Genomic DNA, 56203 nt, shown 5'->3' with positions numbered 1-56203 from the left:
TAGTCGCCCACCACCACCACGACGTCCCGCTCGGGATAGGCGCACTTGACGCCCAGCGCGGCGGGGATCTCCCAGCCGAGCGGCCCGGCCTGGCCGCAGACCAGGTAGCGCCGCGGCAGGTAGGTCGTCTGGAACTGGCCGGACCAGATCTGGTAGAGGCCGATCGCGGTGACGAACGTGGTGTCCCTGCCGAAGTGCTCGTTGATCTCCTTGAACACCCTCGGCGGCTTGATCGGCACGTCGTCGAAGTCGTCCCGGCGCGCCATCGTGCGGCGCAGCTCCCCGACCTTGCGCACCCACTTGCCGGGGGCGCCGGCCGGGCCCCGGTCGCGGGCCTGCCGGGCCAGCTCCGCCAGCACCGGCTTGGCGTGCCCGACGACGCCCAGGTCCGGCTCGAAGACCCGGCCGATCTGGGTCGGCTCGACGTCCACGTGGATGAAGCGGCGGCCCCTGCGGTAGACGTCGAGGTCGCCGGTGTGCCGGTCGCCGAAGCGCGCGCCCACGGCCAGGACGAGGTCGCTGTCCAGGAACGCGGCGTTGCCCCACCGGGTCTGGGTCTGGATCCCGGCCATCCCGGCGAACAGCGGATGATCCTCGGGGAAGGCGCCCTTGCCCATGAGCGTCACCTGCACGGGCACCTGGAGGTGCTCGGCCAGCTCGCGCAGCTCCTCGGTGGCCTCGGCGATGATCACCCCGCCGCCGGCCAGGATGATCGGCCGTTTCGCCGCGGTGAGCAGGTCCACGGCCCGGCTCACCACCTGGGGCAGCGGCCGGCGTACCTCGACGGGCAGCGGCGCGTCCAGCTCGGGGTCGTACAGGCAGGTGCCTCGCTGCACGTCGATCGGCAGGTCGATGAGCACCGGCCCCGGCCGGCCCGAGCGCGCCACCCGGAACGCCTCGCGGAACACCCAGGGCGCCTGGGCGGGCTCCTTGAGCTGCACCGCCCACTTGGTCACCGGTTTGGCGATCTCCACGATGTCGACCGCCTGGAACGCCTCCTGGTGCAGCTTGGTCGTGACGGCCTGGCCGGTGACGCAGATCATCGGGATCGAGTCGGCCATCGCGGTGTAGAGGCCGGTGATCATGTTGGTGCCGGCCGGTCCTGAGGTGCCGACGCAGACGCCGACGTTGCCGGTCACCCGGGACCAGCCGTCGGCCGCGTGCGTGCCGCCCTCTTCGTGGCGGACCGTGATGTGCCGGATCGAGCTGTGCTGGAGCGCCGCGTAGAACGGCAGGATGGCGGCCCCGGGGATGCCGAAGACGGTGTCCACCCCCTCCGACTCCAGCACCGCGACCACGGCCTCCATGCAGGGAACACGTTTCATGCGTTCAGCCTTTCGATCACCTTGAGCAGTGCGGAGTGGTCGAGTGAGCCGTGGCCCTGGGCTCTGGCCGCCGCGACGAGCTGGGCGACCTGGCCGGTGAGCGGCAGCGCGACGCCGGCCTCGCGGGCGGCGGCGACGGCGATGCCCATGTCCTTGTGATGCAGGTCGATGCGGAAGCCGGGGGCGAACTCGCGGGCGATCATGGTGTGCCGTTTGAGGTCGAGGATCCTGGAGCCCGCCAGGCCGCCCGCGAGCACGTCCAGGCCGGCCACCGGGTCCACGCCCGAGGCCTCCAGCAGCACGATCGCCTCGGCCACCAGGCCGTAGATGCCGCCGACGACGAGCTGGTTGGCCGCCTTCACGGTCTGCCCCGCGCCCGAGGGGCCGACGTGCACGATCGTGCTGCCGAGCGCTTCGAGCACCGGCCTGGCCGCCTCGACGTCCTCGGCCGCTCCGCCGACCATGATCGACAGGGTCCGGTCGATCGCGCCGCGCTCCCCGCCGCTGACCGGGGCGTCCAGCGCGCGGATGCCCCGCCCGGCCGCCAGCCGCGCGGCCCAGCGTGAGGTCTCCGGCCTGATCGTGCTCATGTCCAGGTAGAGCAGGCCGGGGCCGCCGTGCTCGACGACGTCCGGCGCGACCTGCTCGACCTGCGGCGAGTCGGGCAGCATGGTGATCACCACGTCCGCGCCGGCGACCGCCTCGGCCACGCCGGCGGCGCCCTTGCCGCCGATGGACGCGAGCTGCGCGACCCGCTCGGCGCTCACGTCGTAGCCAGTGACCTCGTGCCCGGCCTTGACGAGGTTGGCCGCCATCGGGCTGCCCATGATCCCCAGACCGACGAAACCGAGTCTGATTCCTGAGCTCATGGCCGCCTCCAAGCGAACGCTCCCGGCCCCTCGTGCCGGTACTCCAGCCCGACGTGCCCCCGATAGCCCGCGGCCGCCAGCCGCGAGAAGATCTCCTGGTACGGCATCCGCCCGCTGCCGGGCCGGCCCCGGCCGGGGTCGTCGGCGATCTGCACGTGGGCGAACCGGCCGGCGTGCGTGTCGATGAGGGCGAGCACGTCCTCGCCCATCCGGTGCAGGTGGTAGAGGTCGGCCAGGAAGCCGACGTTCGCCCGGTCCACCTCGTCGATCAGGGCGAAGGCCGCGCCGGAGGAGGTGATGGGATAGTGCGGGTTGTCGTGGGAGTTGACGGCCTCGACGACCACGGTCGCGCCGATCCCGGCCGCCGCGTCCGCCGCCCGCCTCAGGTTCGCCACGGCCAGGTCCCTGTCCACCTCCGGGCCGTTGCCGTACAGCGCGTTGAGCACCGTGCAGCCCAGCACGCCCGCCAGGGCCACCGCGACGTCGATGTTGGCCTGGAACCTGGCCGAGCCGTCCGGCCTGGCCAGCAGCCCGCGATCACCCGCGGCCATGTCGCCGGCGTAGAAGTTCAGCCCGACGAGGGCGACCCCGGCGTCCCGCAGGGCGGTGACGAACGCGCGCAGCTCGGCCTCGTCGGGCTCCGGCGTGTCGAACGGCCACCACAGCTCCACCGCGTCGAACCCGGCCTTGGCGGCGGCGGCCGGCCGCTCCAGCAGGGGCAGGTCGGTGAACAGGATCGAGAGGTTGACGTCGAATCTCATGCCGCCGCCCGGTCCAGAGCCGAGCGCATCAGCCTGGCCGTCTCCGAGGGGGTCCGCCCGACCCGGACGCCGACCGCCTCCAGCGCCTCCTTCTTGGCCTGGGCGGTGCCGGACGAGCCGGACACGATCGCGCCCGCGTGGCCCATGGTCTTGCCCTCCGGCGCGGTGAACCCGGCCACATAGGCGACGACCGGCTTGGTGACGTGCCGCTCGATGTAGGCGGCGGCCCGCTCCTCGGCGTCGCCGCCGATCTCGCCGATCATCACGATCGCGTCCGTCCCGGGGTCCTCCTGGAAGGCCTGGAGGCAGTCGATGTGCGTGGTGCCGATGACGGGGTCGCCGCCGATCCCGACGGCCGTGGAGAAGCCCACGTCGCGCAGCTCGTACATGAGCTGGTACGTCAGCGTGCCGGACTTGGAGACCAGCCCGATGCGCCCGGCGGCGGTGATGTCGGCGGGGATGATGCCGGCCGACGACTGGCCGGGGCTGATCAGTCCGGGGCAGTTCGGGCCGATGATCCTGGTACGTCCGGCGGCGAGCGCGCGGAAGCGGACCGCGTCGTGCACGGGCACGCCCTCGGTGATGACCACGCACAGCGGGATGCCCGCCGTGACGGCCTCCTCGACGGCGGAGCCGGTGAAACGCGGCGGCACGAACACCACCGACACGTCGGCCCCGGTCTCGGCCATCGCCTCGGCCACCGAGCCGAACACGGGCACCGCGCGCTCGCCGAAGTCGACCGAGCGCCCGCCTTTGCCCGGCGTCACCCCGGCCACCACCTCGGTGCCGGCCGCGAGCATCCGGGCGGTGTGCCGGCTGCCCTCCGCGCCCGTCATGCCCTGGACGAGCACCCGGCTGTCCTTGGTCAGGAAGATCGCCATTACACACCTGCCGCGAGTCTGGCCGCCGTCTCGGCGGCGCCGTCCATGGTGGAGACCTGGCGGACGACCGGGTGCCTGGCGTCGCTGAGGATGCGCCGCCCGACCTCGGCGTTGTTGCCGTCCAGCCGTACGACGATGGGCCTGGCCAGGCCGCGCTCGCCGAGCAGTTCGAGTGCGGTGACGATGCCGTTGGCCACCGCGTCGCAGGTCGTGATGCCGCCGAAGACGTTGACCAGCACCGAGCGCACGTCCGGGTCGGCCAGGATGATCTCCAGGCCGTCGGCCATGACCTGGGCCGACGCGCCGCCGCCGATGTCCAGGAAGTTCGCCGGGGCCGCGCCCGCTCCGGCGACCACGTCCAGCGTGCTCATGACCAGCCCGGCGCCGTTGCCGATGACGCCGACCCGGCCGTCGAGCTTCACATAGTTGAGGCCCTTGGCCCTGGCCTGTTCCTCCAGACCTGCGGAAGCCTCCGTGTAGGCCCAGGAGTGCCGGAAGGCGGCGGCGTCGTCCAGGGTGACCTTGCCGTCGAGGGCCACGATCCGCTGGTCGGTGGTGCAGATCAGCGGGTTCACCTCGACGAGCAGGGCGTCTTCCTCGATCATCACCTGCCAGAGCCGCTCCAGGACCGGCGCCGCCGCGTCCGGCAGGCCCGCCTTGGCCGCGAGCAGGCGCGCGGTGTCGGCGTCCACGCCCGTCACCGGGTCGATCGGCAGCCGCACGATGGCGTCGGGGTCGGTCTCCGCCAGCTCCTCGATCTCCATGCCGCCCTGGGCGGACACCATGGCCAGGAAGCCGCCCTGCGCGCGATCCACCAGGAAGGCCGCGTAGTACTCCTCGAAGGGCACGGTCGCCGCCTCGACCAGCACCGTGCGCACCAGGTGTCCCTTGATGTCCATCCCCAGCACGCCGGCGGCCTCCTCCTCGGCGCTCGCCGGTCCGGCCGCCGCCTTGATCCCGCCCGCCTTGCCCCGGCCACCGGTCTTCACCTGGGCTTTGATCACGACGGGCACGCCCAGCTCGGCCGCGACCGCCTTGGCCTCCTCCGGGGTGGCCGCGACTCTGCCCGGCGGGATCGGGATCCCGTGGCGGCCGAAGAGCTCCTTCGCCTGATGTTCGTACAGGTCCATTTGAGCCTCCTTTGTAGACGGTATACCGTATGGAATATCCTTCGTCTAGGGTCTCGACAGTGGGCTGGTTTCTGTATATTCCATACAGTATGGAGAATGCAGAAGTGGTCAGGGACTGGCGCGGACGGTCCTACCTCATCGGCCCCGTCCCCCGCGACCGCACCCGGATGCTCTGGCTCGCGCTGGCGGCCATGGCCGCCATCAGCCCTCTCCAGTACGGCTTCGCCGCGCTGCTGGCCGGCGACGCCCCCGGCCTGTTCCTGCTGGCCGCCTGCCTGCTCTGCCAGGCCGCCGGCGCCCTGCCGGCCATCCAGCTCGTACGCCGCGGCCGGCTCTCGGTCCGCGCCACCCTGACCATCGGCGCCGCCTTGAGCACCATCGGCCTCCTGACCATCGCCCTGACCGGCGGCCCGACCGCCGCTGCGGCCAGTGCTTGGCCTGGCGGTTCGATCGGCACGGGGCCCGCCCTCCTGCTCGGTTACGCCGTGCTCGGCGGGCTCGGGGCGGGGATCGTGTACGGGGTCTGCAGCGAGGTCGTCTCCTCCTGGTATCCCGAACGGCCGGCCGCCCAGGTCAGCCTGGTGACCGGCGCCTTCGGCTACGGCGCGGTGCCCATGCTGGTGTGGGCCGGGCCGGCGCCGGGCGCGACGCCCACCGCCTTCCTCGTGGCCGCGGTGTTCGCCGTGGCCGCCATCGGGGCGGCGGCCAGGGCGCTGCGACTGGCCCCGCACCGGTGGTGGCCGGACACCGTGGAGCCGCGCTCGCACGCGCTGGACGCGGCGATCCTGCGCAGGAACCCGGTGGCGGTCAAGCAGTTCGGCCTGGCCCAGGCCCTGCGCACGCGCGCGCTGCCCGCGCTCGCGGTGATCCTGGCCTGCGCGGGAGCCGTGTCGCTGTTCGACGTGATCGCGGTGGCGGCCACCGGCTCGTGGGCCGCGCTCGCCGTCATGGTGGCGCTCAACGGCGCGGGCCGGTCGCTGGCCGTGCGCTGCTCGGAGCTGTTCGGCCGCAGGCGGGTGCTCGCCACCGTGCTGACCGTCCTCGCCGCCGGCCAGGTCCTCCTGCTGGCTGCCCTGCAGGCGGGTCAGCCGCTGCTGTGGCCCGGCGTCATCGCCGCCGGGCTGGGCGGGGGCGCGTTCTACCCGCTCGTCGCCAGCCTGGTGCGGGAGTTCTTCGGCGTCGAGCGCGTCGGCGAGATCCACGCCGTGGTCCACAGCGCGAAGGCGGTGGCCGGGGTGGCGGCCGTCGCCCTGGCTCTGCTGTCGCTGACCGCGCCCGCCACGGCGCTGCTGGTGGCCGCCGCGCTGGCGGCGCTGCCCGCGCTGGCCACCCTGCGCCTGCGGGCCCCCGGCCTGCCGGCCACCATCCCCGTGTGATCTGCCCGCCCCCAGCCGACCGGCCGGCCACCATCCCCGTGTGTGATCTGCCCGCCCCCAGCCGACCGGCCGGCCACCATCCCCGTGTGTGATCTGCCCGCCCCCAGCCGGCCGGCCGGCCGGCATCCCCGGTGCGACCTGCCCGCACCGAGGGTCGCAGCCTGTGAGGTAGCTCTCTGTGAGGAGGCTCACCCCAGGATGTGGCGCCCTGGGCGGTATGCTGTAGGCAGTCGACCAAAACCAATGAGATGCGCTTAGTCCTGGAGTCTGTCATGTTGCTGTCGGATCAGGCCGGTCAGACGGCGGCCACCAAGATTCCCCGTCCCGCCACGCTCCGTGAGAGCGTGATCGAGGCGATTCAGGAGCTCATCGTCTCCGGCCAGCTCAAGCCCGGCCAGCACCTCGTGGAGAGCGAGCTGGCCGAGCTGCTCGGGGTCTCCCGGCAGCCTGTGCGCGAGGCGCTGCAGCAGCTCAGCGGTGAGGGCTGGGTCGATCTGCACCCCGGCCAGGGCGCTTTCGTGCATGTGCCGACGGTGGAGGAGGCCGACCAGTTGCTCGCCGTACGCGCGCTGCTGGAGACCGAGTCCGCCCGGCTCGCCGCGCTGCACGCGGGCGAGGACGGCGTGCGCCGGCTGCGCGCGCTGTGCGCGCGGGGCATCGCGGCGGTGGAGTCCGACGACGTCGAGGCCGCCGTCGCCACCAACTCGGAGCTGCACGCCGTGGTCACCGCGCTGTCGGGCAACCAGGTGCTGGCCGAGCTGGCCAGCCAGGTGGCCCGCCGGGTGCGGTGGTATCACACGCCCGTGGCCCGGCGGCGCGGCATGGACTCCTGGCAGGAGCACACGGCCCTGATCGACGCCATCGAGGCGGGCGACGAGGACCGCGCGGCCCAGATCATGCGCGAGCACACCGAGCACACCCGCGCCTCCTACATGGAGCAGCGCGGCAGTCAGCCGGTCGAGCCCGCGCCCAAGCCCGTACGGCGGCGGCGACCCCGCACATCGCCTACAGATTGAGCCCACGGTTTGAGCCCACGATTGACTCGGCGTTCACGTAAGGACGCTTGTCCCGTAACACCACGGGCAGAGGATCGAACAGAAAGGAGGTGCGACGATGAAGAGCGCGCTTGTCCGCTTTCTCCTTGGAGATACCCCCGGACATTCCGCCGACGGCCGGAGGATCGGCATCGGCCTGGCCACCGCGCTGCGCAAGCAGCACTCCGCCGAGCAGGCGGAGCACTACATGACCCAGTGGGTCGCGGAGCGTGACATGCACAAGAGCACGCGCGACTGACCGAGATGCCGCGCACAGGGGTGGTCGCTCCCCGCGCGCGGCAGATTCAGCGCTCCACCGAATCCGATCTCTCCGGCTCCGCCGCCTCCGTGACCTCGGCGGCCTTGGCGTCCCGAGCCGATTTGAGCAGGCTCAGCACCGTGGTCACCGCGAGGGTGCCGACGATGACGCCGAGAGACGCCAGGATCGGGATCTGCGGCGCCCAGGAGACGCCGTCGTGGTGCAGGGCTTCGAGAATGAGCTTCACCCCGATGAAGGCCAGCACCACCGACAGGCCCTTGCTCAGGTAGACCAGCCGGTCGAGCAGGCCGCCGATGAGGAAGAACAGCTGGCGCAGCCCCATGAGGGCGAAGGCGTTGGCGGTGAAGACCAGGTAGGGCTCCTTGGTGAGTCCGAAGATCGCCGGGATCGAATCGAGCGCGAACAGCAGGTCGGTGGTGCCGATGGCGACCATCACGATCAGCATCGGCGTCACCATCCTGCGCCCGAGATGCACGGTGAGCCGGCCGCCGTGGTAGGTGTCGGTGGTGGGCAGCACCCGGCGCACGGTGCGCAGGGCGATGTTCTCGGAGAACTCCGCCTCCTCCTCTTCGTGCCCGATCAGCTTCCACGCCGTGTAGATCAGGAAGGCGCCGAAGACGTAGAAGAGCCAGTCGAACCTGGTCACCGCCTCGGCGCCGGCGGCGATGAAGGCGCCCCGCATGACCAGCGCCAGGATGATGCCGATGAGCAGCACCTTCTGGCGATGCTCGCGGGGCACCCGGAAACGGCTCATGATCAGCAGGAAGACGAAAAGGTTGTCCACGCTGAGGGAATACTCGGTGATCCAGCCGGCGAAGAACTCGCCACCGTGCTGCGCGCCCGACACGACCAGCAGCCCGATCCCGAAGACCCCCGCCAGGGCGACGTACAGCGACACCCAGCACACGCACTCCCTGAAGGAGGGCTCGCGCGGGTTGCGGGCCACCAGGTAGAAGTCCAGGGCCAGCACGAGGCCGAACCCGCCGATCGTGGCGAGCCAGATCCAGGCGGGCACATTCATCGGCGCGCTCCCTTCTCCGACCTCGGTTGCGAGGCCTGGGCTTGACGGATGTACAGGGCGAGCAGCGCCTCGGCGCGGGGGTTGCCCTCGGCGTGCCGCAGCAGCCAGTGCGGCATCATCCGCTCGTGCAACCACAGGAAGCCGATCGCGAAGCCGAGGCTCACCATCAGCTGGTAGGCGAGGAAGGGGAGCACGCCGTCGGCCAGGCCGACCCCGGTCAGGCTCTCCTGCACCAGCCGGGACAGCGGGAAGCCCGCCATCCAGTAGAGGCCGACGGGCCCGAAGGTCCCCGGCCGGAAGATCCCGCGACCGAGCAGGATGCCGTACAGACCGCCGAAGAGGGCGAGGGGGACGGCGAGCGTCAGGGCCGACTGCGCCGCCAGGCCGGCGGGCTGCCCTGCGAGGAGGGTCAGCCCACCGGCGATGGCGCCGGCTCCGGCTCCGATCGACGCCCCGGGCAGGGCGAGTTCGAGGCTTTGCCGTTGGATCATCAGCCCACGACCACACCGAAGGCGAACAGGCTGTAGAACAGCATGCCGAGGTAGAAGAACGCGCCAAATCCGATGATCAGGTTCGTCCACCATTTCGGTCTGATCGGTTTGGGCAGCATGCGGTTGTTCACCAGCAGCAGCGTCACGCAGTACGCGCCCATCGCGAAGGTCGACAGGAACGCCAGCGTGTCCAGGATCCCGCTGGGCCCGTCGGCCGGGCCGAACAGCAGGATCAGGATGCCGAAGATGATGACTCCCCACAGGAAGCCCGCGTACAGGTGGGACATGCGCAGCTTCTTCGCGCCCTTCACGAAGTTGTACGTCATGTCGGCCTGGCCGCGTGAGAAGGAGTCGAACAGCCCGAGCGTGGCGTTCAGGCCGATCAGCGCGATGAACCCGAGGAAGATCACGCCGAGGGCCGAGCTGCCGGCCGAGGAGACGGCGTCGGCCATGGCGGTGAGCGCCACCTCCCGGTCGTCACCCTGGATGGCCGTACGGACCGCGGGGTTCTGCCGCACCGCCGCCTGGGCGATCACCGTGAAGGAGATCGTGACCAGCATGGTGATGCCCCAGAACAGGAGTAAGGCGTCGAAGGTGACCCAGCGCCGCCAGCCCTTCCACTTGGCCATCTCCGCGGGGTCGTCGGTGTCGAACATGAAGCCCCGCGAGGGCATGGCCTCTTCCTCGCCCGCGTGCCGCAGGCCGCGCACCTTCGGGATGTGCGCGCCCATGCCGGCGCCGGCGGCCCGCAGGTGCAGCGTGTACCACATCTGCTGCATGCCGGACGGTCCGGCGAACGCGCACGCCCCGACGATGACCGGGAACCACGCCGCCGTCATGGCCTCGGCCGGCAGGTAGCCGAAGGAGAACATGCCGGTGATCGTGGTGACCACGTCGCTCCAGGTGCCGACCATGGCGGCCACCACCGCGGTGCCGATCACGAGCGTGCCGATGAGCAGCGACAGCACGCTCTCCAGCAGGTTGTAGATCACCTTGGCGAAGCTGAAGACCACGCCGACCAGGATGAGTCCCGCGATGGCGGTCACCATCCAGGGGATCCCGGAGATCTGCTCCAGCGCCGCCGCGCCCGCGGACAGGTGCCCCGGCCAGATGTAGACGGCCATCGCGACGATGAAGAAGAACCACATGAGCGGCTTGAACACCCGGGCCGCGCCGGAGAAGATGCTCTCCCCGGTGGCCATGGCGTAGCGCGCCATCTCCAGCATGACGACGGCCTGCAGGGTCACGCCGATCAGGAACAGCCACCTGATCTCCGGCCCGAACAGCAGAACCAGCCGGGGCCACATGTAGGACTCGCCCATCCCGACGCCCAGGGCAACGAGGAAGACGGTGGGCCCCAGGATGTGCACCGAGGGAGGCGCTTCGGGAAGTTTTCGGATGGGCATCGGCTCAAGCCGGCCCGCTTTCCATACTCGTTCATCCTCGACCGGTGGCGCTGACGCCGCCGGTGTGTTCGATGTGTCCACGTACGGACCTCCTGGGGGGTTGTTTTTCTTACTGCGCGGCCCCGATGCGCCCCCTCGCCCTGCTCCAGCTCGGCTCTTAGCGGAGCAGTCCGGCAGCCCGTGCCCAGCGGTACTTCGCGCCGAGCACCGCTACGGGCTTTTCGGTCGTGTACGGGTACGCGACCACGCCGTGTTCGTACAGGTACTCGCTGGCCTCCTCCACTTCGGTGTCACCGGCCAGCGACACGACGACCGGTTTGACGTTTCCTCTCGCCCGCTCCTCCGCCACGACCTCGGCGATCAGCTCGGCGAAGACCATCGGCGGGGTCACGATGGTGTGCCAGTAGCCCAGGACGAGCGCGTGGATCCGGTCGTCGGTGAGCCCGAGCCGGACCGTGTTCGCGTACGTCGAGGGGGGTTCGCCGCCGGTGATGTCGACCGGGTTGCCGGCCGCGCCGAACGGCGGGATGAAGGCGCGGAACGCCTCGTCCAGATCGGGTGGGATGTCCATGAGCGTCAGCCCGGCGTCCACGCAGGCGTCCGACAGCAGCACGCCGGATCCTCCCGCGCCGGTGATGATGACGACGTTCTCGCCCTTGGGTGCGGGCAGCACGGGCAGCGCGCGGGCGTAGTCGAGCAGGTCGTTGAGGCCCGGCGCGCGGACCACGCCGGCCTGCCGCAGGATGTCGTCGTAGACCTTGTCGTCGCCGGCCAGCGCCCCGGTGTGGGATCCGGCGGCCCGCGCGCCCATCGCGGTGCGCCCGGCCTTCAGCACGATGACCGGCTTGTTCCTGACGACCCGGCGGGCCGCCTCGACGAAGCCGCGCCCGTCCTTGAGGTCCTCCAGGTGCATGGCCACGGCCTGGGTGTTGTCGTCCTGCTCGAAGAAGGTCAGCAGGTCGTCCTCGTCCACGTCGGCCTTGTTGCCGACGCCGACGATCGCCGAGACGCCCATCTTGGTCGTCCGGCTGAAGCCCAGGATGGCCATCCCGATGCCGCCGCTCTGCGAGGTCAGCGCCACACTGCCCTTGACGTCGTACGGCGTGCAGAACGTCGCGCAGAGGTTCTCCGGCGTGTAGTAGTAGCCGTAGATGTTGGGCCCGAGCATCCGCATGCCGTGCCGCCTGGCGATCTCGACGATCTCCTGCTGGCCCGCCACGTTGCCGGTCTCGGCGAAGCCGGACGGGATCATGATCGCGCCCGCGACGCCCTTCCGCCCGGCCTCCTCCAGGGCCGCGGGGACGAACTTGGCCGGGATGGCGAAGACGGCCACGTCCACGTCGTGCGGGACGTCGGCGATGCTCTTGTACGCGGGCAGCCCCAGGATGTCGGGGGCCTTGGGGTTGATGGGGAAGATCTGGCCCTGGTAGCCGCCGTTGATGAGGTTGCGCATCACCGAGTTGCCGATCTTGCCGGTCTCGCCCGAGGCGCCGATGACGGCGACGGAGCGCGGCTTGAAGATCCGGTTCATCTGGCCCAGGATCACCTCCCGCGAAAGCCTGGTGACCTGCGCGGGCGGCTCGCCGACGATGATCCGCACGTCGGCGGCGACGGCGCCGTTCGCGTCGGCGAAGACCGGGTTGAGGTCCACCTCGACGATCTCGGGGAAGTCGCTGACCAGTCTGCCGACGCGCGCGATCAGCGCCGCGAGCGCGCCCCGGTCCGCGGGCTCGGCACCACGGGCACCGCGCAGCACTTGTGCCGCTTTGATGTCGTCCAGCATCCCCAGTGCGTCTTCGTCCGAAACCGGGGCGAGTCGGAAGGTCACGTCCTTGAGGACCTCGACCAGGACGCCGCCCAGGCCGAAGGCGACCAGCTTGCCGAAGGTGGGGTCGGTCACCGCGCCGATGATGACCTCGTGGCCGCCGCCGACCATCTGCTGCACCTGGACGCCGTCGATGCGGGCGCCGGGGTCGTAGGCGCGGGCACTGGCCAGGATGCGCTCGAAGCCGTCCCGTACCTCGTCCTCGGTCTTCAGCCCGACCAGCACGCCGCCCGCGTCGGTCTTGTGCAGGATGTCCGGCGAGACGATCTTCAGCACCACCGGGAAGCCGAGCTCCGCGGCCAGCTCGGCTGCCTCCGTCGCCGATCCGGCCACCCCCTCGCCCGGCGTGGCGATGCCGTACGCCTGGCAGATCTCGCGCCCCTCGGGTGCGGTCAGGCCGGTGCGGCCCTCGGCGAGCGCCTTGTCCAGGATCTCCCTGACCTGCTCCATCAAATGACTCCGTTCGTCTTCAACTCGGCCAGCTCCTCGGCGCTCACGCCCAGCAGGCCGTAGATCTCCTGGTTGTGCTCGCCGAGCAGGGGCGGGGTGGTGACGTCGACCGGCGAGTCCGACAGCTGCAACGGGCTGCCGACGGTGGTGAACTCGCCGCGCTCCGGATGGCCGACCGTGACGACGATGCCCTCCTCGCGCAGGCTCTCGTCCTCGACCAGCTCCTTGGTCGACAAGATCGGCCCGCACGGGATGTTCGCGGCGTTGAGCCGGTCGAGGACCGTCCACTTGTCGTGGCGGCTCGTCCACTCCTCGATGAGCTGGAACATCTTGTCCAGCTTGGACAGCCGGGCCTCGGGGCTCGCCCACTCGGGGTCGTCGGCCAGCTCGGGCCGGCCGATGATGCCCGACAGCGGCTTCCAGCCCACCGGCTGGACGATCACGTAGATGTAGTCGTTCGGGCCGCCGGGCGCGCAGCGCACCGCCCAGCCGGGCTGGCCGCCGCCGCTGGCGTTGCCGGAGCGGGGCACCTCGTCGCCGAAGGTCCGGTTCGGGTACTCGCGCAGCGGGCCGTGCGCGAGCCGCTGCTGGTCGCGGAGCTTGACCCGGCACAGGTTCAGCACGGCGTGCTGCATGGCCACCTGCACCCGCTGGCCGCGCTGGGTCTGCTCGCGCTGGTAGAGGGCGGCCAGGATGCCGGCGACCACGTGGATGCCGGTGCCGGAGTCGCCGATCTGCGCGCCGGTGGCCAGCGGCGGGCCCTCCTCGAAGCCGGTGGTGGACATCGAGCCGCCCATCGCCTGGGCGATCACCTCGTAGGCCTTGAACTTGGCGTAGCGGCCGGTGCCGAAGCCCTTGATCGAGGCGTAGATCAGGCGGGGGTTGAGCTCCTGGAGGCGGTCCCAGGTGAAGCCCATGCGGTCGACCGCGCCGGGGCCGAAGTTCTCCACCAGGATGTCGGCGTCCTTCACCAGCTCGGTGAACAGCTCCTTGCCGCGCTCGCTCTTCATGTTGAGGGTGATGCTGCGCTTGTTGCAGTTGAGCATCGTGAAGTAGAGGCTGTCGACGCCCGGCACGTCGCGCAGTTGCTGCCGGGTGATGTCACCGGTCGGGGACTCCAGTTTGACCACGTCGGCGCCGAGCCAGCCGAGGAGCTGCGTGCAGGACGGGCCGGACTGGACGTGGGTCATGTCGAGGACGCGGACACCTTCGAGTGCCTTCATGTCAGTGACCTGCCTACTTGTACATGGTCTGGTTCATGGTGCCCGGGGCGTAGACGTCGGGATCGACCCATACGTTGATCAGCGACGGCTTGCCGGACTGCCTGGCCCGCTCCAGCGCCGGGCGGATCTCGGCCGGGTCGCGGACCTCCTCGCCGTGGCCGCCCAGGAGCTTGGCGAAGTCGCCGTAGCGGATGTCGCCCAGGGTGTTGCCGATGCGGGCCCGGTCCTCGCCGTACTTGGCGGCCTGGCCGTACCTGATCTGGTTCATGGAGGAGTTGTTGCCGATGACGCCGATGAACGGCAGGTCGAAGCGGACCATGGTCTCGAAGTCCCAGCCGGTGAGGCTGAAGGCGCCGTCGCCGAACAGGCAGAGCACCTCCTTGTCGCGGCGGGCCTGCTTGGCGGCCATCGCGAAGGCCATGCCGACGCCGAGCGTGCCGAGGGGTCCGGGGTCCATCCAGTGGCCGGGCGACTTGGGCTGCACGACCTGGCCGGAGAAGGTGACGATGTCGCCGCCGTCGCCGATGTAGATGCTGTCCTCGGTGAGGAACTCGTTGATCTCGTGGACCAGGCGGTAGGGGTCGATGGGACTGGCGTCGGAGAGCTGGCGGGGCAGGCGCTTGTCGTAGGCCTGGATCTCGACGGCGCGCAGCTCCTCCAGCCACTCCTTGCGCCGGGCCGCGGCGTTGTCGATGCGGCCGCTCGCCGCTTGGGCCGCCGCCGACAGGATGAGGCCGGCGTCGCCGACGATCCCCAGATCGATGTCCCGATTTTTCCCGACAGTGCGGTAGTCGAGGTCGATCTGGACCACCTTGGCGGTCGGCGACAGCCGCTTGCCGTACCCCATCCTGAAGTCGAACGGGGTGCCGACGATGATGATCAGGTCCGCCTCGGTGAAGGCGTACCTGCGGCTGAGCTGGAAGTGGTGCGGGTCCCCCGGCGGCAGCGTGCCGCGCGCCGAGCCGTTCATATAAGCCGGTACGTTCAGCGACCGGACGAAGTCGATCGCCGAGTCCGTCGCCCGGCACGTCCAGACCTGGCTGCCCAGCAGGACGCACGGCTTCTCCGCGTGCGCCAGCAGGTCCGCCAGCCGCTCGATCGCCTCCGGGTCGCCGGCCTGCCGGGTGGAGGCCCGGTAGTTCTTCGGGATCCGCGCCTTCTCTACCGGGATCTTCGCGTCCAGGACGTCGCGCGGGATCTCCAAGAAGGACGGGCCCGGCGCGCCGTGGAAGCACTCGCGGAAGGCCATCGACACGATGTCGGCCACCCGCTCCGTGCTCGGCACCGTGGCGGCGAACTTGGTGATCGGGGTCATCATGTCGACGTGCGGCAGGTCCTGGAGTGAGCCCATCTTGTGCTGGCTGAGCGCCCCCTGACCGCCGATGAGCAACATCGGGCTCTCGGCCCGGAAAGCGTTGGCCACACCGGTGACCGCGTCCGTCGTGCCGGGCCCGGCGGTGACGACCGCGCAACCCGGCTTGCCGGTGATGCGCGCGTAGCCGTCGGCCGCGTGCGCCGCCACCTGCTCGTGGCGCACGTCGATGACCTCGATGCCCTCATCGACACAGCCGTCGTAGATGTCGATGATGTGGCCGCCGCAGAGCGTGTAGATCACGTCCACGCCCTCGGCCTTGAGCGCCTTGGCTACCAGATGACCACCGGAGATCGTTTCCGACATCGTGCACCCTTCTTCGTGTCTCCCGCATACTGCATACCGTATGAACGCAATGGTTACCCTCTAGTCACCGGCCTGTCTAGCCCCCTGCGGGCAACTCGATGAGCTCCACGGACTCTCCTGACCGCCCGGGGCCCCGGCCGCTCGCCGCCGGGCGGCGGCCCAGGACAGCGCCTCCACCACAGGCTCATGTCGTACGACGGTCACGCGACGACTCCTTGACCCGAAATTTTCCATACTGTATACCGAATGCACGATCCGACGCGAGAACGGAGCGAAAGCGTGAAGGTCGCTGTTCTTGGCGCCGGCGCCATCGGCGCGTATGTGGGGGCCGCACTCCACAGGGCGGGAGTGGAGGTGCACCTCATCGCGAGAGGGGAGCACCTCCAGGCCATACGCAGATCCGGTGTCCAGGTGCTCACCCCCAGGGGCGATTTCGTCGCCCACCCCCACGCCACCGACGACCCCCACCAGGTCGGCCCGGTGGACCACGTCTTCCTGGGCCTCAAGGCGAACAGCTACGCCGCCGCGGGCCCCATGATCGCACCGCTGCTGCACGAGGCCACGAGCATCATCGCCGCGCAGAACGGCATCCCGTGGTGGTACTTCCACGGGCTCAAGGGCCCCTACGAGGGCTACCGCATCGAGAGCGTCGACCCTGCGGGAGCGGTCACCACCGCGCTGCCGCTGGACCGCGCCGTCGGCTGCGTCGTCTACGCCGCCACCGAGATCGAGGCGCCGGGCGTCGTCCGCCACCTGGAGGGCACCCGCTTCTCCATCGGCGAGCCCAGCGGCGAGTCCACCGAGCGGTGCCGGAGCTTCAGCCAGGCGGCGGTGGCCGGCGGGCTGAAGTGCCCGGTGGAGCGCGACCTGCGCCGCGACATCTGGATCAAACTCATGGGCAACATCGCCTTCAACCCGATCAGCGCGCTGGCCCGGGCCACCATGGCCGGGATCTGCCGGCACGACGGCACCAGGGAGCTGGTGCGGGCCATGATGGCGGAGACCGTGGAGGTGGCCCGCCGGGTCGGCTGCGATCCCGGCATCTCCATCGAACGCCGGCTGCGCGGCGCCGAGAAGGCCGGCGAGCACAAGACCTCCACGCTCCAAGACCTGGAGAAGGGCAAGCCGCTGGAGCTCGACGTCCTCCTCGCGGCGGTGGTCGAGCTGGCCGACCTGACCGGCGCCGAGATCCCGACACTGCGTGCGATCCATGCGGTGAGTGACCTTCTGGCCGAGAACCTTGTCCGCGCAGTCTAAGGAGGCATACCGTAGATTGTATACAGAATGGAAGGATCATGAGCCATGACCCTCCGCCCCCTCGCGCGCACCGCCGAGTCCAACGCGACCGCCGTACGCATCGCAAGCTCGTCAGGACCGGATGATCAGATGAACGACGTCCGTACAGGCGAGCGGCGGCTGAACGTCACCCCGGGCACCGGCAACGGCTCAGCCGGTGCGCTCGGCCCACCGGGGTGATGGCGGGATGCCGTACGGCGTAGGCCGGGCCCCCAGCGCCGCCGTCCGGCATCCCCACCTATCACGACTTTGACAACCATTTTCATTCTGCGGCATACTGACTCCCATGATGTCAGGACATTCCCGTCTGCGCGTGGCCGGTATGCTCGCGGGCGCCATGGCGTTCACCGCCACCGCCTGCGGCTCCACGAGCACCGCCGCCGCACCCGCGGGCAAGCCGGCGGTGCTCGCCGCCTTCTACCCGCTGCAGTGGGTGACCGAGCAGGTCGGCGGCCCCGACATCACCGTGCGGAGCCTGACCGCCGCCGGCGTCGAGCCGCACGACTTGGAGCTCGGCGCGCAGCAGATCGCCGACCTCGAGGACGCCACGCTGACCGTCTACATCAAGGGCGTGCAGCCCGCCGTGGACGAGGCGGTCACCGCGGACCGCGCCTTCGACGCCGCCACCGCCGTCACCACGATCCCCGCCGGCGAGCACGAGGAGCACGCCGAAGGCGAGGTCGACCACGAGCACGAGGTCCCCTACGACCCGCACCTGTGGCTGGACCCGGCCCGCTTCGCCACCGTCGCCACCAAGCTCGGCGAGCGCCTGGCCGCCGCCGACCCGGCGCACGCGCAGGGCTTCAAGGACCGCGCCGCCACGACCGCGGCCGCCCTGTCCACCCTGGACCAGGAGTTCACCAAGGCCCTGAGCACCTGCGCCACCAAGACCATGATCACCGCGCACGAGGCGTTCGGCTACCTGGCCGACCGATACCGGCTCAAGCAGGTCGGCATCACGCTCGACCCGGAGACCGAGCCCTCCCCCGCCCGCATCGCCGAGGTCGCCGAGCTGGCCAAGGCCGAGAAGGTGACCACCGTCTTCACCGAGGCCCTGGTCAGCCCCAAGGTCGCCGAAGTGCTCGCCGCCGAGGCGGGCGCGAAGACGGCGGTGCTCGATCCTTTGGAAAGCAAGCCCGCAGGCGACTACCTTTCGGCCATGCGCGACAATCTTCAGACATTGCGGACTTCTTTGGGATGCACTCCATGAGCGAACGCGCTTTCGCGATGACCGCCGGTCGAGTGACCCTCGACCGGCGGTCCATCTTGCGTGGCGTCGACCTGACCGTCCGTCCGGGCGAGGTCGTCGCCATCATGGGCGCCAACGGCTCGGGCAAGTCCACCCTGATCCGCGCCCTGCTCGGCCTCACGCCCCTGTCCGGCGGCCAGACCCTCCTGTACGGCGCCCCACCCGCGAAGTTCCGTGACTGGTGGCGCATCGGCTATGTGCCGCAGCGCCTGGCGGTCGGCGGCGGCGTGCCCGCCACCGTCGGCGAGATCGTCACCTCCGGCCGCATCGCCCGGCAGCGCAGGCTCCGCTTCACCACCGCCGCCGACCGCGAGGCGGTGGCGGACGCGCTGGAGGCCGTCGGCCTGGCCGACCGGGCGGCCGATCCGGTGCAGTCGCTGTCCGGCGGCCAGCAGCAGCGGGTGCTGATCGCCCGCGCGCTGGCCGGCCGGCCCGACACCTACGTGATGGACGAGCCCACGGCGGGCGTCGACGCCGCCACCCAGCAGTTGCTCGCCGACACCCTGGCCACGCTGGTGGCCGACGGCAAGACCATCGTGCTCGTCGCGCACGAGCTCGGCCCGCTGGAGCCGCTCATCACCCGCGGCGTCGTGGTCCGGGAGGGCCTCATCGCGCACGACGGACCGCCGCCGCAGCCCGAGGGCGAGTGCGCCAGACCGGGGCACGAGCACGTGCACCCGCACGCCCCCGAGGTCACCGCCGCCGCCGGGCCGCTGCAGGGCTGGCAGGGAGAAGCATGATCGACTTGCTCGGCAGGGAATTCTTCCAGCTCGCGCTGATCGCGGCGCTGCTGGTGGGGCTCTGCGCACCCGCCGTGGGGACCTTCATCGTGCAGCGCCGGCTGGCCCTGCTCGGCGACGGCATCGGGCACGTGGCGCTGACCGGCGTCGCGCTCGGCTTCCTGACCGGCACGGCCCCCGTGCTCACCGCCGTCGCGGTCGCCATCGCCGGCGCCGTCGCCATCGAGGTGGTCAGGGCGCGCGGCCGCACCAGCGGTGACGTCGCGCTGGCGCTGCTGTTCTACGGCGGCATCGCGGGCGGCGTCATGCTCATGGGCATCGCGCCCGGCGGCAGCAACGCCAAGCTCAACGCCTACCTGTTCGGCGCGATCGCGAGCGTCACCAGGCTGGACATCTGGGTCATCGGCGGACTGGCCGTCGCGGTGCTCCTGGTGGTCGGGATCTTCGGCAGGGAGCTGTTCGTGCTCTGCCAGGACGAGGAGATGGCCAAGGCCAGTGGCCTGCCGGTGCGTTTCCTCAGCCTGCTCATCGCCGTCACGGCCGCGCTCACCGTGGTCATCGCCATGCGCGTGGTCGGATTGCTTCTCGTCAGCGCGCTGATGGTCATCCCGGTGGCCACCAGCCAGCAGCTGACCAGGGGTTTTCGCTCGACGATGCTGCTGGCCATGCTGTTCGGCGTGATCGCCGCCGTGGGCGGCCTGCTCGTCTCGTCCCAGTCGGCCAAGGTGGCGCCGGGCGCCGCCATCGTGCTTCTTGCTCTGCTCGGCTTCGTCCTGGCCCTCGGTGTCGGTAAGTTCGTACGTCGAGGCAGATCCCAGGAGACCACAGTGAGCCAGCGACGCGGCACGAGCGTCAAGGAGGTCGCGTGAGCACCAGACGTGACGCCGTCCACGACACCCTTCGGCAGAGCGCGGGCTTCCGCAGCGCTCAGGACGTCTATGCCGAGATGCGCCAGCACGGCGCCAAGATCGGCCTGACCACCGTCTACCGCGCGCTCCAGGCGCTGGCCGACGGCGGCCATGTCGACGTGCTGCGCACCGACGACGGCGAGTCGGTCTACCGCGCGTGCGCCACCGGCGAGCACCACCACCATCTCGTCTGCCGCCGCTGCGGCCGGACCGTCGAGGTGGAGGGTCCGGCCGTCGAGCGCTGGGCCGAGCTGGTCGGCACCGAGCATGGCTTCACCGAGATCACTCACACGGTCGAGGTCTTCGGCACCTGCTCGTCCTGCTCCGAGTCGTCCCTGGCCGGTTGAGGCCGCCGCGAGCCCCACAGCACGCCCGCGACGATCACCGCGCAGCCGGCGAGTTGCGCCGCCGAGGGGCGCTCGCCGAGCAGCGCGGCCGACAGGGCCACCGTCGTCATCGGCTGGATGAGCAGGAGCAGGGCGGTCAGCGCCGCGGGCTGCCGGGGCAGCGTGTAGGCGATCAGCGACCAGCCGAGCAGTTGCGGCCCGAGCGCGAGCAGCAGCAGCCAGCCGTGCGCGGGCCAGGCCGGGGCGAAGTCCGCCCCGCCGAACAACGGGCTGAGCGCCGCGATCGCCAGCGTGGCGACCGCGGTGGCGTGCGCGATCGGCCCCACCGCGCGCCCCGCCCCGGCCTTCAGCAGCAGCATGAACCCGGCGTAGGCGATCGAGGTGGCGATGCCGGTGAGCACGCCGAGCGCCGGATTCGCACCGTACGCCGCGCTGTCGAAGACCCCGGAGATCAGCACCACGCCGACGAACACCACCGGGGTGGCGAGCATCAGCCGGTTCGACGGCCGCTCGCGGAACACCGCCCAGGCGGCGAACGCCACGATGAACACCTGAAGGTTGCCCAGCACGGTGGCCAGGCCCGCGCCCACGTAGTCGATCGAGTGGTGCCAGAACAGCAGGTCGAGGGCGAACAGCAGACCGGCCAGCCAGGCCAGGTTGCGCGCCCTGCCGGGCAGCGGCCCGAGCCTGCGCCGCTCCAGCCAGGCCAGCACCAGCATCGGCGGCGCCGCGTAGGCGCACCTGAACAGCGCCGAGGTGGCGGGCGACACCTCCGCCATCCGGACCAGGGGCGCGGAGGTGGAAATGATCAGAGCACCGGCGATCGCGACCAGCACGATACGGCGATGTGCACTCACGGAATCCCCCGCTCCCCCGTGGGAGAGATACGCTTGACCACGCTAGAACCAGCCCCGACAGGAGTCAATATGGCGTTTGGCCATGACATGGTGCATGCACTCGCCGACGTCGTCGAGCTCATCAACACCTCGCCGTCCACCGGCGGTGACGACGACCTGGTGAGCCTGGCCGAACTACAGTCCTTCGTCGAATCGCGGCAGATCAGCGGCATCACCACACTGACTGCCCGCGACCTCGGTCAGGTTCGGATGGTACGCGAAGCGTTCCACCGGGTCTTCACCGCCCCCGACCAAGCCACCGCCGTGCGCGTCCTCAACTCGCTGCTGTCGGAGACCAGGATCACCCCCCGGCTGACCGAGCACGACGGCCATCCCCTGCACATCCACTACTTCGCCGCCGACGCCACCCTCGCCGAGCACCTGGCGGCCGACTGCGGGGTGGCGCTGGCGCAGCTGCTGGTCGAGGACGAGTGGCAGCGGCTGCGCACCTGCGCGGCCCCCGACTGCGAGAGCGTCTTCGTCGACGAGTCCCGCAACCGCTCGCGCGTCTACTGCGACAGCCGCACCTGCGGCAACCGCATGCACGTGGCCGCCTACCGAGCCCGCCGCCGCGCCTGACCGCGGCGCGTCAGTCGACGATGAACAGCCGGGCGCCCACCTCGGTGCTGGAGCGATGTGGCCGCACGTCGTCCCCGACCTGGTAGCTGCTGCCCGCCTCCATCGTGACGATCTCGCCGTCGGCCAGCTCGGTGGTGAGCGTGCCCTCCAGCACCAGCAAGATGTGACCCCGGCTGCACCAGTGGTCGGCCACGTAGCCGGGGCTGTACTCCACCATCCGGACGCGTACCGAACCGAACTCGCGGGTCCGCCAGGTGGCGACCCCCGGGTCTCCCGTGTGCTCAGTGGTGGGAACCTGCGACCAGTCGGTGATCCCGAAGGGGATGTCGGTCAGCGCCATCCGAAGATCCTATAGGGGGCCGGGGCCCTGGACCTGGTTGGGCAGGGCCCCGCCGTAGCGGCGGTCGCGCTTGGCGTAGGTCTCGCACGCCCCCCACAGGTCCCGCCGGTCGAAGTCGGGCCAGAGCCGGTCCAGGAACACCATCTCGGCGTAGGCCGACTGCCACAGCAGGAAGTTGGAGAAGCGCTGCTCGCCGGAGGACCGGACGAACAGGTCCACCTCCGGGATGTCCGGCTCGTCGAGGTAGCGGGCGAAGACCTTCTCGTTCACCTTCGACGGCCTGACGCGGCCGGCCGCGATGTCCTCCGCCAGCTTGACCGCCGCCTGGACGATCTCCGCCTGGCCGCCGTAGTTGACGCAGAACTGCAGCGTCAGCTTGTGGTTCTTCTCGGTCATCTCCTCGGCCGTCTGCAGCTCGGAGATGACGCTCTTCCACAGCCGCCCCGGCTTGCCCGCCCAGCGCACCCGCACGCCCATGGCATGCAGGTCGTCGCGGCGGCGCCGGATCACGTCACGGTTGAAGCCCATCAGGAAGCGGACCTCGTCGGGCGAGCGCTTCCAGTTCTCCGTCGAGAAGGCGTACGCGCTCAGGTAGGGGACGCCCAGCTCCAGCGCGCCCTCGATGACGTCGAACAGCGACGCCTCGCCCGCTTTGTGGCCCTCGGTGCGCGGCAGCCCGCGGGCCTTGGCCCAGCGGCCGTTGCCGTCCATGACGATGGCCACGTGCCGCGGCACCAGGTCGCGCGGGATCGGCGGCGGCGTCGCACCCGAGGGGTGGGGTGACGGCGGGCGGACGTTCAAACCGGCTCTCTTTCCACGTGTCGAAGTGAGCGAATGCCATGCTCCAGATGCCACTGCAGGTAGGCCGCCACCAGGCCGCTGCACTCGCTGCGGTGGCGCGGCTGTGAGGCGTCGGCGGCGACCCAGTCGCCGCGCAGCAGCGCCGTCATGAGCCCGATCGTCTCCCCCGCCGGCACGGCCGAGCCGGCGGGCTTGCACGCGCCGCACACCACACCGCCCGCCACGATGGCGAAGGCCCTGATCGCCGGGGCCTGGCATCTGGCGCAGGCCTCCAGCGCGGGAGCATAACCGGCGACGGCCAGCGAGCGCAGGAAATAGGCGTCGAGCACCAATCGGGACTCGTGCACTCCGTCGGCCAGGGTGCGCAGTCCCCCCACCAGCAGCAGGAACTGCCGCAGCGCGGGCTCCTTCTCGCCATGGGTGAGCCGGTCCGCGGTCTCCAGCATCGCGCTGCCCGCGGTGTAGCGGGGATAGTCGATCGCCAGCGCCTCGCCATAGGGCCTGATCGTCTCGGCCTGGGTCACGATGTCGAGTGAGCGGCCGGTGTGGAACTGCAGGTCCACATGGGTGAACGGCTCCAGCCGGGCGCCGAAGCGCGAGGTGGTGCGGCGCACGCCCTTGGCGACGGCCCGCACCTTGCCCGTGCGCTTGGCCAGGACGGTGATGATGCGATCGGCCTCGCCGAGTTTCTGGGTGCGCAGGACCACGCCCTCATCCCGGTAGAGACTCACCAGGCCATCCTACGGCCGTACCAAAGTGGAGAAAGTTCGTGCAACACCCCTTGTGGTGTGACGCGACTTTCCGCAACGCTCACTAGACTTTGACGCCTGTCCCCCATTGCCCGTTGTTCAACCCCCCGTTACCGCCTCGAAAGGGAGTCATGACCCGCGTGGTCCTGCTGGGCTCTTCGCCCGGCCCCGACACCGCTCCGACCGGCTTGAGGCTCGCCGCACTTCCCGGCAATCCCACCGTCGTCGAGCGACTGCGCAGCCAGGTCCTCACGATGGACCCGCGGCCCGCCACGATCGAAACCGGCGACGTGGCCGCCGCACTGCGCGCCCTGGCCGAAGTCGCGGATGCCGCGACGGAGAACCTGTTCATCATTCCTGAGAACTCGGTCATCCACGACGAGCTGATCTACCAGATCAACAGGACCAAGCGCGGTGCGCTGGTGCTCGTCGCCAAGGAGCCACGTCAGGAGGCGGCCGACGAGGCGGCCGGCCAGATGACCGGAGAGCAAGAGCTCACCGAGACCGTCCCCATCGACGAGGCCGACCCCGAGATCGGCATGAGCCGGGTCGAAGGGCTACCCGTCCGCGTCCGCATCGGCAAGTCCCGGGTGGTGTCCATCGGCACCGCCACCCACAAGGTGACCAGGCCCAACGCCGTGCTGCTCGGGCCGATGCAGATCAGCACCCGCAACGCCCCCGTGCTGGCCGAGACCTGCCGCGAGCTGGCCGACATGGCCGACACGTTCGGCGAGAGCGACGACCTGGTGCAGCTCATCGCCTTCGGCCTGGTCCGCAGGGGCGTGTCGGTCGGCATCCGGGGCCGCCGCGACCTGTTCTTCCGCCGGGTCTCCACCCAGGAGGAGGCCAACGAGGCCGGCACCGAGATGTCCGGCATGAACGAGGACCGCGCCCGGCTCAACCACGCGGTCAAGGGCGCCGACGGCTTCTTCACCACCTACTTCGTCTCCACCTACTCCCGTTTCATCGCCCGCTGGGCGGCCAGGCGCGGCCTGACGCCCAACCAGGTGACGTTGATCTCGATCGCGCTCGGCATCGCCGCCGCCGCCTGCTTCGCCACCGGCGACCGGCCCGGGATGATCGCGGGCGGGGTGCTGATCTACTTCGCCTTCGTCTTCGACTGCGTCGACGGCCAGGTCGCCCGTTACGCCCGCAAGTTCGGGGTGCTGGGCGCGTGGCTGGACGCCACGTTCGACCGGTTCAAGGAGTACGTCGTCTTCGCCGGACTGTCCATCGGCTGGGTGGTCTCGGGCAACAGCGACGACATCTGGATCCTCGCGCTGGCGGCCATCGGCCTGCAGTCCGTACGCCACCTGCTCGACTTCTCCTTCGGCATCTCCAACCGCCGCAGCAAGGCCCCCGCTCAGTTGCCGACGCTGCCGCTCACCGCGGCCGACGACCGGGACCTGCGCAGGGCCCTGGTGGCCCGCAAGGAAGAGCGCAAGCAGGGCATCCGCGGTCTGCTGAAGATGTGGTCCAAGGCCGGCAAGTACCGCGCCGTCCACTGGGCCCGTAAGATGATCGTGTTCCCCATCGGCGAGCGGTTCGCGGCCATCGCGATCACCGCCGCCCTCTTCGACGCCCGCATTACCTTCCTCACGCTGGTGATCTGGGGCACCGTCGCCGCCACATACACCCTGACCGGACGCCTCATGAGGTCGCTCGCATGATCACCCAACCGCAGGCCGCCGCAGGCCCCACGCCGGACCCCGACGAGGAGCGCCGGCGCATCCAGACCGCCCGCCTGCTCGCCTACCGCGACGACGGCCCGCTCGTCCACGCGGTGGCCGACAAGCTCGGCAAAGGCCTTCCCCCCGTCCCCGCCGCCCTGGCGGCCCTGCTGGCCGTCATCGCGGTCAGCGCCACCGGGCTGCTCCAGCCCGGCCCGATGCTGCTCGTCCCGCCGCTGATCGTGGTGCTGCTGGTGCTGCCGACCGCGCCGCGCGACCACCTCGGCCGGCTCGACTGGCTCACCCCGCCGCTGCTGCGCGGCACCGAGTTCCTCACCATCATCGTGATCGGCCTGGCGGCCGACGCGCCCAAGTGGCTGCTGTTCGTGCTGGTGTACGTCGTCGGCTACCACACCTACGACACCGTCTACCGCACCCGGCAGAGCATCTGGCCGCCAGCCTGGGTGTTCCACGCCGGGCTCGGCTGGGAGCTCCGGCTGCTCATCATCGGCCTGGGCGCCGCGCTGGGCTGGGTCACGCCGGTGCTCGCGGTGCTGACGGCCTACCTGTTCGTGCTGTTCGCGGTGGAGAGCGTGACGAGCTGGGTGCGCCTGGACAAGGCGTCCGCCCAGGCCGGCGCGGACGCCGAGCAGGACCTGGAGGCCTCTCCCGAAGAGGTCATGGAGCAGGCCACCGGCGAAGCCGAGAAGGCCTAGCTCCGCCGACTTCCCCTTCACGCACGTGGCCGGCCGCCCTCCGGGGCGGCCGGCTTCGTGCGTTTTCCGGGCGGCGACAGCCGCTTGGGGCCGGATGTGACCGATTAGTCTGGGGATCCAGGGCATCCGGGAGCCGGGAGACGCGGATGGCGTTCTTGTCACGGCTGTTCAGGCGGAGCGATCCACTGGCAGAGCGGGAGGAAGCGCGCAGGCAGGGCATGCGGGACGCGCGTCGGCACCCGCTGAACGAGTTCACCGACCCGGACCGTCAGCCCGCCTACGTCACCGAGGTACGCGCCCGGGCTCGCGAGCAGATCACCGAGGTCGACAGGGAACTGGCGGCCAGGCGCACCGCGCTGCTGGAGCGGGCGCTGGGTGCCCAGCAGACGATCATGCGTGAGCTGAGCCGACCCGACTTACGCCCCGCCCCGCCCGCCAACGGCCACCCACGACCCGCCGCCGACCCAGAACACCTCCCGCAAGGCTTCACCCCTGCCCCCGGCACCGATCCAGGCCCCGAATCCGGCCCCGCCGCCCATCCCAGCCCCGAGTCCGGGCTCGCCTCGGACCCGGTCCGTGGGACGCAGGCGGCTCACGCCGGGGGCGTGGATGATCCGTTCATCTCCATCGCCGAGGCCCGGTCGCGGCGGGCGGAGGCGCGGCGGCGGCGGGAGCTGACGGCGGCCGGGGAGACCGTACGGCAGGCCCGCGCGCGGTTGGCGCAGCTCGGCCAGGAGCGGGAGAGCGCCCTGATCGAGCGCGAGCACGCCGTGGAGGCGCTGCACGCCAGGGCCGAGCAGCTCATCGCCGCCTACCGAAGCGGTGTGCTGCGCGCGCATCCGCGCCGGGAGGAGATTCCGTCGCTGTGGAAGGGGGAGGTCATCGCGATGAACGCCACCGGCGACACCCCGGCGGGCGTCTCCGGCCGGGAGGAGATGGGCCGCATCCTGCACGAGGTGGAGGAGCGCATCGAGGTGTGGCACGCCGAGGTCCTGCCGACCGTACGGTCCGGCCCGCGCCTCTCCCTCGCCCCACAACGGCTGTCGGCCACGCCGGTGCCGGCGATCGAGCAGGACGTACCGGAAGAGTCTGAAAAGGGCGGAGAAAGGGATCAAGGGCCCGCGAAGGACCACAGCGGCAGCGGGTCTCCCCCGAAGGATCACGACGGCGGCGGGAAGGGCGATGGGCGTGCGTAGGTGGCGTGGGGTGGCGGCGGGTGGCGTGGTGGTGCTGGTCGCGGCGGGGGTGGCCGGGTGCGGGACGGAGGCGAGGGCGGTGTGCGGGGTGGTGGTGGACTCCACCTCCTACGCCGATCCGGACACCTCAAGGAAGGACGTGACCTCGAAGCTGCCCGCGTTCGCCGAGGGGTGCGACTGGGTCGCCTTCGCGGCCGTGACGGGCAGCTCGGAGAGCAGTTCGTGCCGCCAGGATCCAGTGGCCCTCGCCGCCACCTCGGCCGAGAACCCGAATGCGAATCCGGTCGTCGAGGAGCGGATCCGCCAGCACCGGGGCACCGAGGTGCTGCCGCGGGCGGTCAAGCTGTTCGACTGCCCGGCCGAGGGTCAGGGGTCGGATGTGCTGGGCGCGCTGCGGTATGTCGTGAAGCAGGCCGACGCGCGACGGCAGCCGGACCGGGCGCACCAGATCATCGTGTTCAGCGATCTGATCAACAACCGGGGCGAGCTGGACCTGGGCAAGCTGGACCTCAGTGAGGCGGCCAGGCAGCGGAAGATCAAGGAGTTGCTGGACGCCCGGCTGCTGCCCGATCTGAGCGGCTATGCCGTGACGGTGCACGGGTTCCTGCGGGAGAAGACCTCGGGCCCGGACCGCTTCCCGCTGCTGGAGGCGTTCTGGAAGCAGGCGCTGCAGGACGCCGGGGCGACCTCGGTGGACCTGCTGTAGGCAACTGAGAGCGCTCTCCCAGCAGCGCCGCGCGACCTTCACTCCACGATCGACAGCGCCGTGCGGATCGTTGACAACGCGTTAACTGATGTGTTTACGTTCGTGAGAGAGCGCTCTCTTGCTCGTCCGCCTCCGCATCCCCCAGGAGCAGCGATGACATTACGACCCTTAGGAACGGCGGGCCGCAGGCGGCTCGCGGCGATGGCAGCGGCGGTGATCACCCTCAGCGGCCTCCTCGTCCACGGCGCCGTGAGCGCCTCCGCCGACGTCCCGGCCACCCCCTCAGGCTGGTCCCAGGTCTGGGCCGACGACTTCAACGGCCCGGCGAACTCGCCCCCGTCGTCGGCCAACTGGATCGTCGACACCGGCCACAACTACCCCGGCGGCCCGGACAACTGGGGCACCGGTGAGATCCAGAACTACACCGCCAACTCCACCAACCTGGGCCTCGACGGCTCCGGCAACCTGCGCATCACCCCGCGCCGCAGCTCCTCCGGCGAGTGGACGTCCGCGCGCATCGAGACCAGGCGCAGCGACTTCAAGCCCGCCGACGGCCGGATCCTGCGCATCGAGGGCCGCATCCAGATGCCGAACGTCACCGGCGCCGCCGCCGCCGGCTACTGGCCGGCGTTCTGGGCCCTCGGCTCCCCCTACCGGGGCAGCTACTGGAACTGGCCCGGCATCGGCGAGTTCGACATCATGGAGAACGTCAACGGCCTCAACTCCGTGTGGGCCGTGCTGCACTGCGGTGTCGCCCCGGCCGGCCCGTGCGACGAGTTCAACGGCCTCGGCGCCAGCCGCGCCTGCCCCGGCTCGACCTGCCAGTCCGCCTTCCACAACTACCGCTTCGAGTGGGACCGCAGCGTCAGTCCCAACCAACTGCGCTGGTACGTGGACGGCCAGTTGTTCCACAGCCTGAGCCAGTCCCGGTTCGACGCGGCCACCTGGAACAACATGACCGGCCACGCCGGCTACTTCCTGCTGCTCAACGTGGCCATGGGCGGCGCGTTCCCGAACGGCGTGGCCGGCAGCGCCACACCGACCGCGGCCACCGTGCCGGGGAACCCGATGGTCGTCGACTACGTGGCCGTGTGGCAGAGCGGCACCGGCAATCCCGACCCTGACCCCGATCCCGACCCCGAGCCCGGCAACGTGGACGCCCGATCCCGGATCCAGGCCGAGAACCACCAGGCCCAGCAGGGCACCTTCACGGAGAACACCACCGACACCGACGGCGGCCGGAACGTCGGCGCCATCGCCAACGGCGACTGGCTCCGCTTCGACGGCGTGAACTTCGGCAGCCAGGCCGCCACACAGTTCAAGGCCAGGGTGGCGTCCGGCGCGGGCGCCGGGGTGAGCGGGCTCGTACAGGTGCGGCTCGGCAGCCCGACCGCCTCGCCGGTCGCCGAGTTCGCGCTGGCCAACACGGGTGGCTGGCAGAGCTGGCGGACGGTACCGGCGAACATGTCGCCGGTGACCGGCACGCACACGGTCTACCTGACGTTCAGCAGCGGCCAGCCGGCCGACTTCGTCAACGTCAACTGGTTCACCTTCTCCACCAACTGAGGCCCCACCGGCTGAGGCCCCACCGGCAGGGGCCACCGGCAGGGGCCACCGGCTCAGGCTTCACCGGCTTCACCGAAAGAGTCAGGCGCCGCGCGCACCCGCGTCGCGGCGCCTGACCACGATCCGCTCGGCCCAGCTCGCGGCCTCCGGATCGCGCAGCCCCTCCACCACCCCGCCGAGGTAGGCCGTGGCCAGGCTGTCGAAGCCGCTGTCGAGCTGCCGCAGCCGGCCCGCCCCGCGCCGGTCGGCGGACTGCAGGTATTGGGCGATGCTCTCGGCGTGGCCGGCGTCCTGCTGGTAGACGGCCTGGGCGGCGGCGAGGGCCCGCGCCTCGGCGTCCCGCTTGGCGCGCAGCTCACGCAGCCTGACGTCGTTGGGATTGTGCATCCGGCGGCCGAGGTCCGCCGCGATCAGCGCGGTGGCGATGAGCAAGGCCAGCAGGAGGATCATCGTCGGCAACTGGCCGACTCCCTCGGAGGTGGGCCCGATCGCCTGCCCGTCCACGATCAGCGGCTTGACCAGGGCGTCCCTGCGCAGCACCGCGACGGCCACGATGAGCCCCAGCCAGACCAGCGCCACGACGATCAGCAGCCAGCGCCCTCGCGCCGAGCCGCCGTGCTCCTGCCAGGATCGGAACGCCCTGCCGTACATGTGCGGCGCGACCAGCATGATCAGGGCCGTGCCGGCGGCGAGCAGCGCGGTCATCGCGACGCTGTCGCCCCAGCTGAGGATCACCTGATAGAGGATCGGCACCTCGACGATCAGCAGCAGGAGCAGCAGCAGGGCGGCGGGCAGCCAGCGGCGCACGGTGGGCCAGCGACTGCCGGACAGGGCGATCGAGCTGGGCCGGCCGTCGCCGGCGCGCCTGCTGGGCTGCTCCAGCTCGGCGACCCGCGGCTGGGTGTCGTCCAGGGCCGCGCGGGCGTCGGTGAAGGCGCGCTGCGACTCGGCCAGCTTGATCTTCTGGGTCTCGAAGGCGGCGCGCGCCTGCTGGATCTCCCGCTCGGTGAGGTTCTCGATCTCGGCCAGCTCGCCCAGCCGCTCGTCCTCCAGCTCCTGGAAGCGCGGCACGCTGCCGGTCTGCAGCGTCAGCGTGTCGATCTGGCCGTCGGTGGCGTGCCCGCGGCCCAGCTCACGCTCCTCGCGCCGGCGGGCCGCCCAGTCGGGCAGGTGGTAGAGGTCGCCGTCGTACGCCACAGCGGGCGCGATCCGGGCGACCTGTCCGGGGTCGATGGGTTCGTCCTTGTGCCGGCGGAAGAGGGGCATCTGGCCTCCAGCGAAGGGCTGTCCTTCGATGCTAACCGCCGGGCCGCCCGCCGCGAGGGTCCGCTCAGCCGCTGTCGCGGACCACCAGGCTCGCAGGCAGCACGACCGAGGTGGTCGGCCTGCCTTCCAGCCTGGACAGCAGCAGCCTGGCCAGCGCCTTGGCCTGCCCCGCGACGGGGACGCGTACGGTGGTCAGCGCGGGGCTGGTCCAAGAGGCGGCGGCCACGTCGCCGAAGCCCACGACCGCGAGGTCCGCCGGCACCCGCAGGCCCATCCCCTCGACCGCCCGCAGGACGCCGGCGGCCAGCTCGTCGCTGCTGGCGAAGATCGCGTCCAGGCGGCCCGCGTCGTGCATGAGCCGCGCGGTCGCCGCCACCGCCGACTCCCCGTCGAGGCCGGCGGGCGCCACGTGCGGCCGCAGGCCCGCGCGCTGGAGGGCGTCGCGGTGACCGGTGAGCCGGTCCTGAACGGCGACCAGATGGGTGGGGCCGCAGACCATGCCGATGTGCCGGCGCCCCTGGCGCAGCAGGTGCTCGGTCGCGGCCGCGGCTCCCGCCGCGTTGTCCACGTCCACGTACGGGACGAGCGAGGTGATGGCGGGCTTGCCCAGCAGCACGATGGGCGCGTCGGTGCGGGCCAGCCGCTCGGTCAGCGGGTCGGTGTCATCCGCCGGCAGCAGGATCACCCCGTCCACCAGCCCGGCCTCCACGTGCTGGACGATGCGCCGGTGACTCTCGGCGGTGTCGGAGAGCATGAGCGTGATCCGCTTGCCCGCGCTTTCGAGCACACTGGTGACGTAGTGCACGACAGCGGCCGTGAGCGCGTCGCCGCGCTGCCCGGGGACCGACAGGACCAGCGCGATGGTGTCGGTGCGGCGGGTGACCAGGCTCCTGGCCGCCGCGTTGGGCACGTAGCCGAGCTCCTTGACGGCCAGCAGCACCTTCGCGCGCGCGTCCGCGCTGACCGATGGCTCGCCGTTGACCACACGGGAGACGGTGGCCCTGGAGACGCGGGCGCGCGCGGCCACGGTCTCCAGCGTGGGACGTCTGAGCCGGTCGTCGCCGAGCCCGCCGCGCTTGATGACGTCGCGGTACCACAGGGCGCTGTCCTTCATGATCCGCCGCTGGGTGCCGAAGTCCACGTGGACGAGACCGAACCTGCGCTGGTAGCCGTCGGCCCACTCGTGGCAGTCGAGCAGCGACCAGACGAGGTAGCCGCGCACCTTGGCGCCCTGCTCGACGGCGGTCAGCAGGGCGCGCAGGTGCTCCTCGATGAAGCTGACGCGGTCGGCGTCGTGGACGCCGTCGCCGGTCACGGTGTCGGCGAAGTCGGCCCCGTTCTCGGTGATCATGAGATTCAGGTCGGGGTAGTCCCGCGACAGCCGGCCCAGCAGCAGCGTCAGCGCGCTCGGCACGATGGCCCAGCCCATGGCGGTCACGGCGGTCGGCACGGTGGTGAACAGGATGTTCTCGCTGCCCGGATAGGCGAGGTCGGCCGGCTCGCCGGGCTGGGCCTGGACCACGCAGGGCGCGTAGTAGTTGACGCCGAGCAGGTCGATGGGCTGGGCGATGATCTCCAGGTCCCCGTCGCGGACATGGCCGAGCCCGGCGGTCCGGTCCACGATCTCCAGCAGGCGCTCCGGATAGCGGCCGCGCAGCATCGGCTCCAGGAACTGGCCGTGCATGAGCTGGTCGATCCGGTCCACCGCCTCGGCGTCCTCCTCGGAGAGCCGCTTGCCGGAGCCGGTCACCTGGCCGGGAGTCAGCACGGGGGCGAGGTTGAGCGCCACGCCGACCTCGGCGGCGCCCGCCGCGCGGAGCGCGCGGGCCGCCAGCCCGTGCCCGAGCAGCATGTGGTGCGCGGCGGTGAACGCGTCGGCGGCCGACTTCCTGCCGGGCGCGTGGATGCCTGCGGCGTGGCCGATGAACGCCGCCACCCACGGCTCGTTCAGCGTCAGCCAGGTGCCCACCCGGTCGCCCAGCCGATCGTGCACCACCTGCGCGTAGTCGGCGAACCGGTAGGCGGTGTCCCGCTCCGGCCAGCCGCCGCGCTCCTCCAGCGCCTGGGGCAGGTCCCAGTGGTAGAGGGTGACGTACGGCTTGATCCCCGCGTCCAGCAGCTCGTCGACCAGCTTGTCGTAGAAGTCCAGCCCCGCCGGGTTCACCCGGCCGGCCCCCTCGGGCAGCACCCTGGGCCAGCTCACCGAGAACCGGTAGGCGCCCACGCCCAGGTCCTTCATCAGCCGCACGTCGTCGGGATAGCGGTGGTAGTGGTCGCAGGCGGCCCCGGAGTCGGAGAAGGAGTCCCAGATGGAAGGGCCCCTGCCGTCCTCCCCGTTGGCGCCTTCGACCTGGTAGGCGGACGTGGACGTGCCCCACACGAAGTCTTCCGGGAACCTCGTTCTGCTCATCTCTTCGGGAACCTTCCGGCCGGTGTGCGTAGCGCCCAGTCTCGCGTGCTCAGATCGTCGCGCGCCACACGGGCGAGGCTGTATACAGAGCGCGTGGAACTGGATCGGTTGGACCGTGACATCATCGCCGCGCTCGTCGAGGACGCCCGCGCGACCTACGCCGAGATCGGCCATCAGGTGGGGTTGAGCGCGTCGGCGGTCAAGCGGCGGGTGGATCGGCTGCGGGTGACCGGCGCGATCACCGGTTTCAGCGCCAGGGTGGCGCCGCAGGCGCTCGGCTGGACGACCGAGGCCTACGTCGAGCTGTTCTGCCAGGGCAAGACCAAGCCGTCCGACATCGCGCTGGCCGTGGCCCGCTATCCGGAGGTGGTCGGCGCGGCCACGATCACCGGCGAGGCGGACGCGCTGCTGCACATCCGGGCGACCGACGTACGCCATGTGGAGCGGGTGATCGAGCGGATAGCGGCGGAGGCGTTCGTGGTGCGGACGAAGAGCTCGATCGTGCTGTCCAGGCTGGTCGACAGCCCTCCCGGGAGCGCGGTGGCGGAGCCGCGCAACGGATCGCCGGTCCCCGGCTGAAACTCGCAACAGAACCTCGCATACACGCAATACCGCCCTCTTACCTGCGACAACGCCGCTTCTTAGGCTGTATCCGTCCCCTGCTGTGAGGACCTTTCACTACGCACAACTCCGGAGCCCTGCATGCCCAGACACTTCCTGATGTGTCGCCCCGACCACTTCGCGGTCGAGTATGCGATCAACCCGTGGATGCATCCCGAAGCCGGCTCCGATCGCGACCTCGCCGTCCGCCAGTGGGAAGGTCTCAAGGCCGTGTACGAGAGCCTCGGGCACCAGGTGAGCCTGATCGACCCGATCGAGGGCCTGCCGGACATGGTCTTCGCCGCCAACGGCGCGCTCGTCGTCGGCGGCCGGGTCTACGGCGCCAGCTTCGCCTTCCCCCAGCGGGTCCCCGAGGGGCCCGCCTACCTGCGCTGGTTCGCCGAGCGCGGGTTCGAGACGCTGCAGGCCACGCACGTCAACGAGGGCGAGGGCGACTTCCTCGCGCTCGACGACGTGATCCTCGCGGGCACGGGCTTTCGCACCGACCGCGCCGCGCACCACGAGGCACAGGAGTTCCTCGGCCGTCCGGTAGTCTCGTTGTCATTGGTGGATCCGCGTTTCTACCACCTGGACACGGCCCTGTTCCCGCTCGACGGCCGCAACGTCGCCTACTATCCCGGCGCCTTCTCCGCAGGCAGCCGTGAGGTGCTGCGCTGGCTGTTTCCGGACGCCGTGCTCGCGACGGCGCTCGACGCCGAGGTGCTCGGCCTCAACGCGGTCAGCGACGGCAGCCACGTGGTGATCAACTCCGAGGCCGGCGACCTTCAGCTGGAGCTGAAGCGGCGCGGCTACGAGGTGATCCCCGTCGAGCTGTCGGAGCTGCGCAAAGCAGGTGGCGGCCCCAAGTGCTGCACACTGGAGATCAGGGGGGAGAACTGAATGACCACCAGCGCCGAACTCATAGAGGTCAGTGAGCGCCGCAGCGCGCACAACTACCACCCGCTGCCCGTGGTGATCCACGAGGCGGACGGCTCCTGGGTAACCGACGTCGAGGGCAAGCGCTACCTGGACTTCCTGTCCGGCTACTCGTCACTGAACTTCGGCCACGGCAACCAGAAGATCATCGAGGCGGCGCAGGAGCAGCTCAAGCACCTGACGCTGACCAGCCGCGCCTTCTACCATGACCAGTTCGCCAGGTTCTGCGCCGGACTCGGGGACCTCACCGGCAAGGACATGATCCTGCCGATGAACACCGGCGCCGAGGCCGTGGAGACCGCGATCAAGGTCGCCCGCAAGTGGGGCTACCTGGTCAAGGGGGTCGAACGGGACAAGGCCACCATCATCGTGATGGAGGACAACTTCCACGGCCGTACCACGACGATCGTCAGCTTCTCCACCGACGAGGACGCCCGCGCCGACTTCGGGCCGTACACGCCGGGCTTCACGGTCGTGAAGTACGGCTCCACGGAGGCGATCAGGGAGGCCATCGACGCCAACACCGTCGCGGTGCTGATCGAGCCGATCCAGGGCGAGGCCGGGGTGCTGGTGCCGCCGGACGGCTACCTCACCGAGGTGCGCGAGCTGTGCACCGAGCAGAACGTGCTCATGATCGCCGACGAGATCCAGTCCGGCCTCGGCCGTACCGGCGCGACGTTCGCCTGCGACCACGAGGGCGTCGTGCCGGACATCTACGTCCTGGGCAAGGCCCTGGGCGGCGGCGTCGTCCCGGTCTCGGCCATCGCCGCGAACGAGGACGTGCTCGGCGTGATCAAGCCGGGTCAGCACGGCTCCACCTTCGGCGGCAACCCGCTCGCGTGCGCCGTCGGCAACGCCGTGATCGACCTGCTCAACACCGGCGAGTACCAGGACCGGGCCACCAAGCTCGGCGAGGTGCTGCACGCCCGGCTGCGCGAGCTGATCGGCCACGGCGTGGTGACGGTGCGCGGGCGCGGCCTGTGGGCGGGCGTCGACATCGACTCCTCCCTGGCCACCGGTCGCGAGATCTCCAAGGCGCTGATGGCGCGCGGCGTGCTGGCCAAGGACACGCACGGGTCCACGATCCGGCTCGCGCCGCCGATCGTGATCTCCGAGGAGGACCTCCTCTGGGCGGTCGACCAGCTCGCCGACGCGATCGACTCCTTCCGCTGACCCATCGGGTAACGGCCCGCGCCCTGACAAGGACGCGGGCCGTTCCCGCCCCCTGGGTAGGGCCCGCGTCCTTCCCCCGGACGCGGGCCTAGGCCTGTTGCGGTACGTGGCGCGGTCAGCCGGAAGGAGAATCGGTGGGCCAGCCAGCGGGCACCTGGGTGGAATGGGCCTCCGACGGCTCGTCGACGGGCCCGTCGTCCGGCTGGGGGGTCATCGTCGCGGCCGTCGACGGCTCGTCGACGGGCTCGTCAGGCAAGACCCGCCGCCTGGCCTCCGACGGCTCGTCGACGGGCCCGTCATCCGGCTGGGGGGTCGCCGTCACAGCCGGCGGCGGCGTGGACTCGGCGGGAACCGGCTCCTGTACGCAACTGCCGTCGCCGTCGACATCGCTGAGCTCCGGCAGCTTGTCCACGACCGTGACGCTGAGCTCGGCGGTGTGCGCGACGAGGCTCCCCACGGGCGCGCCGGCCGCCTTCGCGTCCAGGACCGTGCCCCGCTCGCCCAGCAGCGTGCGGGTCTCCGGGTCGAAGATGAGCTGGTGGAGCGTTCCGCTCATCGGCCGCCCGAGCGCGACGCCCGAGCGCCCGGCCGAGTCCTGGACCCCCTGGGCCTCCTCGACCCCGGGGATGGCCTTGATCGCCTCGAACACCGCCTCCCGCTGCGCCTTGGGCAGGTACGTCTCCCTGACCAGCTCACCCGCCGCGTCGAAGGCCATCTCGTCCGCGTTGCGATCGCCCGGATCATCCTGGTAGAACCGCTCCCGCATCCGCTTGGGGTCGGCGGGCAGCGCGCTCAGGTAGGAGTAGTCGTCCCGCCGGCCGGGACAGGACGCGACCCATGACCGGAAGGGCGGCTCCGCCCGGCGCGCGTCCGCCGGCAGTTCCTCCCCCGGCCACGGCTTCGGCTCCAGGCCGTCGATCAGCAGCAGCCCGGGGGCCCGCCCGTCGACCGACTGGTAGATCTTCCGGTGCGTCCGGTACAGATGACGGGTCGGCTCCCCGTCCGCCCTTCCGGCGGTCGCGCCGTACATGGTGTCGGACTCGATGAGGATGAACTGGCCCGGCTTGGGGTGGAGTTCGGGGAAGTACTGCGCCGCGGTGCGGTTGACCGTACCGGCGGTCGAGGTTCCTTCCGGTCCGCCGCCCTGGCCCGCCAGGGCCACCGCCACGCCGCCGACGAGGGTGACGGTCACCCCGAAGGCGGCCACGGCCTGCCAGCCCAGCCGGGGAAGGCGAAACCCGCGGTGGGCCTCGCGCAACAGCCGCTCCCGCGCCTGCGCGCGGGCTTCCGGCCGGTACGGCGGCACGGCGGGGCGGCCGTCCACGAAGTCCTTGAACTCGTCATCCATCCTGGGGCTCCTCTGCGAAGGGGTGGTTACCGCCGAGTGCCCTGCGCACTTTCACGCGGAGCCTGTGCAGTCGGGACCGCACTGTGCCGACCGGCACGCCGAGGGCGATCGCCGCCTCCTCGTAGGTGAGGTCGGTCCAGGCCACGAGCAGCAGCAGGTCCCGCTCGGCCGCGTTGAGCCGGGTCAGCGCCCGGGCCAGCCTGGGCTGGAGTTGCTCGGCGGTGACCCGTTCCACGCTGCGCTCGTCGAACGAGCCCGGCCGCTCCGCGCCGGCCATCCTGGCCATCGCGTGGTTGCGCCGCCGTTCGGTCCTGCGGTGCTGGGCGACGACCTTGGTGGCGATGCCGTACAACCAGGGCCTGGCGTCGGGCCAGGTCCGGTCGTAGCGGGCACGGCGCCGGAAGGCGACCAGGAACACCTCACCGGTGACGTCCTCGGCGGTCTCCGGGCCGAGGCGTCTGGCGGCGTAGCGGTGGATCTCGTCGGCGTGCCGGTCGAACAGCGCGGCGAAGCTCTCCGGATCGTCCAACGAACGCCCGATGAGCGTTGAGTCGTCCGTATCGGACACTTCGTGAACAGCCACCACGTCGTCGGTCCTCTCTCATGCGGTCACCCTGTTCTTGACCGCACGGCAGGATCCGGTTCCGACTATTTCACTCCAGTTTCACCGAGCCGACTTCGCGGATGTCGTCGCCGGTGGAGTCGTACCAGGTGGCCTCCGCGCCGGGGAAGGTGAGCATCGCGACCGCGTTCTGGAACCACGGGCCCTTGATCACCCGCCATCTGAACGGCGGCTTCGGCAGCTTGGCCGAGCGCGCCAGCAGCCCGCCGATCAGCGTGGCGACGCCGAACTGGGTCAGCACGTTGGCCCAGCGCAGCGTCCGGCTGAGCGGGTTGCGGATCGGCGAGCAGACGATCTGGTAGACCGGCCCGGTGCGGGCCTTGGAGACGTAGGAGTAGTGCACGTCGCCGGACAGGATCAGCACCGGCTTGCCCAGCCCGATCAGCATCCTGGACAGCTCCTCGAACGAGCGCCTGAAGGCCGCCCAGTGCTCCAGGTCCACGGCCTGCCTGAGCTTCTCCGACAGTCGCGCCACCGGGCGGCCCCACGCGCCGTCGCAGAGCGCCTCGTTCCAGTTCTGCACCCCGTGCACACCCTCGGGCAGCAGGAACGGGATCGACGAGCCGATGATCAGCCTGTCCGCGGGCTTGGCGACCTCCGCTTCGAGCCAAGCCCACTCCAGCGGGTCGAGCATCCGGCGGTCGCCCGGCGTGAGCTGCCTGGCGCACCTGGTGTCGATCATGATGAGCCGGCTGTGGCCGAGGTCGCGGGAGTAACTCCACCGGTTGCTGCTCGTGTCGGCGTCGGCCCGCGCCGCGAAGGCGTCGAGAGCGTCGGCGCCGTCGCCGCCGCCGTCCAGCAACGCGCGCAGCAACGGCTCCTCCGCCCGCTCGGCCGGCGAGAGGTTGCCGAGGTGCTGGTAGATCCAGTACGCGCCGAGTCCGGCGACCACCCGGCGCTGCCACCAGCTCGTCTCGGCCATCTGCTCGCGCCAGGTCATGGACGTGTTCCAGTCGTCGCGCAGGTCGTGATCGTCGAAGATCATCGCCGTGGGGACGGTGGAGAGCAGCCAGCGGATGTCGGGGTCGGTCCACGCCTGCCGGTAGAGCTCGGCGTACTCCTCGAAGTCGGCGATCTCGTTCTTCGGCTCGCTGTCGCGCCGGGCGTGGATGAACTTCAGCATCTCGGGCGAGGGGTTGTCGGCGTAGACCTGGTCGCCGAGGAGCAGCAGGAGATCCGGCCCCAGCTCGTCGTCGCCCTGCGACAGATGGCAGCCGAGGGAGCGCAGCATGTCGTACCCGTGGATGATCTCGTGCGGTGTGTCGTGCGGCGCGCTGGTCCGGCAGGACCCGAACGCGATCCGGCCCGGCCCCTCCGGGGGGACCAGCCGGATCCGGCTGGGTGGCCGCCCTTCGAGCGGCCACACCTCCTCGCCGTCCAGCCGCACGGCATAGGGGGTCGCATCCTGGGAAAGGTCTGTGATGTCGACGATCGCATAGTGGTGACCGTGGACGGTAAAGGTAGGCGACTTGTACGGCCTGCCGTCGGCCTCCACGGTGACCTCGCAGGGCTCTTCGGTCTCCACAAAGATCGAGGCGCTGGCAGAATCCACATAGCGCAACATCGGCCCGATCACCAGTGCGGGCATTACACCCCCCGGTTTGACAGTTCGGCACCCATGGGGCCACAAGCTTGCCAGAGTGTCGCGTTCAGGACACCTAGATCGGTGGCTTGACTTCCAATGACCGCATATCGCCTCATCAACGGCAAGAGCCCCCTAGGCAACACCAACACCCCGTTCTAGTCTGATCACGACAAGTACGCCCAAATGGGTCTTAGGCAAAGGCGCCTTACCCAAATATAGGGCGTCCATTACAGGAGGACCTCTTCATGAGCGTCATGGTGCCGTCAACGACGCCGGCCCAGATCACACCCGGCCGCCAGGCCCTGGACTCCACTCTCCACCAACTCGGCCAGGCGGCCGACCATCTCGGACTCGGCGACGGGCTCCGCACGATGCTCAGCACGCCCCGCCGCTCGCTGACCGTCTCGGTCCCGGTCCGCCGCGAGGACGGCCGCATGGACATCGTCCAGGGCTACCGGGTCCAGCACAACGTCTCACGCGGCCCCGCCAAGGGCGGCCTGCGGTTTCATCCCGGCACCGACATCCACGAAGTGACCGCGCTGGCCATGTGGATGACGTGGAAGTGCGCCCTGGCCGACATCCCGTACGGCGGCGCCAAAGGCGGCGTGGCCGTGGATCCGCTCACGCTCGACAGCCGCGAGCTGGAACGGCTGACCCGCCGCTACGTCAACGAGATCCTGCCGATGATGGGCCCGGACAACGACATCCCGGCCCCGGACGTCGGCACCGACGAACAGACCATGGCCTGGATCATGGACGCCTACAGCTCCAAGGCCGGCCACACGCTGCCCAGCAAGCCGGTGCCGCCGGGCGGCTCGCCCGGCCAGGCCGGCGCGACCTCGCGCGGCGTCCAGATCGCGGCCCTGGCCGCGCTGGGCCGCTCGCCGGACGGCGTGACGGTGGCGGTGCAGGGCTTCGGCAAGGTCGGCGCGCTCACCGCCCAGTACCTCGCCGACGCCGGCTGCAAGGTCGTCGCCGTCTCCGACGCCTCGGGCGGCGTGTACGCGCCCGCCGGGCTCGACCTCGCCGGCCTGCGCGCCTGGGTGGCCGAGTCGGGCCACGTCCTCGGTTACCGGCACGCCGACGCCCTCGGCCGCGACGAGCTGTTCGAGCTGAACGTCGACGTGCTGGTGCCGGCGGCTCTCGAAAGCGCGATCACCGAGGCGAACGCGCCGCACGTGCGCGCCCGCCTCGTCGTGGAGGCCGCCAACGGCCCCACCACGCCCGAGGCGGACGAGATCCTCACGGCCAACGGCACGACCGTCGTGCCCGACATCCTGGCCAACGCCGGCGGCGTGATCGTGTCCTACCTGGAGTGGGTGCAGATCATGCAGGCCGCCTCCTGGAGCGAGGAGCAGGCCGAGCAGCGCATGCGGCACCTGATGGAGAGCACCTACGCCGAGGTCGCCGCACTGGCCGCACGGCGCGGCCTGACGCTGCGCCAGGCGGCTCACGTCATCGCCGTCGGCCGCGTCGCGGAAGCCCACCAGACGCGCGCCCTCTGCTCGTAACCGAAAACGGGCCCGCCCACCGGCACCCGCAACCGAACGACGGGCCCGCCGGTCCCGCTGTCCCGCGGGACAGCGCGGCGGGCCCGCCCGACCTGTCACTCGCGGGCCCGCCGTGCCGGTGCGGTGGGCCCGCCCGCTCTACCCAGGTTGAGTAAACACTGATGTCGCAGGTCAAAGGGGTGATCGTTCCCTGCTAGAAATGGGTAGGTGTTCAGGTTGGTGCTCGTTCTGGCCCTGCTCGACCCGACCGCCGTCACGGAGGTCTCGCATCGCAACATCCCGTCGGACAAGGTGCTCACCCCGGACGGCGACCGGCTCGGCTACGCCCCCGTGTCCCGCCCCTTCACCGGCGCGCGGCGGCTGACCGGGGTGCTGGTCGGGCGCGACCCGGTCACCGGCACGCATCTGATGTGCGGCGGCACGGTGCTCGGCTCACGCAGCCGCAGCCTGGTGCTGACGGCCGCGCACTGCCTCTACCACGAGGGCAGGCTGCTGCGGCAGCTCGCCTTCCTGCCGGCCTACGACCGGGGCAGCCCGCCGCTGGGCGTCTGGCCGGCCGTGCGGACGTGGGCGCCGGCTCGCTGGCGCGGCCGGTCGTACTCCGCCGAGTTGTTGCCGTACGACGTGGGGCTGGTCGGGGTGGCGACCGCGGCGCGGCGGTCGCTGGAGGACGTGACAGGGCCGGGCCTGCGCCCGCTGGCCACCGGTAAGGGCACCGCGCTGCGGGGGCTGGAACTGCTCGGTTATCCCAAGGGCAAGCAGTATCCGGGCACCCGGATGTATCGCTGTGTGGGCGACGCGGTGGAGGGCACCGTGCGCGGCCCGGGGGTGCTCGTCACCCGTAACTGCCACGCCGCGGCGGGCGGCAGCGGCGGCCCGGCCGTCTACGGTCAGGAGGTGGCGGGGGTGGTCTCCTCCTCCAGCCCGTTGAAGGACGCCAAGGGCTTCACCGTGGTCACCCGGCTCGGCGGCAAGTCCTTCACCCGGATGTACCACGAGGCCGACCGGGCCATGCGGCTCAGGCAGGCGAGCTCGCCCTGACGATCTCCTCGCAGATGGCGTGGCTGACCAGCGCGTCGTCGGCGCCGATCAGGCGGCCGTCGCGGACCGCGGCGAGGAACTCCAGGCAGATCTGCTCGATGCCGCGCTGCCGGGCGACCGGCACCCAGTCGGGGCGCCGGGTGACGACCTCGCCGCCGGCGTAGTCGATCACATCGCCCAGGTTGACCACGCGGCGCTTGACGCCCCCGCCCATGACCTCGCAGCTCTCCTCGCTCGCCCCGCTCGCCCGGTTCATCACGCCGATGGCGGTGAAGCCGTCACCGGACAACTCCAGCACGATGTGCTCCAGCAGCCCGTCGCCGGTGCGGGTGCGGAACCGGGTGCCGGTGACCGGTCCCGGCGCCAGGAACCTGAGCGTGTCCACCACGTGGATGAAGTCGTCGAACACCACCCGGCGGGCGACGTCGGGGTTCTCCCGGCGGTTCTTCTCCATGAGCACGAGGTGGCGGGGCAGCCGGGCGAGCTCCGCGTAGCCGGGGGCGTGGCGGCGGTTGAAGCCGACCATCAGTGATCTGCGCTCCTCGCGGGCCATCCGCGCCAGTCGCTCGCAGTCCGCCAGGTTGTCGGCGATCGGCTTGTCGACGTAGACGTGCACGCCGGCGCTGAGCAGCGCCTCGACGATCTCGGGGTGAGCCACCGTGGCGGCGTGCACGAACGCCGCGTCCAGGTCGGCCTTGATCACCTCGGCCACGGACGTGGCACGGCCGGCCACCCGGTAGCTCTCGCCGAGCCGGTCCAGCGTGGCGCCGTCCCGGGTGCACAGGTGCAGGTCGATGCCTGGCTGGGCGGCCAGCACGGGGAGGTAGGCCTTCTCCGCGATGTCGCCCAGGCCGATCATGCCGATCCTCATGCGCCGAGCGTAGCCTTCAGCGCCGCGTCCATGGGCGTGGGCGCCACACCGAAGGTCCGCTGGAAGGCGGAGGAGTCGAGCACGTACGGCGCGACGAACTGATAGCGGACGTGCCTGAGCTCGCCGATCATGGGCGAGACCAGGCCCATGGCCCGCACGAGCGGCCAGGGCAGGGTCCGCATCGTCGGCGCCGGAAGGCCGAGCAGCTCGGCCATCCGGTCGCCGATCTGACGGAAGGTCATCGGCGCGTCGGTGGGCACGTGCCACGGCCGGCCCCAGGCGCGTTCGTCGCCGCCCGCGACCATCAGCGCCTCCGCCACGTCAGGCAGGTACGTCCAGCTGTGCGGGATGTCGGCGGGCCAGACGAGCGAGATGGTCTTGCCCGCCCTGAGCGCGGGCAGGAACCGCTCCCCCAGGTGGGACTGGTCGGTGGCGCCGGGGCCGAAGTAGTCGGAGCCGCGCACTCCGGTCACCCGGATCCGGCCCGCCCGGTGCGCGGCCAGGGCGTCGGTCCACATCTTCGCCCGGACCTGCGACTTGGGGTTGGTGGACGCCAGCGGCAGGTCCTCGGTCATCGGGCCGGTGACGGGACCGTACCCGTAGAGGCCGTCGAGGATGGCCAGCACCGCGCCGGACGCCTCGGCGGCGGCCAGGAAGGAGGCGGCCATCGGCGGCCAGTCGGTGAGCCAGCGGTGATACTGCGGGTTCACGCAGTTGTAGAGGACGTCCGCGCCCTTGCTGACCTCGATCAGCCGGGCCTGGTCGGCCACGTCGGCGGCCACCTTGACGGTGCCGTCCGGGCCGCGGCCCGAGCGGCTCACCACGGTGACGTCGTGTCCCCGGGCGAGGAGCTTGGTGGCCAGGTGCGTGCCGACCTGGCCGGAGCCCACCACGATGTGCTTGCCCATGATCAGACCTGCTTCCAGACGATGCGGAGAACCGCGTTGAGGATGAAGAGGGCGGCGAAGACGGCGGAGGCGAGCACCCCGAGCTCCAGCAGGAACATCAGGGCCAGATTGGCCCCCTTTGCCAGAGTGAGCATCGTTTCCTCCAGAGACCGTCGTTCTCGTACAAGAGCAATGCTCTCTCATGAGAGCAACAGTCGTCAAGAGCGGTGCTCTCGTTTTCTCGCACCGCTCTGGTAGCGTGCAGGACATGACAGCTAGCCGCACCGCGAGAGAACGCGTCAGAGCCGAGCTCACCAGGGAGATCACCGACATCGCGCGCCGGCACCTCGCCACCGAGGGCGCGGGCGGGCTGTCGCTGCGCGCGGTGGCGCGCGAGATGGGCATGGTGTCGTCGGCGATCTACCGCTATTTCCCCAGCCGCGATGACCTGCTCACCACGCTGATCATCGACGGCTACAACGCGCTGGGCGAGGCGGTCGAGCAGGCCGACGCCGCCTGTCCCGGCGACGACCACGCCGGCCGCTGGGTGGCCATCTGCCACGGCGTGCGGGACTGGGCGCTGGCGCATCCGCACGAGTACGCGCTGCTCTTCGGCTCGCCGGTACCCGGTTACGAGGCGCCCGAGGACACCATCCCGCCCCGGCTGCGCGACGTGATCGTCATGGGGCGGCTGGTCTCACAGGCCTACGCGGCCGGCGCGCTCGACCCGCCCGCCCTGGCCGGCCCTCCCCCGCAGGCGCTGCACGCCGACGCGGAGAACCTGCGGACCGTCATGCCGGGCGTCTCGGACGACCTGGCCCTGCGGGCGTTCTCGGCGTGGACCGCGCTGTACGGCTGGGTCAGCTTCGAGCTGTTCGGTCAGCTGGAGAAGACCATTTTCGATCGGCGTACGGCCTTCGAGCGCTCCATGCGCATCATGGGCGCGACGCTGGGCCTGCGCTGACCAGCAGCGGGACCATGACCTCGTCGACCACGTCCACGATGAGCCGGTCGGGGATGGGCGGGCCGTGGAAGAGGAAATACTGCCTGATCAGCGCCTGACCGCTGTCCAGGCGGCGCGGCGTGACGGCGGCCGGGTCGATCTCACCGCGCTCGACGGCGCGCCGGGCGATCTCGGCCATCAACTTCCGGCTGGCGCCCTGGGAGTTCTCCCGGAAGGTCCGGGCGACGGACTCGTCCCGCAGCACCTCGCTGAGCAGCCCGCGCATCGCCTCACCCGCCGGCCCCGCCAGCGCCGCCGACGACCGCCGCAGCACCGCGAGCAGGTCCTCGCGCAGGCTGCCGGTGTCGGGCACGGAGACCAGGTCGGGCAGCGTGTGATAGACGGCCGCCATGACCAGCGCGATGCGGGTGGGCCAGCGGCGATAGAGCGACGCCTTGCTCGCCCTGGCCCGTTCGGCGACCCGCTCCATGGTGAGCTGGGCATATCCGCCCTCGGCGAGCTCGTCCAGGGTCGCCTGGAAGATGGCGGAGTTGAGCGCCTCGCCACGGCGCCGGGGAAGCTTGCGGTGGTCGGTGACCATGGCAGGAATCCTACGGAGCCGCCGTGACCCGTCCGGCATCGCCGTCCACGGTCACCATCTGGCCATCGGTCAGTGTGGCGGTCGCCTCGCCGGTGCCCATCACCGCGGGGATGCCGTACTCCCTGGCCACGATCGCCGCGTGCGAGGCGCTGCCGCCCGCGTCGACCACCACGGCGGCCGCCCGCTGGAACAGCGGCGTCCACGACGGATTGGTGTACGGGCAGACGAGCACGTCGCCGCCGCCGAGCTTGCCGAACTCCGACGGGTCGCGGACGATCCGCACCGGCCCCGTCGCGATGCCCGCGCTGGCGGGCGCGCCCACGACGAGGGCGTCACCCAGCTCCTTGACGGGGAAGACGGACCTGGGGTCGATGAGCCGCACGCCCGCGAGCTCCTCACGCTTGGCTGCCCTGGCGGTCACCAGCGCGCGCAGGTGCGCCCCGGCGTCGCTGTCCGCGAGCCGTTCCAGCTCCTCCAGCCGCAGGTGGAAGACGTCCTCCGGGGCGTCGAGCGTCCCCGCGTCCCGCAGTCGGCGGCCCATCTCCAGCAGCGACCCGCGCAGGACCGGCAGCGGCATCGTGAAGTAGAAGTGGCTGTCCTCCCGGAAGGCGACGCCGGCGCGGGCCGCCCGCACCCAGCGCGTCACCCTTTCTTCGCTACGGCGCAGGAGCGGGTGCGCGAGCAGCTTGTCGAGCGCCTCGTCGCCGGGGGTGGCGGGCGTGGGGGGCTTGGCCGCCAGCAGTCTGACCAGGTCGAGCACCGTCTCCGGGGCGTCCGCCCAGGTGGGCGGGGTGACCAGCAGCGGGGTGGCGGTCTCGCGGTGGCCGTACTCGGCCAGGAACGCCTTGAGCTTCGCCTTGAAGGTGACGCCGTCGAGTGAGCCGGTGCGCCTGGCCTCCTCGGCCAGCTCCTCCAGGGCCTCGTTGGCGTCCGCGGTGCGGGTGCGCCCGCCGGCGATCAGGCCGCTGAACAGGGCGCCCCGGCCGAGCAGCTTGACCACCAGCAGCAGTCGCAGCAGCGCCCGGCCGGTGCCGGGCAGATAGTCGATGCGCAGGTCCGCCACCGGCTGTACCGTGTCCAGCGCCCTCCTGGGCACCCGGAGCAGCTCCGGCCAGGGCAGCGCGGGCAGGTCGAGGGCGGTCAGCTCGCGATTTGTCTCCAGGAACGTGTGCATGCGCGGGTCGTCCAGCCACCGGGCCGGGTCGTACCGCCTGGCCTTGGCCGCGAGGCGGAACGGGGTGGTCAGCACGCGCGGGGTGGGATGCGGGGTCGGCGGCACCAGCCGGTAGACGACCCCGTCCTGCTCCTCCAGGAAGCTGTCGAACGCCCCGTGCACGCCGAAGTAGCCCGTTACCTTTCTCATCAACCCCGCCGGGCCGTACGGCAGCCAGGTCGACATGTCGATCGGGTAGGGCCGGACGGGGACGTACTCGATCAGGATCGAGCCGAGCCTGCGCTGGATCGGGTTGAGCCGCTTGAGCGGCGGTGGCGGGAGCGCGGTCATCGGCCGGGCCTGGACCAGGCTCACCTCGCCGCCCGCGTAGGTCCACTCGATGTCCTGCGGACGGCCGAAGTGGGCGGCGACCTCGGTGCCGAGCCTGGCCAGCTCACGCAGGACCTGATCGGGCAGCCGCTCGGCGGGGGCACCGGTCTCGTCGTGGATGACGCCGCCGCCCGCCGTACTCCGGATGACCACCTCGCGGCGGCCGGGCGTGTACGCGGTGACCTCGCCGGAGGGTTCGAGCACGTAGTGGTCGGGGGTGACGAGGCCGGAGACGACGGCCTCGCCCAGTCCGCTGCTGGCGTCGACCACGAGCTGGCCGCGATGCCCCGTGACGGGGTTCGCGGTGAACATCACGCCCGCGCTCTCCGCCTCCACCATCCGCTGCACGACCACGGCGATGCGCACGGCGGCGTGGTCGATCGCGAGCCGGTCGCGGTAGGCGACGGCACGGTCCGTCCACAGCGAGGCCCAGCATCGGCGTACCGCGTCGATGAGCGCGTCCTCGCCGACGACGTTGAGGTAGGTGTCCTGCTGGCCGGCGAACGCCGCGCCCGGCAGGTCCTCGGCGGTGGCGCTGGAACGCACCGCCACCGGCGCGCCGCCTGCACCGAGCTCGGCGTACGCTCTGATGATCTCCCGGCGCAGCTCGTCGGGCACCGCGGCCCGCTGGACGCTGTCGCGGGTGCTCAGCCCGGCCGCGACCTGCGCGTAGGCGTCGGTGGTGACGACGAAGCCGTCCGGCACGGGAAAGCCGTGGCCGATCAGCTCCCCCAGGTTAGCCCCCTTTCCGCCCGCCAGGGCGAGGTCGCCACGGCCGAAGGACCGCAGGGGTGCGACGAGTTTCATGATTTCTCCTCGGCATACGCGGTGGTGCGAAGGGGACGCGCCGGCAGCGCCAGCGCGAGCAGGAAAGCCACCCCGAGCAGCGGCGCCATCGCCGCGAACACGGGCAGCGCGGCCTCGGCGAAGGCGGCGGGCAGCTGACTTCCGGTGGTTCTCCAGGTGATGAGGGCCCCCACCAGGGCCACCCCGGCGGACGCGCCGATCTGGCGCAGGAACGTCACCGACGAGGTGGCAGTGCCCAGATCGGCATATTCCACGGAGTTCTGCGCGGCCAGGACCATGACCTGCATGACCAGCCCGACCCCGAGCCCGACGAGCAGCAGTACCCCGGCGAGCGTGGCCGCCTGGCCGGCCGCTGCCGGCAGCAGCGCCAACCCCACCCCCGCCAGCGCCGTCCCGGCCACCGGGTAACCCCGGTAGCGGCCGGTCCGGCTGATCAGCCGGCCGGAGACGATCGTGGTGGTCAGCACGCCGCCCATCAGCGCGGTCACCAGCAGCCCCGCCTGGGTGGCCGACGAGCCGAGCGCGATCTGCAGGTAGGCGGGGATGTAGGAGATGGTCCCGAACAGCGCGAACCCGATGAGCAGACTGATCAGCACCGGTACGGCGAACGCCCGGTCCCTGAACAGCCGCAGCGGCAGGATCGGATCGGTCGCCAGCCGCGCGCTCACCAGCCACGCCGCCACCCCCACCAGCGCCACGGCCAGGAACACCGGCTCGCGGGTCTGCCCCAGCATGACCACCCCCACCACGGCGACGGCCAGCGTGACCGCCCCCGCGACGTCGATCGGCGCCCGGGAGACCGGCTTGGGCAGCTTGAGTGTGGCGGTCAGCACGGCGAACGCCAGCAGCCCGAGCGGCGGATAGATGGCGAAGATCCACCGCCAGCCCACGCTGTCGATGAAGAACCCACCGACCAGCGGCCCGCCCACCGCGGCCACCACGTACGCCGCCCCGATCAGCCCCAGGTAGCGGCCACGCTCGCGGGGGCTGACGATCTCCCCGATGATGGCCTGCGCCCCGATCATCAACCCGCCCCCGCCGACGCCCTGGATCGCCCGGAAGGCGATGAACTGCGTCATCGAGGTGGCCACCGAGCAGAGCACCGCGCCGACGACGAACACCACGATCGCCACCTGCATGAGCGGCTTTCGGCCGAACCGGTCGCCGAGTTTGCCGTACAGGGGCATGACGACGGTCGCGGCGACCAGGTAGGCGGTGATGACGGCGGGCATCTGGTCGAGCCCGCCGAGACTGCCCGCCACGGCGGGGAGGGCGGGAGTCATGATCGTCTGATCGAGGGCGCCCAGCAGCATGGCGAGCACCAACCCTGACAGCACAAGCCCCACGGCGACCACTCCTTAGAGAACGAGTCGTTCTCTAACCAGAGTAGACGCCACCCTTAAGAAACGCAACGTTCACTAACCGGCGCGGATCTCCAGCCTCCAAGACACCTATGCCCCGCCCTCGGGTACGAGAGCGGGGCATCACCATGGCGACCTGGGCGGGAGCTCTCGGAGCTCACCAGCGGATGCGACCACGACCGGCGAAGGGCAGCCCGGGGATCACGTAGGAACGGACTCTCCCGGACCCGCGATCACCACTTCTTGGAGCAGACCTTGATGGTGCGGGTCGCGGATTTCTTAATCTTGATGGACTTGCTCTTCGAGGCGATCCGGCCGTTCGAGAGACGCTTGATCTTGTAGACGCCGGGCCGACCCCGGAAGTAGTACGTGCCGATGTCGTCGCGGGCGCTGGCCGCGACACCCGGACCCTGGACGGTGACCGTCACCGGACCCACACGCTTACAACTGAAGACCAACTTGACCCGTGCGTACGACGGTGCAGCCGCAGCCGCGGCGGGTGCGGACCCAAGGGCGGTCATGACGAGGCCCGTCGCGAGCGCACCCGCAAGGACAGAACGCCGATCAATACGAAACACAATGATCCTTTCATGGCGAACCGGGCCGCCCTAGCTTCGGCCCTTGTACGCAAAGCGTGCATTGAGGTGTTTTTCTCAGGTTCGCGGCCGTCGCATGCAGGTATGGCGTCCTGGGCGACAAAGACCAAGGAGGCGGCCCCGGAATCATGCAGGCCCGGATTCTCCCGGACCCGCGATCACCACTTCAGGGAGCAGACGTTGATGGTGCGAGTCGAGAACTTCTTGATCGCGATGGACCTGCTCCTCGGTGCGATCCGGCCGTTCGCAAGGCGCTTGATCTTGTAGACGCCGGGCCGGCCCCGGAAGTAGCTCGTGCCCGTGTTGCGGCGAGCGCTGGCCGCGACGCCCGGACCCTGGACGGTGACCGACACCGGGCCCACGTGCGTACACCTGAAGACCAGCTTGACGAGCGCATACGGCGGCGTCGCCGCGGCCGAGGCGGGCGTGAACCCGATGGCGGCCAGGGCGACGCCCATCGCGAGCGCGCTCACCAGGGCAGAACGCCGAACAATACGAAACATGATGATCCTTTCATGGAGACCCGGCCAACCCTGGCCACGCCTCCCGTACGCAAAACGTGCTTCAGAAAGTGGGATGTTTCTCGCGGCCTGTGGATGACGCAGCGCCACGTCGGCGCGACAGCCGGGATCTGGACGCGATTCAACAGGTCACCGGCCCCACCAAGCCCTCAACGAGACCTGCTCGCCAAGCTCGGCATCCCCACTCCAAAGAGACCCTCAGCCTCCAGCCCGCACTCCGCTGAACAGCCGAGACTTCACCACCCAGACAAACGCCCTCCAGGTAGCCAGGCCCCGCTGAGCGATCCTTGCACGCGCCGGTAGCACCGTGGAATACGCCGGGAATATGCCTGGTCACCCGGCTTTGCTTGGCTGAACGGGTACAGCGTCCCCACCTGGTGACACTGCGGACCTTGGAGGCCGCCTTGGCGAGCAGCCCGCCTTCGGCGTGCGCGCCGACCATCCGGACCAGACGATCATCGGGGACGAGAACTTCAACGGTCGCGAGTTCGAGCAAGGCGTAACCGTACGTCAGCTGAACCTGCTGCGCCCGGTCCGCAAGGGCGAGCCCGAACGGACCGGAGCACGTCTATTCAAAACGCTGCACCGGACTGTCGAATCGATGAATCAAACCTTCAAAAGCCAGCTTGACCTGGTACACCACGGCGGTCGCACTCAAGCTGACGTCATCATTCGCGTGCCTGCGCTAACCACTGCCATTTGGCACGACAAGAAGACCGGCCAGCCAATCAAGCGATCGCTCACTGCTTACGATCACTAACCGTAGCCAGATCCATTGGACTAATCAATCAAGCGGAGGGCGTCTTTCCCGTTACTGAAATGGCTGACCGAGATGGACGCCACTCCAGCGCCGGAGACCACGCCGGATCCGGGTGATCCGGACACGACACCACCATCCGTGCTGGGTACGCTCCCCGCTCCCGCTGAAGTCGAGGTGGACGGTCGTACCGAGGTGCGCGTGTCCTTCTCGGAGCCCGTGACGAATGCGCAGGTCAGTCTTAGAGACGCGGCTGGCCAGGCCATCACCGGAACCGCGACCATGGACGCCTCCGACACAGTGCTCGTCTTCCGGCCCGGTTCTCAGCTGCCGGTGGGTGAATTCGCTGCTGATGTCAGCGACGCCAGGGATGCTGCGGGAAACGTCATGACCGCGCCGTACTCCTGGCGTTTCACGACCACCACCACCGTCCCCGATCCTGATCCCGTGCCAGGGCTGGTGGCTGCGTACGGCATGGACGAGGGCGCGGGCACCAGCGTGGCCGACTCTTCGGGGCAGAACAACACCGGCGCAGGCAGAAGCGCCAGTTGGGTGGACGGCAAGTATGGTAAGGCGCTGTCGTTCAACGGTTCTTCCAGCTGGGTCACTGTCGAGGATGCCGCGTCGTTGCGCCTGACGACGGGGATGACGGTCTCGGCCTGGGTCAACCCGGCCACGGTGGCTGACTGGCGTAGCTTGGTCACCAAGGAGCTGGCGGTCGAAGGGGCTTCCTACAGCCTGTATGCGGCCAACGGAGGCGCGGTCCCGTCCGGCTGGGTGCAACCCGATCCGGCGGACTCGTCAACCGTCGATGGCCTGACGCCGTTGCCGGTGGGCACGTGGAGCCACCTGGCGCTCACCTATGACGGCGCCGCCCTGCGGCTGCTCATCAACGGCCAGCAGGTCGACGAGACGGCCATGAGCGACAGCCTCTACGACGACGGCAGCCCGCTGCGGATCGGCGGCAACGGCGTCTGGGGTGAGTACTTCGAGGGCCTGATCGACGAGGTGCGCATCTACAACCGCGCTCTGACCGCACAGCAGATCCAGGCCGACATGAACACCCCCGTCGGCTCCACCATCCCGGGACCCGACCCCACGCCCACCCCGACCCCCACACCGGACCCCACACCGAATCCAGTGCCGGGGCTGGTGGCCGCCTACGGCATGGAAGAGGGCACGGGCACCATCGTCGGAGACTCCTCCGGACAGAACAACACCGGAGCGGCCACCGACACCACCTGGACGACGGCTGGCAAGCACGGCAAAGCCCTGACATTTAACGGTGACTCCAGCTGGGTCACCGTCCCACACGCCCCCTCACTGCGCTTGACCACCGCACTGACACTCTCAGCGTGGGTACGGCCCTCAACGACAGACGCTCTCTGGCACCCCGTGCTCATGAAAGAGAACGACAGAGACGGATTCTACGGCCTGTACTCCTCCATCGGGGAAGGCCCAGCGGGTTGGTTGGAGACTGCCGACGATGAGGGCGGGCCCGCATACTGGGATTCGCTGCCGTCCAATCAGTGGAGCCATCTAGCGCTCACCTACGACGGCAGCAACGCAACCCTGTACGTCAACGGCACCGAGGTCGACCAGGAGCCGCTCACCGGCGAACTCATCGACGACGGCGGCGACCTGCGCATCGGCGGCCACGCCACCTGGCGCGAGTACTTCGAGGGCCTGATCGACGAGGTACGCATCTACAACATCGTCCAGACCGCAGCCCAGATCCAGGCCGACATGAACACCCCGATCGGGGCCGCGCCCGCAGCGGCGGCGCCGACGGCGCGGCTCAACGCCGCGACCACACCCGCGATCGACAAGCTGACGGTCAGCGCCGACGCGCCGGCCGGCACAACCCCCGTCCTGACGGCATGGCTCACCGGCGACTCCACCACCGGCGGCACCGTCGAAATCGCGCTGTCCCACAGACCCGCCAAGCAGCAGGAGCGAGCCAAGACACAGATCTGGACAGGGAAAGCCGGCGTCAAGGCTGACTCGTCCAAGGCGACGGTGACTCTCCCGGAAGGCCTGCTGAAGCAGGGGCAAGAAGTGAGATGGCGGGCCCGGTCCGTCGCCGACGGCGTTACCGGCCCATGGACGAGTTGGGCCGGCCTCACCGTCAAGGATCCAAAGCCCGAGAAGGCAACTCGGAACCCGGGGACATCATCGTCCGGCGTGACCGAACAGCCGAAGTCGGCGCTTGCCGCGAGCACGTTCCCGTACGAGCGTATGGACCACGACGAATGTCAGAACCTCCTCAAAGGCACACGGCAACGATGGGAGGTGCAAAGCGGCCTGCCCGCGCGGACCTTCCGCCACAAGAACTCCTTCAACACATGCTTCGCCATGTGGATCGGCGAGCGAAACGAGGACGACGAGGTAGATCGGTTACCGGTCCCGCTTCTGGACGATGACTCCGGGGTCATGTGGATGGCCCGGCTCACGATCGTGTTCCACACCTACGTTGGAACAAAGAACAGCTTCTCACCCAGAGAGAAGCTTGCGACCAGCCTGGTCAGTGACAGTCGGGAGATCAGCGCGTGGATTCGTGTTGATGCTTGGCATGTCTTCGATGCGAACTGGTCGAACAGCCGAAAGTTCTCGATCAAGCTCGGGGAAGCCGGCTTTCCCGGATGCACCAGCATCTATAAAGCCAGGGACGGGCAGAAGAAGTCCGCCTTGAACGGCATCTCCGACACCGTGGCGGACTGGCGGCGCTTTTCCGATGACCGGGAGATCGTCCTGGCCAGCCAGCAGAGTTCACATCCGGACAGGGAGGGCACGTGCACGGTCGACCCGCACGTCATTTATCAGAACAACCCGGAGGGCGGGGACCAGATACAGTGGGCGCACCCCGAGTTCAAGAGCAAGAATCATGCGGTCACGTTCACATGTGATAGCTCAGCCGCCATAAAGATCTACACAGGAGGGTGCATATCCAATTCCGTCCGCCCAGTGTTCGTCCTCGACTCGAATGACGCCAAGGTGGCCGAGAGCGCCTATCACTGGGCATTGGCGATGTATTCCCCTAATGCCACTTACCCCCCGAGCAACGCGCCGAAGAAGATACCTGGAGCCATCGACTGGGGAGATAAGGGCTGCACGACGAGAACGACCGGGTGCCTTCACCGGACTACCACGGAGTCCGTGATAGACGACAACCGCAACAAACATGCGGTTCCCGCCTGCAGAAAATACAAGCCCAACTACAAAAAGCCGGACAGTTGCGACGAATTTCCCTTCGCCAGCACCTTAGAAGGAGCCGCGAACACGACATACGACTTCTCCGTGCAGATCATCAAGCTCAAGGACAACTGTGCGTCCGGATCAAGGACGAAGTGGTTCTACCTCCGGCACAGGATCCGGCACAACACATCGTACTGGGTTGATGTGATCATGCCCGGGCAAGCGACCCCGGTAAGCGGCGCCCTCGGCACTGTCGTACGCGATCCTCTTCCCGACGAAGAGTCGATCGTGTGCGTCGAGGACGAGCTCGAATAGTCGAAAGACCGGGGTGGGTAGGGTCCTTCCTACCCACCCCCTCACTTTGAAGGACTCAAGATCATCATGTCGGGCCTCATCAGCGTTTATGCCGGCGCCTCCGGTTGGCTGCCGGACGGAATGTCGATCACCTGGATCAAGGGCAGGCAGTTCGACGAGGTGGTGCGCGAGCTTGGCGGCGATCCCGCCTGGGTGCATCCTGCGACATTCGACGAAGTGAGCGGACTTGCCTCGGACCTGATAGACGGCCCGGACCAAGCCGTGCTCCTGGCGGCTCGGCACGGCGAATGGACCGTGCTCCTGGAGGAGTTCTGCGGGTACGGCCACGAGAAGGTCGTGCGCCTGTCCGGGAGTGGAGCGGCGCTGGGGCTGCAGTGGACCATCAACAGGGCCGCCTCCGTCAAGTACGCCGAATCCGGACAACTGGTCGCCTGGTTCGATCCAGCCGATCTTGACACGGTGAGCCCTTCATCGGGACGAGCATGGCTCGAATCCTTACCCGTGACGCCGGACCAATGGCATGAGCACTGGCAGTCAACGGCGCTCGCCCTGGGTGAGGAGCTCTCGGGGATTCGCCTCGACCAAGACTGGATGACGCGACAACATCTGTGCGTCGTCATCGGATCCGGCCCCCTGGTCGTGCCAGAACCTGAGGACTTCCAGGTTGAAGAGTGGATGATTCCTTCTCTCCAGGGAGACACACGACTCAGAGACCTCGCTTCCACTCCGACCGGAGAGCGCAAGCACGAAATCATCGCGTTCGCCGTGGAGATCGCGCTCACGTATGTGCAACCTGCTCACCCCTACGAGCACGAGGCCATAAGCCTCATCACACAGCACGCCCGCAACGCCACCACGGAGCGAGTGCGAACTGAACTCCAGAGGCCCAGGGACGAACTCCGTCAAGAACTTGAGGCCATAGCGCAAACCTGGCCGGATCCTGCCGATGGCTACTCCGAATACCTGGAGCACACAAAAGACCCAGTTTATCGAGCCAAGGCGGCCAGGGCGATATTTCTCGACATAGTGCAACATGCCCTGAATACCGACCTCGGAGAAGCTGCACAATTGACACCGGACCGCCTGAATGGCCTGCCATTAAGCATTGAGGATCAAATCAAATCAAGGCTTCTCTACCGCCTTGGCTACTATATGAAGTACGGCAGAAACGCCTAGCCTCGATCTTTCTCGAGCTTGATGTGGTCGGCTGATGGTTTCGGCTGAGATTGATTTTCCACTGTGCTCAGCGTTGATGGCCGGCTGTCGCGCCGGGTGGGCGGGGTTCCACGGGCCCGCAGGTGTCCTTCCTGGTCGTGGGACGGGTGGGTGTGTGGGTCAGATGGGCGCTGGCAGAGCGTGCAGGCGGGTCAGGGCGGTGATGATCTGCTTGGCCCAGGGCCAGTGTGTGGGGATCCGCATGCGGATCTTGCGCCCTCCGCGCACCAGTCGGCCGCGACGGCGAGCAGGCGCAGGCGTAGTCGTTTGGGCTCGTAGCGGCGGGCGTCGGTGCCGTGCAGGGCGAGTAGTTGCATCCAGGCGAGTAGTTCGCAGGCCAGGGCGACGATCTCGAGCCAGATCTGGTTCTGGGTGAAGTCGTGCAAGGGGAGGTTGCGCAGGCCGGTGTCCTTGGCGGCGCGGATGCGGTCTTCGGCGCGGGCGCGGCGGCGGTGGCGTAGTTCCAGGTCGGCGAGCTGGCCGCCGGGGGTGCCGGTGACGAAGCAGGTGAAGCGGTGTCTGTCGAGGTGAGGTGCCACGGTGATTCCGGACAGCCGTCTTATGGGCGTAGCCTATGCGGCTGCTTGGGA

At 70.0% G+C, this 56203-nt stretch carries 51 protein-coding genes and 2 pseudogenes (1 of these 53 cut by a window edge); 24 read left to right on the top strand and 29 right to left on the bottom strand.

The annotated features are described in order from the left end of the window. The 5 genes in view from gcl to sucC are tightly spaced (each overlapping or abutting the next) and all read right to left on the bottom strand, a layout consistent with a single transcriptional unit that may run on beyond the window. Window positions 1-1325: the 5' portion of a glyoxylate carboligase gene (gene gcl / locus IEY87_RS44575; protein ID WP_189144974.1), read on the bottom strand. The gene continues 397 nt to the left of window position 1, outside the view; 1325 of the gene's 1722 nt are visible here — the first part of the coding sequence; its start codon is at window positions 1323-1325; its stop codon lies off the left edge, out of view. After that, complete coding sequence (locus IEY87_RS44570) at window positions 1322-2194, bottom strand: NAD(P)-dependent oxidoreductase (protein WP_189144973.1); 873 nt, start codon at window positions 2192-2194, stop codon at window positions 1322-1324. Before IEY87_RS44570 ends, gcl begins: the two co-directional genes overlap by 4 nt. After that, the gene (locus tag IEY87_RS44565; RefSeq protein ID WP_189144972.1) at window positions 2191-2955 is read right to left on the bottom strand and encodes a hydroxypyruvate isomerase family protein; all 765 of its coding nucleotides are present in this window, start codon (window positions 2953-2955) and stop codon (window positions 2191-2193) included. The genes IEY87_RS44570 and IEY87_RS44565 overlap by 4 nt, the downstream gene beginning before the upstream one ends. Beyond that, window positions 2952-3836 (bottom strand): succinate--CoA ligase subunit alpha, encoded by an 885-nt coding sequence (gene sucD, locus IEY87_RS44560; RefSeq protein WP_189144971.1) that lies wholly within the window; start codon window positions 3834-3836, stop codon window positions 2952-2954. Before sucD ends, IEY87_RS44565 begins: the two co-directional genes overlap by 4 nt. Beyond that, complete coding sequence (gene sucC / locus IEY87_RS44555) at window positions 3836-4966, bottom strand: ADP-forming succinate--CoA ligase subunit beta (protein WP_189144970.1); 1131 nt, start codon at window positions 4964-4966, stop codon at window positions 3836-3838. Before sucC ends, sucD begins: the two co-directional genes overlap by 1 nt. An 89-nt stretch (window positions 4967-5055) precedes the next feature. Between sucC and IEY87_RS44550 the strand changes: the two genes are divergently transcribed. From IEY87_RS44550 to IEY87_RS44540, 3 genes are all read left to right on the top strand, one after another. Beyond that, the gene (locus IEY87_RS44550; protein WP_189144969.1) at window positions 5056-6342 is read left to right on the top strand and encodes an MFS transporter; all 1287 of its coding nucleotides are present in this window, start codon (window positions 5056-5058) and stop codon (window positions 6340-6342) included. Window positions 6343-6614: 272 nt separating this feature from the next. Further along, window positions 6615-7358, top strand: coding sequence for a GntR family transcriptional regulator (locus IEY87_RS44545; protein ID WP_189144968.1), 744 nt, complete (start codon window positions 6615-6617; stop codon window positions 7356-7358). A gap of 97 nt (window positions 7359-7455) precedes the next feature. Further along, on the top strand, window positions 7456-7635 hold the full coding sequence (locus IEY87_RS44540) for a hypothetical protein (RefSeq protein ID WP_189144967.1): 180 nt from the start codon (window positions 7456-7458) through the stop codon (window positions 7633-7635). A gap of 46 nt (window positions 7636-7681) precedes the next feature. On the opposite strand, the gene IEY87_RS44535 is transcribed toward IEY87_RS44540, so the two are convergent. From IEY87_RS44535 to IEY87_RS44510, 6 genes are all read right to left on the bottom strand, one after another. Then, complete coding sequence (locus IEY87_RS44535) at window positions 7682-8677, bottom strand: TerC family protein (protein ID WP_189144966.1); 996 nt, start codon at window positions 8675-8677, stop codon at window positions 7682-7684. Continuing rightward, entirely contained in the window at window positions 8674-9168 is a 495-nt protein-coding gene (locus tag IEY87_RS44530; protein ID WP_189144965.1) for a hypothetical protein, read from the bottom strand. Before IEY87_RS44530 ends, IEY87_RS44535 begins: the two co-directional genes overlap by 4 nt. Continuing rightward, window positions 9168-10574: an Nramp family divalent metal transporter gene (locus IEY87_RS44525; RefSeq protein ID WP_189144964.1), complete on the bottom strand. Its 1407-nt coding sequence runs from the start codon at window positions 10572-10574 to the stop codon at window positions 9168-9170. The genes IEY87_RS44530 and IEY87_RS44525 overlap by 1 nt, the downstream gene beginning before the upstream one ends. Before the next feature lie 157 nt (window positions 10575-10731). Further along, the gene (locus IEY87_RS44520) at window positions 10732-12849 is read right to left on the bottom strand and encodes an acetate--CoA ligase family protein (RefSeq protein WP_189144963.1); all 2118 of its coding nucleotides are present in this window, start codon (window positions 12847-12849) and stop codon (window positions 10732-10734) included. After that, complete coding sequence (gene frc / locus IEY87_RS44515; RefSeq protein WP_189144962.1) at window positions 12849-14072, bottom strand: formyl-CoA transferase; 1224 nt, start codon at window positions 14070-14072, stop codon at window positions 12849-12851. Before frc ends, IEY87_RS44520 begins: the two co-directional genes overlap by 1 nt. 13 nt (window positions 14073-14085) lie before the next feature. Further along, entirely contained in the window at window positions 14086-15750 is a 1665-nt protein-coding gene (locus IEY87_RS44510; protein WP_189144961.1) for a thiamine pyrophosphate-binding protein, read from the bottom strand. Window positions 15751-16029: 279 nt separating this feature from the next. Here IEY87_RS44510 and IEY87_RS44505 point away from each other — a divergent pair, with 279 nt between their 5' ends. The 6 genes from IEY87_RS44505 (at window position 16030) to IEY87_RS44480 (ending at window position 20290) form a co-directional block, all read left to right on the top strand. Continuing rightward, on the top strand, window positions 16030-17007 hold the full coding sequence (locus tag IEY87_RS44505) for a 2-dehydropantoate 2-reductase (RefSeq protein ID WP_189144960.1): 978 nt from the start codon (window positions 16030-16032) through the stop codon (window positions 17005-17007). A gap of 45 nt (window positions 17008-17052) precedes the next feature. Continuing rightward, window positions 17053-17226 carry a hypothetical protein gene (locus IEY87_RS44500; RefSeq protein WP_189144959.1) on the top strand — a complete coding sequence of 58 codons (174 nt, stop codon included), beginning with the start codon at window positions 17053-17055 and terminating at the stop codon, window positions 17224-17226. Window positions 17227-17368: 142 nt separating this feature from the next. Next, window positions 17369-18256, top strand: coding sequence for a metal ABC transporter substrate-binding protein (locus IEY87_RS44495; RefSeq protein WP_225278272.1), 888 nt, complete (start codon window positions 17369-17371; stop codon window positions 18254-18256). Next, window positions 18244-19035, top strand: a complete 792-nt coding sequence (locus tag IEY87_RS44490) for a metal ABC transporter ATP-binding protein (RefSeq protein WP_189144957.1) — start codon at window positions 18244-18246, stop codon at window positions 19033-19035. The genes IEY87_RS44495 and IEY87_RS44490 overlap by 13 nt, the downstream gene beginning before the upstream one ends. After that, a complete protein-coding gene (locus IEY87_RS44485; protein ID WP_189144956.1) occupies window positions 19032-19904 on the top strand; it encodes a metal ABC transporter permease in 873 nt (290 codons plus the stop codon). The genes IEY87_RS44490 and IEY87_RS44485 overlap by 4 nt, the downstream gene beginning before the upstream one ends. Continuing rightward, a complete protein-coding gene (locus IEY87_RS44480; RefSeq protein ID WP_189144955.1) occupies window positions 19901-20290 on the top strand; it encodes a Fur family transcriptional regulator in 390 nt (129 codons plus the stop codon). Before IEY87_RS44485 ends, IEY87_RS44480 begins: the two co-directional genes overlap by 4 nt. Here IEY87_RS44480 and IEY87_RS44475 read toward each other — a convergent pair. Beyond that, window positions 20230-21147 (bottom strand): DMT family transporter, encoded by a 918-nt coding sequence (locus tag IEY87_RS44475; protein WP_189144954.1) that lies wholly within the window; start codon window positions 21145-21147, stop codon window positions 20230-20232. The genes IEY87_RS44480 and IEY87_RS44475 overlap by 61 nt on opposite strands. 69 nt (window positions 21148-21216) lie before the next feature. Between IEY87_RS44475 and IEY87_RS44470 the strand changes: the two genes are divergently transcribed. Then, on the top strand, window positions 21217-21765 hold the full coding sequence (locus IEY87_RS44470; RefSeq protein ID WP_189144953.1) for a CGNR zinc finger domain-containing protein: 549 nt from the start codon (window positions 21217-21219) through the stop codon (window positions 21763-21765). 10 nt (window positions 21766-21775) lie between these two features. On the opposite strand, the gene IEY87_RS44465 is transcribed toward IEY87_RS44470, so the two are convergent. From IEY87_RS44465 to recO, 3 genes are read right to left on the bottom strand one after another with little or no spacing between them, the layout of a single operon-like run. After that, on the bottom strand, window positions 21776-22105 hold the full coding sequence (locus tag IEY87_RS44465) for a DHCW motif cupin fold protein (protein WP_189144952.1): 330 nt from the start codon (window positions 22103-22105) through the stop codon (window positions 21776-21778). A gap of 9 nt (window positions 22106-22114) precedes the next feature. After that, window positions 22115-22906, bottom strand: a complete 792-nt coding sequence (locus tag IEY87_RS44460) for an isoprenyl transferase (RefSeq protein ID WP_189144951.1) — start codon at window positions 22904-22906, stop codon at window positions 22115-22117. Next, on the bottom strand, window positions 22903-23637 hold the full coding sequence (gene recO, locus IEY87_RS44455) for a DNA repair protein RecO (protein WP_189144950.1): 735 nt from the start codon (window positions 23635-23637) through the stop codon (window positions 22903-22905). Before recO ends, IEY87_RS44460 begins: the two co-directional genes overlap by 4 nt. A gap of 149 nt (window positions 23638-23786) precedes the next feature. Between recO and IEY87_RS46930 the strand changes: the two genes are divergently transcribed. The 5 genes from IEY87_RS46930 to IEY87_RS44430 all read left to right on the top strand — a co-directional run bounded on the left by IEY87_RS46930 (window position 23787) and on the right by IEY87_RS44430 (window position 29509). Continuing rightward, window positions 23787-25325 carry a CDP-alcohol phosphatidyltransferase family protein gene (locus IEY87_RS46930; RefSeq protein ID WP_189144949.1) on the top strand — a complete coding sequence of 513 codons (1539 nt, stop codon included), beginning with the start codon at window positions 23787-23789 and terminating at the stop codon, window positions 25323-25325. Then, window positions 25322-26041 (top strand): DUF5941 domain-containing protein, encoded by a 720-nt coding sequence (locus IEY87_RS46925; protein WP_189144948.1) that lies wholly within the window; start codon window positions 25322-25324, stop codon window positions 26039-26041. The genes IEY87_RS46930 and IEY87_RS46925 overlap by 4 nt, the downstream gene beginning before the upstream one ends. Window positions 26042-26187: 146 nt before the next feature. Continuing rightward, window positions 26188-27237, top strand: coding sequence for a hypothetical protein (locus IEY87_RS44440; RefSeq protein ID WP_189144947.1), 1050 nt, complete (start codon window positions 26188-26190; stop codon window positions 27235-27237). Continuing rightward, the gene (locus tag IEY87_RS44435) at window positions 27230-27943 is read left to right on the top strand and encodes a vWA domain-containing protein (RefSeq protein ID WP_189144946.1); all 714 of its coding nucleotides are present in this window, start codon (window positions 27230-27232) and stop codon (window positions 27941-27943) included. The genes IEY87_RS44440 and IEY87_RS44435 overlap by 8 nt, the downstream gene beginning before the upstream one ends. A gap of 153 nt (window positions 27944-28096) precedes the next feature. Continuing rightward, window positions 28097-29509 carry a glycoside hydrolase family 16 protein gene (locus IEY87_RS44430; protein WP_189144945.1) on the top strand — a complete coding sequence of 471 codons (1413 nt, stop codon included), beginning with the start codon at window positions 28097-28099 and terminating at the stop codon, window positions 29507-29509. An 81-nt stretch (window positions 29510-29590) separates the two neighbouring features. Here the strand turns inward: IEY87_RS44430 and IEY87_RS44425 are convergent, their stop codons facing one another. After that, entirely contained in the window at window positions 29591-30775 is a 1185-nt protein-coding gene (locus IEY87_RS44425) for a hypothetical protein (RefSeq protein ID WP_189144944.1), read from the bottom strand. 64 nt (window positions 30776-30839) lie between these two features. After that, on the bottom strand, window positions 30840-33185 hold the full coding sequence (locus tag IEY87_RS47075; protein ID WP_189144943.1) for a GH1 family beta-glucosidase: 2346 nt from the start codon (window positions 33183-33185) through the stop codon (window positions 30840-30842). Between the two features lie 93 nt (window positions 33186-33278). Between IEY87_RS47075 and IEY87_RS44415 the strand changes: the two genes are divergently transcribed. The 3 genes from IEY87_RS44415 (at window position 33279) to rocD (ending at window position 35894) form a co-directional block, all read left to right on the top strand. Further along, window positions 33279-33764 (top strand): Lrp/AsnC family transcriptional regulator, encoded by a 486-nt coding sequence (locus IEY87_RS44415; protein WP_189144942.1) that lies wholly within the window; start codon window positions 33279-33281, stop codon window positions 33762-33764. Between the two features lie 123 nt (window positions 33765-33887). Beyond that, a complete protein-coding gene (gene ddaH / locus IEY87_RS44410; protein ID WP_189144941.1) occupies window positions 33888-34685 on the top strand; it encodes a dimethylargininase in 798 nt (265 codons plus the stop codon). Beyond that, window positions 34686-35894: an ornithine--oxo-acid transaminase gene (rocD, locus tag IEY87_RS44405; RefSeq protein WP_189144940.1), complete on the top strand. Its 1209-nt coding sequence runs from the start codon at window positions 34686-34688 to the stop codon at window positions 35892-35894. Between the two features lie 115 nt (window positions 35895-36009). On the opposite strand, the gene IEY87_RS44400 is transcribed toward rocD, so the two are convergent. The 3 genes from IEY87_RS44400 to IEY87_RS44390 all read right to left on the bottom strand — a co-directional run bounded on the left by IEY87_RS44400 (window position 36010) and on the right by IEY87_RS44390 (window position 39452). After that, on the bottom strand, window positions 36010-37242 hold the full coding sequence (locus IEY87_RS44400) for a CU044_5270 family protein (protein ID WP_189144939.1): 1233 nt from the start codon (window positions 37240-37242) through the stop codon (window positions 36010-36012). After that, window positions 37235-37771 carry an RNA polymerase sigma factor gene (locus tag IEY87_RS44395; RefSeq protein WP_229699467.1) on the bottom strand — a complete coding sequence of 179 codons (537 nt, stop codon included), beginning with the start codon at window positions 37769-37771 and terminating at the stop codon, window positions 37235-37237. The genes IEY87_RS44400 and IEY87_RS44395 overlap by 8 nt, the downstream gene beginning before the upstream one ends. A gap of 124 nt (window positions 37772-37895) precedes the next feature. After that, window positions 37896-39452: an alkaline phosphatase D family protein gene (locus IEY87_RS44390; protein ID WP_189144937.1), complete on the bottom strand. Its 1557-nt coding sequence runs from the start codon at window positions 39450-39452 to the stop codon at window positions 37896-37898. Window positions 39453-39694: 242 nt separating this feature from the next. Here IEY87_RS44390 and IEY87_RS44385 point away from each other — a divergent pair, with 242 nt between their 5' ends. Both IEY87_RS44385 and IEY87_RS44380 read left to right on the top strand, forming a co-directional pair. Then, on the top strand, window positions 39695-40960 hold the full coding sequence (locus tag IEY87_RS44385) for a Glu/Leu/Phe/Val family dehydrogenase (protein ID WP_189144936.1): 1266 nt from the start codon (window positions 39695-39697) through the stop codon (window positions 40958-40960). Window positions 40961-41167: 207 nt separating this feature from the next. Beyond that, window positions 41168-42001 carry a trypsin-like serine peptidase gene (locus IEY87_RS44380; RefSeq protein ID WP_189144935.1) on the top strand — a complete coding sequence of 278 codons (834 nt, stop codon included), beginning with the start codon at window positions 41168-41170 and terminating at the stop codon, window positions 41999-42001. On the opposite strand, the gene IEY87_RS44375 is transcribed toward IEY87_RS44380, so the two are convergent. The 3 genes from IEY87_RS44375 to IEY87_RS46920 are packed head-to-tail and all read right to left on the bottom strand — an operon-like array spanning window position 41979 to window position 43914. After that, window positions 41979-42872 carry a Gfo/Idh/MocA family protein gene (locus tag IEY87_RS44375; protein WP_189144934.1) on the bottom strand — a complete coding sequence of 298 codons (894 nt, stop codon included), beginning with the start codon at window positions 42870-42872 and terminating at the stop codon, window positions 41979-41981. The two genes, IEY87_RS44380 and IEY87_RS44375, sit on opposite strands and share 23 nt — an antisense overlap. Continuing rightward, window positions 42869-43780: an NAD-dependent epimerase/dehydratase family protein gene (locus IEY87_RS44370; protein ID WP_189144933.1), complete on the bottom strand. Its 912-nt coding sequence runs from the start codon at window positions 43778-43780 to the stop codon at window positions 42869-42871. Before IEY87_RS44370 ends, IEY87_RS44375 begins: the two co-directional genes overlap by 4 nt. A 2-nt stretch (window positions 43781-43782) precedes the next feature. Further along, window positions 43783-43914, bottom strand: a complete 132-nt coding sequence (locus tag IEY87_RS46920; protein ID WP_263653359.1) for a hypothetical protein — start codon at window positions 43912-43914, stop codon at window positions 43783-43785. A 113-nt stretch (window positions 43915-44027) separates the two neighbouring features. On the opposite strand from IEY87_RS46920, the gene IEY87_RS44365 reads away from it, so the two are divergent. Beyond that, entirely contained in the window at window positions 44028-44723 is a 696-nt protein-coding gene (locus IEY87_RS44365) for a TetR/AcrR family transcriptional regulator (protein WP_189144932.1), read from the top strand. Here the strand turns inward: IEY87_RS44365 and IEY87_RS44360 are convergent. From IEY87_RS44360 to IEY87_RS44340, 5 genes are all read right to left on the bottom strand, one after another. Then, window positions 44695-45303, bottom strand: a complete 609-nt coding sequence (locus IEY87_RS44360) for a TetR/AcrR family transcriptional regulator (RefSeq protein ID WP_189144931.1) — start codon at window positions 45301-45303, stop codon at window positions 44695-44697. The genes IEY87_RS44365 and IEY87_RS44360 overlap by 29 nt on opposite strands. A gap of 10 nt (window positions 45304-45313) precedes the next feature. Continuing rightward, entirely contained in the window at window positions 45314-47653 is a 2340-nt protein-coding gene (locus IEY87_RS44355) for a PEP/pyruvate-binding domain-containing protein (protein ID WP_189144930.1), read from the bottom strand. Further along, window positions 47650-48999 carry an MFS transporter gene (locus IEY87_RS44350; protein ID WP_225278271.1) on the bottom strand — a complete coding sequence of 450 codons (1350 nt, stop codon included), beginning with the start codon at window positions 48997-48999 and terminating at the stop codon, window positions 47650-47652. The genes IEY87_RS44355 and IEY87_RS44350 overlap by 4 nt, the downstream gene beginning before the upstream one ends. 248 nt (window positions 49000-49247) lie before the next feature. Further along, window positions 49248-49442, bottom strand: a complete 195-nt coding sequence (locus IEY87_RS44345) for a hypothetical protein (RefSeq protein ID WP_189144929.1) — start codon at window positions 49440-49442, stop codon at window positions 49248-49250. A gap of 326 nt (window positions 49443-49768) precedes the next feature. After that, on the bottom strand, window positions 49769-50113 hold the full coding sequence (locus tag IEY87_RS44340) for a hypothetical protein (RefSeq protein WP_189144928.1): 345 nt from the start codon (window positions 50111-50113) through the stop codon (window positions 49769-49771). A gap of 445 nt (window positions 50114-50558) precedes the next feature. Here IEY87_RS44340 and IEY87_RS44335 point away from each other — a divergent pair. The 3 genes and pseudogenes from IEY87_RS44335 to IEY87_RS44325 form a co-directional block, all read left to right on the top strand. Next, a pseudogene (locus IEY87_RS44335) lies at window positions 50559-50891 on the top strand (IS982 family transposase); the annotation flags it as partial. A 72-nt stretch (window positions 50892-50963) separates the two neighbouring features. Continuing rightward, the gene (locus IEY87_RS44330; protein WP_189144926.1) at window positions 50964-54398 is read left to right on the top strand and encodes a LamG-like jellyroll fold domain-containing protein; all 3435 of its coding nucleotides are present in this window, start codon (window positions 50964-50966) and stop codon (window positions 54396-54398) included. A gap of 66 nt (window positions 54399-54464) precedes the next feature. Next, window positions 54465-55574, top strand: coding sequence for a DUF6461 domain-containing protein (locus tag IEY87_RS44325; RefSeq protein WP_189144925.1), 1110 nt, complete (start codon window positions 54465-54467; stop codon window positions 55572-55574). Window positions 55575-55733: 159 nt separating this feature from the next. Here IEY87_RS44325 and IEY87_RS44320 read toward each other — a convergent pair. Next, window positions 55734-56137 (bottom strand): annotated as a pseudogene (locus tag IEY87_RS44320) (transposase); the annotation flags it as partial. Window positions 56138-56203 lie beyond the last annotated feature (66 nt).

The sequence above is a fragment of the Nonomuraea glycinis genome (assembly GCF_014646515.1).
In the GTDB taxonomy this organism is placed as follows: domain Bacteria; phylum Actinomycetota; class Actinomycetes; order Streptosporangiales; family Streptosporangiaceae; genus Nonomuraea; species Nonomuraea glycinis.
The sequence above is the reverse complement of the archived record's forward strand: the minus strand, read 5'-3'. Positions and strand labels throughout refer to the sequence as shown.

Coding starts and splice junctions, on each gene's coding strand:
- IEY87_RS44570 (WP_189144973.1), bottom strand. CDS start 2,194: ATGAGCTCAGGAATCAGACTCGGTTTCGTCGGTCTGGGGATCATGGGC.
- IEY87_RS44565 (WP_189144972.1), bottom strand. CDS start 2,955: ATGAGATTCGACGTCAACCTCTCGATCCTGTTCACCGACCTGCCCCTG.
- sucD (WP_189144971.1), bottom strand. CDS start 3,836: ATGGCGATCTTCCTGACCAAGGACAGCCGGGTGCTCGTCCAGGGCATG.
- sucC (WP_189144970.1), bottom strand. CDS start 4,966: ATGGACCTGTACGAACATCAGGCGAAGGAGCTCTTCGGCCGCCACGGG.
- IEY87_RS44550 (WP_189144969.1), top strand. CDS start 5,056: ATGGAGAATGCAGAAGTGGTCAGGGACTGGCGCGGACGGTCCTACCTC.
- IEY87_RS44545 (WP_189144968.1), top strand. CDS start 6,615: ATGTTGCTGTCGGATCAGGCCGGTCAGACGGCGGCCACCAAGATTCCC.
- IEY87_RS44540 (WP_189144967.1), top strand. CDS start 7,456: ATGAAGAGCGCGCTTGTCCGCTTTCTCCTTGGAGATACCCCCGGACAT.
- IEY87_RS44535 (WP_189144966.1), bottom strand. CDS start 8,677: ATGAATGTGCCCGCCTGGATCTGGCTCGCCACGATCGGCGGGTTCGGC.
- IEY87_RS44530 (WP_189144965.1), bottom strand. CDS start 9,168: ATGATCCAACGGCAAAGCCTCGAACTCGCCCTGCCCGGGGCGTCGATC.
- IEY87_RS44525 (WP_189144964.1), bottom strand. CDS start 10,574: ATGCCCATCCGAAAACTTCCCGAAGCGCCTCCCTCGGTGCACATCCTG.
- IEY87_RS44520 (WP_189144963.1), bottom strand. CDS start 12,849: ATGGAGCAGGTCAGGGAGATCCTGGACAAGGCGCTCGCCGAGGGCCGC.
- frc (WP_189144962.1), bottom strand. CDS start 14,072: ATGAAGGCACTCGAAGGTGTCCGCGTCCTCGACATGACCCACGTCCAG.
- IEY87_RS44510 (WP_189144961.1), bottom strand. CDS start 15,750: ATGTCGGAAACGATCTCCGGTGGTCATCTGGTAGCCAAGGCGCTCAAG.
- IEY87_RS44500 (WP_189144959.1), top strand. CDS start 17,053: ATGACCCTCCGCCCCCTCGCGCGCACCGCCGAGTCCAACGCGACCGCC.
- IEY87_RS44495 (WP_225278272.1), top strand. CDS start 17,369: ATGCTCGCGGGCGCCATGGCGTTCACCGCCACCGCCTGCGGCTCCACG.
- IEY87_RS44490 (WP_189144957.1), top strand. CDS start 18,244: ATGCACTCCATGAGCGAACGCGCTTTCGCGATGACCGCCGGTCGAGTG.
- IEY87_RS44485 (WP_189144956.1), top strand. CDS start 19,032: ATGATCGACTTGCTCGGCAGGGAATTCTTCCAGCTCGCGCTGATCGCG.
- IEY87_RS44470 (WP_189144953.1), top strand. CDS start 21,217: ATGGCGTTTGGCCATGACATGGTGCATGCACTCGCCGACGTCGTCGAG.
- IEY87_RS44465 (WP_189144952.1), bottom strand. CDS start 22,105: ATGGCGCTGACCGACATCCCCTTCGGGATCACCGACTGGTCGCAGGTT.
- IEY87_RS46930 (WP_189144949.1), top strand. CDS start 23,787: ATGACCCGCGTGGTCCTGCTGGGCTCTTCGCCCGGCCCCGACACCGCT.
- IEY87_RS46925 (WP_189144948.1), top strand. CDS start 25,322: ATGATCACCCAACCGCAGGCCGCCGCAGGCCCCACGCCGGACCCCGAC.
- IEY87_RS44440 (WP_189144947.1), top strand. CDS start 26,188: ATGGCGTTCTTGTCACGGCTGTTCAGGCGGAGCGATCCACTGGCAGAG.
- IEY87_RS44430 (WP_189144945.1), top strand. CDS start 28,097: ATGACATTACGACCCTTAGGAACGGCGGGCCGCAGGCGGCTCGCGGCG.
- IEY87_RS44425 (WP_189144944.1), bottom strand. CDS start 30,775: ATGCCCCTCTTCCGCCGGCACAAGGACGAACCCATCGACCCCGGACAG.
- IEY87_RS47075 (WP_189144943.1), bottom strand. CDS start 33,185: ATGAGCAGAACGAGGTTCCCGGAAGACTTCGTGTGGGGCACGTCCACG.
- ddaH (WP_189144941.1), top strand. CDS start 33,888: ATGCCCAGACACTTCCTGATGTGTCGCCCCGACCACTTCGCGGTCGAG.
- rocD (WP_189144940.1), top strand. CDS start 34,686: ATGACCACCAGCGCCGAACTCATAGAGGTCAGTGAGCGCCGCAGCGCG.
- IEY87_RS44400 (WP_189144939.1), bottom strand. CDS start 37,242: ATGGATGACGAGTTCAAGGACTTCGTGGACGGCCGCCCCGCCGTGCCG.
- IEY87_RS44390 (WP_189144937.1), bottom strand. CDS start 39,452: ATGCCCGCACTGGTGATCGGGCCGATGTTGCGCTATGTGGATTCTGCC.
- IEY87_RS44385 (WP_189144936.1), top strand. CDS start 39,695: ATGAGCGTCATGGTGCCGTCAACGACGCCGGCCCAGATCACACCCGGC.
- IEY87_RS44375 (WP_189144934.1), bottom strand. CDS start 42,872: ATGAGGATCGGCATGATCGGCCTGGGCGACATCGCGGAGAAGGCCTAC.
- IEY87_RS44370 (WP_189144933.1), bottom strand. CDS start 43,780: ATGGGCAAGCACATCGTGGTGGGCTCCGGCCAGGTCGGCACGCACCTG.
- IEY87_RS46920 (WP_263653359.1), bottom strand. CDS start 43,914: ATGCTCACTCTGGCAAAGGGGGCCAATCTGGCCCTGATGTTCCTGCTG.
- IEY87_RS44365 (WP_189144932.1), top strand. CDS start 44,028: ATGACAGCTAGCCGCACCGCGAGAGAACGCGTCAGAGCCGAGCTCACC.
- IEY87_RS44360 (WP_189144931.1), bottom strand. CDS start 45,303: ATGGTCACCGACCACCGCAAGCTTCCCCGGCGCCGTGGCGAGGCGCTC.
- IEY87_RS44355 (WP_189144930.1), bottom strand. CDS start 47,653: ATGAAACTCGTCGCACCCCTGCGGTCCTTCGGCCGTGGCGACCTCGCC.
- IEY87_RS44340 (WP_189144928.1), bottom strand. CDS start 50,113: ATGTTTCGTATTGTTCGGCGTTCTGCCCTGGTGAGCGCGCTCGCGATG.
- IEY87_RS44330 (WP_189144926.1), top strand. CDS start 50,964: ATGGACGCCACTCCAGCGCCGGAGACCACGCCGGATCCGGGTGATCCG.
- IEY87_RS44325 (WP_189144925.1), top strand. CDS start 54,465: ATGTCGGGCCTCATCAGCGTTTATGCCGGCGCCTCCGGTTGGCTGCCG.